The sequence below is a fragment of the Bifidobacterium oedipodis genome, from assembly GCF_012932425.1.
GTDB lineage: Bacteria > Actinomycetota > Actinomycetes > Actinomycetales > Bifidobacteriaceae > Bifidobacterium > Bifidobacterium oedipodis.
In genome coordinates, this window is the sequence record NZ_JAAIII010000003.1 from 168,800 (window position 1) to 226,470 (window position 57,671).

The 57,671-nt window shown below is 58.7% G+C and carries 46 protein-coding genes and 2 tRNA genes (1 of these 48 cut by a window edge); 18 read left to right on the forward strand and 30 right to left on the reverse strand.

Annotated features, from left to right (window positions below; genetic code table 11):
* Positions 1–172 precede the first annotated feature (172 nt).
* The gene (locus tag G1C95_RS05840) at positions 173–2,005 is read left to right on the forward strand and encodes an ABC transporter permease (RefSeq protein WP_169172031.1); all 1,833 of its coding nucleotides are present in this window, start codon (positions 173–175) and stop codon (positions 2,003–2,005) included.
* Positions 2,006–2,017: 12 nt separating this feature from the next.
* The gene (locus tag G1C95_RS05845; RefSeq protein ID WP_169172032.1) at positions 2,018–2,839 is read left to right on the forward strand and encodes an ABC transporter ATP-binding protein; all 822 of its coding nucleotides are present in this window, start codon (positions 2,018–2,020) and stop codon (positions 2,837–2,839) included.
* Between the two features lie 113 nt (positions 2,840–2,952).
* Here the strand turns inward: G1C95_RS05845 and dnaE are convergent, their stop codons facing one another.
* From dnaE to G1C95_RS05890, 9 genes are all read right to left on the reverse strand, one after another.
* Complete coding sequence (dnaE, locus tag G1C95_RS05850; protein WP_169172033.1) at positions 2,953–6,504, reverse strand: DNA polymerase III subunit alpha; 3,552 nt, start codon at positions 6,502–6,504, stop codon at positions 2,953–2,955.
* A 23-nt stretch (positions 6,505–6,527) separates the two neighbouring features.
* Positions 6,528–7,508, reverse strand: coding sequence for an RluA family pseudouridine synthase (locus G1C95_RS05855; RefSeq protein WP_169172034.1), 981 nt, complete (start codon positions 7,506–7,508; stop codon positions 6,528–6,530).
* Entirely contained in the window at positions 7,505–8,053 is a 549-nt protein-coding gene (gene lspA / locus G1C95_RS05860; RefSeq protein ID WP_169172035.1) for a signal peptidase II, read from the reverse strand. The genes G1C95_RS05855 and lspA overlap by 4 nt, the downstream gene beginning before the upstream one ends.
* A gap of 21 nt (positions 8,054–8,074) precedes the next feature.
* Entirely contained in the window at positions 8,075–9,436 is a 1,362-nt protein-coding gene (locus G1C95_RS05865) for a DivIVA domain-containing protein (protein WP_169172036.1), read from the reverse strand.
* Between the two features lie 151 nt (positions 9,437–9,587).
* Positions 9,588–9,890 (reverse strand): YggT family protein, encoded by a 303-nt coding sequence (locus G1C95_RS05870; protein WP_169172037.1) that lies wholly within the window; start codon positions 9,888–9,890, stop codon positions 9,588–9,590.
* Between the two features lie 131 nt (positions 9,891–10,021).
* Positions 10,022–10,504 (reverse strand): cell division protein SepF, encoded by a 483-nt coding sequence (locus tag G1C95_RS05875; RefSeq protein WP_169172038.1) that lies wholly within the window; start codon positions 10,502–10,504, stop codon positions 10,022–10,024.
* A 12-nt stretch (positions 10,505–10,516) separates the two neighbouring features.
* Positions 10,517–11,755, reverse strand: coding sequence for a cell division protein FtsZ (gene ftsZ, locus G1C95_RS05880; protein WP_169172039.1), 1,239 nt, complete (start codon positions 11,753–11,755; stop codon positions 10,517–10,519).
* 100 nt (positions 11,756–11,855) lie between these two features.
* Complete coding sequence (dusB, locus tag G1C95_RS05885; RefSeq protein ID WP_335341415.1) at positions 11,856–13,052, reverse strand: tRNA dihydrouridine synthase DusB; 1,197 nt, start codon at positions 13,050–13,052, stop codon at positions 11,856–11,858.
* 42 nt (positions 13,053–13,094) lie between these two features.
* On the reverse strand, positions 13,095–14,567 hold the full coding sequence (locus tag G1C95_RS05890) for a glycine--tRNA ligase (protein ID WP_169172041.1): 1,473 nt from the start codon (positions 14,565–14,567) through the stop codon (positions 13,095–13,097).
* 259 nt (positions 14,568–14,826) lie between these two features.
* Between G1C95_RS05890 and G1C95_RS05895 the strand changes: the two genes are divergently transcribed.
* The 11 genes from G1C95_RS05895 to G1C95_RS05945 all read left to right on the forward strand — a co-directional run bounded on the left by G1C95_RS05895 (position 14,827) and on the right by G1C95_RS05945 (position 28,840).
* A complete protein-coding gene (locus G1C95_RS05895) occupies positions 14,827–15,153 on the forward strand; it encodes a helix-turn-helix domain-containing protein (protein ID WP_169172042.1) in 327 nt (108 codons plus the stop codon).
* A 136-nt stretch (positions 15,154–15,289) separates the two neighbouring features.
* The gene (locus tag G1C95_RS12545; protein WP_240947450.1) at positions 15,290–16,348 is read left to right on the forward strand and encodes a hydroxyethylthiazole kinase; all 1,059 of its coding nucleotides are present in this window, start codon (positions 15,290–15,292) and stop codon (positions 16,346–16,348) included.
* Between the two features lie 166 nt (positions 16,349–16,514).
* Positions 16,515–19,184, forward strand: a complete 2,670-nt coding sequence (gene thiC, locus G1C95_RS05905; RefSeq protein ID WP_169172043.1) for a phosphomethylpyrimidine synthase ThiC — start codon at positions 16,515–16,517, stop codon at positions 19,182–19,184.
* Between the two features lie 160 nt (positions 19,185–19,344).
* Positions 19,345–20,196, forward strand: coding sequence for a bifunctional hydroxymethylpyrimidine kinase/phosphomethylpyrimidine kinase (gene thiD / locus G1C95_RS05910; RefSeq protein WP_169172044.1), 852 nt, complete (start codon positions 19,345–19,347; stop codon positions 20,194–20,196).
* A gap of 45 nt (positions 20,197–20,241) precedes the next feature.
* On the forward strand, positions 20,242–20,610 hold the full coding sequence (locus G1C95_RS05915; RefSeq protein WP_169172045.1) for a thiamine-binding protein: 369 nt from the start codon (positions 20,242–20,244) through the stop codon (positions 20,608–20,610).
* A gap of 79 nt (positions 20,611–20,689) precedes the next feature.
* A complete protein-coding gene (locus tag G1C95_RS05920; RefSeq protein WP_169172046.1) occupies positions 20,690–21,733 on the forward strand; it encodes a LacI family DNA-binding transcriptional regulator in 1,044 nt (347 codons plus the stop codon).
* Positions 21,734–22,089: 356 nt separating this feature from the next.
* Complete coding sequence (locus G1C95_RS05925; RefSeq protein ID WP_169172047.1) at positions 22,090–23,397, forward strand: MFS transporter; 1,308 nt, start codon at positions 22,090–22,092, stop codon at positions 23,395–23,397.
* Positions 23,398–23,656: 259 nt separating this feature from the next.
* Positions 23,657–25,207, forward strand: coding sequence for a glycoside hydrolase family 32 protein (locus tag G1C95_RS05930; protein ID WP_169172048.1), 1,551 nt, complete (start codon positions 23,657–23,659; stop codon positions 25,205–25,207).
* A gap of 213 nt (positions 25,208–25,420) precedes the next feature.
* Positions 25,421–26,206: an ABC transporter permease gene (locus tag G1C95_RS05935; RefSeq protein WP_169172049.1), complete on the forward strand. Its 786-nt coding sequence runs from the start codon at positions 25,421–25,423 to the stop codon at positions 26,204–26,206.
* A gap of 214 nt (positions 26,207–26,420) precedes the next feature.
* Positions 26,421–27,491, forward strand: a complete 1,071-nt coding sequence (locus tag G1C95_RS05940; RefSeq protein ID WP_169172050.1) for an ABC transporter substrate-binding protein — start codon at positions 26,421–26,423, stop codon at positions 27,489–27,491.
* Between the two features lie 98 nt (positions 27,492–27,589).
* Positions 27,590–28,840 carry a nucleoside hydrolase gene (locus G1C95_RS05945; protein ID WP_169172051.1) on the forward strand — a complete coding sequence of 417 codons (1,251 nt, stop codon included), beginning with the start codon at positions 27,590–27,592 and terminating at the stop codon, positions 28,838–28,840.
* Between the two features lie 33 nt (positions 28,841–28,873).
* Here the strand turns inward: G1C95_RS05945 and G1C95_RS05950 are convergent, their stop codons facing one another.
* The 15 genes from G1C95_RS05950 to G1C95_RS06020 form a co-directional block, all read right to left on the reverse strand.
* Entirely contained in the window at positions 28,874–29,773 is a 900-nt protein-coding gene (locus G1C95_RS05950; RefSeq protein WP_169172052.1) for a serine hydrolase, read from the reverse strand.
* A 258-nt stretch (positions 29,774–30,031) separates the two neighbouring features.
* Positions 30,032–30,637: a guanylate kinase gene (gmk, locus tag G1C95_RS05955; RefSeq protein ID WP_169172053.1), complete on the reverse strand. Its 606-nt coding sequence runs from the start codon at positions 30,635–30,637 to the stop codon at positions 30,032–30,034.
* Positions 30,630–31,553, reverse strand: coding sequence for an orotidine-5'-phosphate decarboxylase (gene pyrF / locus G1C95_RS05960; RefSeq protein ID WP_169172054.1), 924 nt, complete (start codon positions 31,551–31,553; stop codon positions 30,630–30,632). The genes gmk and pyrF overlap by 8 nt, the downstream gene beginning before the upstream one ends.
* On the reverse strand, positions 31,553–34,936 hold the full coding sequence (carB, locus tag G1C95_RS05965; protein WP_169172055.1) for a carbamoyl-phosphate synthase large subunit: 3,384 nt from the start codon (positions 34,934–34,936) through the stop codon (positions 31,553–31,555). Before carB ends, pyrF begins: the two co-directional genes overlap by 1 nt.
* Before the next feature lie 3 nt (positions 34,937–34,939).
* Entirely contained in the window at positions 34,940–36,154 is a 1,215-nt protein-coding gene (carA, locus tag G1C95_RS05970; RefSeq protein ID WP_417852260.1) for a glutamine-hydrolyzing carbamoyl-phosphate synthase small subunit, read from the reverse strand.
* Between the two features lie 128 nt (positions 36,155–36,282).
* On the reverse strand, positions 36,283–36,774 hold the full coding sequence (nusB, locus tag G1C95_RS05975; protein ID WP_169172057.1) for a transcription antitermination factor NusB: 492 nt from the start codon (positions 36,772–36,774) through the stop codon (positions 36,283–36,285).
* 80 nt (positions 36,775–36,854) lie between these two features.
* The gene (gene efp, locus G1C95_RS05980; protein WP_169172058.1) at positions 36,855–37,418 is read right to left on the reverse strand and encodes an elongation factor P; all 564 of its coding nucleotides are present in this window, start codon (positions 37,416–37,418) and stop codon (positions 36,855–36,857) included.
* A gap of 74 nt (positions 37,419–37,492) precedes the next feature.
* On the reverse strand, positions 37,493–37,942 hold the full coding sequence (locus tag G1C95_RS05985) for a putative toxin-antitoxin system toxin component, PIN family (RefSeq protein WP_169172059.1): 450 nt from the start codon (positions 37,940–37,942) through the stop codon (positions 37,493–37,495).
* A 5-nt stretch (positions 37,943–37,947) separates the two neighbouring features.
* Positions 37,948–38,517 carry a helix-turn-helix domain-containing protein gene (locus G1C95_RS05990; RefSeq protein WP_169172060.1) on the reverse strand — a complete coding sequence of 190 codons (570 nt, stop codon included), beginning with the start codon at positions 38,515–38,517 and terminating at the stop codon, positions 37,948–37,950.
* A 183-nt stretch (positions 38,518–38,700) separates the two neighbouring features.
* Positions 38,701–39,900 carry an elongation factor Tu gene (tuf, locus tag G1C95_RS05995; RefSeq protein ID WP_169172061.1) on the reverse strand — a complete coding sequence of 400 codons (1,200 nt, stop codon included), beginning with the start codon at positions 39,898–39,900 and terminating at the stop codon, positions 38,701–38,703.
* Between the two features lie 173 nt (positions 39,901–40,073).
* A complete protein-coding gene (gene fusA, locus G1C95_RS06000) occupies positions 40,074–42,200 on the reverse strand; it encodes an elongation factor G (protein ID WP_169172062.1) in 2,127 nt (708 codons plus the stop codon).
* 44 nt (positions 42,201–42,244) lie between these two features.
* Entirely contained in the window at positions 42,245–42,715 is a 471-nt protein-coding gene (gene rpsG / locus G1C95_RS06005) for a 30S ribosomal protein S7 (RefSeq protein ID WP_169172063.1), read from the reverse strand.
* A 5-nt stretch (positions 42,716–42,720) separates the two neighbouring features.
* On the reverse strand, positions 42,721–43,092 hold the full coding sequence (rpsL, locus tag G1C95_RS06010; RefSeq protein WP_003813881.1) for a 30S ribosomal protein S12: 372 nt from the start codon (positions 43,090–43,092) through the stop codon (positions 42,721–42,723).
* Between the two features lie 344 nt (positions 43,093–43,436).
* A tRNA-His gene (locus tag G1C95_RS06015) sits at positions 43,437–43,512 on the reverse strand.
* 330 nt (positions 43,513–43,842) lie between these two features.
* Positions 43,843–46,668, reverse strand: coding sequence for an ABC transporter ATP-binding protein/permease (locus G1C95_RS06020; protein WP_169172064.1), 2,826 nt, complete (start codon positions 46,666–46,668; stop codon positions 43,843–43,845).
* Positions 46,669–46,938: 270 nt separating this feature from the next.
* On the opposite strand from G1C95_RS06020, the gene G1C95_RS06025 reads away from it, so the two are divergent.
* Both G1C95_RS06025 and G1C95_RS06030 read left to right on the forward strand, forming a co-directional pair.
* Entirely contained in the window at positions 46,939–47,184 is a 246-nt protein-coding gene (locus G1C95_RS06025) for a DUF6364 family protein (protein WP_169172065.1), read from the forward strand.
* Positions 47,181–47,591, forward strand: a complete 411-nt coding sequence (locus tag G1C95_RS06030; RefSeq protein ID WP_169172066.1) for a PIN domain-containing protein — start codon at positions 47,181–47,183, stop codon at positions 47,589–47,591. The genes G1C95_RS06025 and G1C95_RS06030 overlap by 4 nt, the downstream gene beginning before the upstream one ends.
* 43 nt (positions 47,592–47,634) lie before the next feature.
* Here the strand turns inward: G1C95_RS06030 and G1C95_RS12630 are convergent, their stop codons facing one another.
* Together G1C95_RS12630 and G1C95_RS06035 are read right to left on the reverse strand one after the other, a co-directional pair.
* The gene (locus tag G1C95_RS12630) at positions 47,635–47,757 is read right to left on the reverse strand and encodes a hypothetical protein (RefSeq protein ID WP_277348185.1); all 123 of its coding nucleotides are present in this window, start codon (positions 47,755–47,757) and stop codon (positions 47,635–47,637) included.
* A gap of 62 nt (positions 47,758–47,819) precedes the next feature.
* Positions 47,820–47,892 (reverse strand) — tRNA-Arg (locus tag G1C95_RS06035).
* Between the two features lie 205 nt (positions 47,893–48,097).
* On the opposite strand from G1C95_RS06035, the gene G1C95_RS06040 reads away from it, so the two are divergent.
* Positions 48,098–49,216 (forward strand): endonuclease/exonuclease/phosphatase family protein, encoded by a 1,119-nt coding sequence (locus G1C95_RS06040; RefSeq protein ID WP_169172067.1) that lies wholly within the window; start codon positions 48,098–48,100, stop codon positions 49,214–49,216.
* A 22-nt stretch (positions 49,217–49,238) separates the two neighbouring features.
* Here the strand turns inward: G1C95_RS06040 and G1C95_RS06045 are convergent, their stop codons facing one another.
* The gene (locus G1C95_RS06045; RefSeq protein ID WP_169172068.1) at positions 49,239–50,207 is read right to left on the reverse strand and encodes a Ppx/GppA phosphatase family protein; all 969 of its coding nucleotides are present in this window, start codon (positions 50,205–50,207) and stop codon (positions 49,239–49,241) included.
* A 215-nt stretch (positions 50,208–50,422) separates the two neighbouring features.
* Positions 50,423–51,598: an aminotransferase class I/II-fold pyridoxal phosphate-dependent enzyme gene (locus G1C95_RS06050; protein ID WP_169172215.1), complete on the reverse strand. Its 1,176-nt coding sequence runs from the start codon at positions 51,596–51,598 to the stop codon at positions 50,423–50,425.
* Between the two features lie 257 nt (positions 51,599–51,855).
* Between G1C95_RS06050 and G1C95_RS06055 the strand changes: the two genes are divergently transcribed.
* Positions 51,856–52,914 (forward strand): Gfo/Idh/MocA family protein, encoded by a 1,059-nt coding sequence (locus G1C95_RS06055; RefSeq protein ID WP_169172069.1) that lies wholly within the window; start codon positions 51,856–51,858, stop codon positions 52,912–52,914.
* A gap of 23 nt (positions 52,915–52,937) precedes the next feature.
* Here G1C95_RS06055 and G1C95_RS06060 read toward each other — a convergent pair whose 3' ends face one another.
* Positions 52,938–53,453 carry a very short patch repair endonuclease gene (locus G1C95_RS06060; RefSeq protein ID WP_169172070.1) on the reverse strand — a complete coding sequence of 172 codons (516 nt, stop codon included), beginning with the start codon at positions 53,451–53,453 and terminating at the stop codon, positions 52,938–52,940.
* A gap of 181 nt (positions 53,454–53,634) precedes the next feature.
* Between G1C95_RS06060 and G1C95_RS06065 the strand changes: the two genes are divergently transcribed.
* The gene (locus G1C95_RS06065) at positions 53,635–54,114 is read left to right on the forward strand and encodes a GNAT family N-acetyltransferase (protein ID WP_169172071.1); all 480 of its coding nucleotides are present in this window, start codon (positions 53,635–53,637) and stop codon (positions 54,112–54,114) included.
* 23 nt (positions 54,115–54,137) lie between these two features.
* Here G1C95_RS06065 and G1C95_RS06070 read toward each other — a convergent pair whose 3' ends face one another.
* A protein-coding gene (locus tag G1C95_RS06070) for a DEAD/DEAH box helicase (protein ID WP_335341416.1) crosses the window boundary here: on the reverse strand, positions 54,138–57,671 show its 3' portion. The gene runs 636 nt beyond the window's last position; 3,534 of the gene's 4,170 nt are visible here — the last part of the coding sequence; its start codon lies off the right edge, out of view; its stop codon occupies positions 54,138–54,140.

Genomic DNA, 57,671 nt, shown 5'->3' on the forward strand with positions numbered 1-57,671 from the left:
GTTGCCATGGCTCCTATGCGGCTCTCATCCCCATCCAGCAACTTTTCAGGAAGCTTGCCGTTAGCTTTTACGATTTCCGTGGGGCCATTGCCAGAGTGCGCAAAGGTGCCTTCCAAGTGCATCTTTCATGCTGAGAGCGTAAAAACACAGTTACGAATCCAGAAAGTTCATCATGTTCATACTCAAGAACGCCTGGCGATCGGTGACCCGCAACAAAGGGCGCAATATCCTGATCGTTATTATCGTCGCGATTATCGCGGCGGCGGCCACCATCGGTTTGTCCATTCGCAATGCCGCCGACACCGCGCGCGAAGAGGGGTTGAGTTCGACCACCGTAACCGCCACCATTGGCGTGGATCGCGAAGCGATGATGGGTCAGGCTATGCCGGCCTCTGACACCGATGACTCCTCCGATTCCAATGATTCATCCGATTCCAGCGCATCCGAGGGCTCGTCATCCGCTCCTGATTTCGAATCGATGCGCGAGGCATTGAACCAAGACTCGCTGTCACTTGACGAGTACGAGGATTACGCCGACGCCTCCAGTGTGCCGGTTAGCACGTATTACACCGAGACCACGGCGGTGAATGCCACCGACGCCTTCCAGCCGGTGGAATCCAGCACGTCAGCCACCAATCGCGGCGCAGATGATTCCGATGACTCTGATGATTCCTCCGATTCCGACAGCTCGTCCGATTCCGCAAATTCCTTTGATGCCTCCAATGTGCCATCCATGCCCGGCGGCATGGGAGGCGACCAAGGTACCTCATTCATGACCTCCGGTGATTTCTCACTGGTTGGTTTCTCTTCCGACACCGCCGTAGCGAATGCCACGAACGGCTCCTTCACCATGTCCGATGGCGAAGTGTTCGGCTATGACGAGGATTCCGAGGGCGATGTGATCATCCCCAGCGCTTTGGCCAGCTTCAACGATCTTGAGGTGGGCGACACCATCACTGTCGCCGATTTGTCCAGCGACGACACCACCTACACGCTGACCATTGTGGGCATTTATAAGAACACCACCTCATCCAACACCGGTATGGGCGGCCCGATGGGTGGCACCTCCTCCGACCCGGACAATGCGATCTACACCTCCGTGGGCACGCTGAAGGCCCTGGGGCTCGACACTGAGAGCGCAGCAAGCGATGACGCAACCGACGATTCCAGCGATTCCAGCGATTCCAGCGACTCATCCGCACAAACCTCCGCCTCCACTACCCAGCTGAGCTATTCCTACGTACTGTCCAGCAAGGATGACTACGAAACCTTCGCAGACGACGTGAAGGCGGCCGGTCTGGACGACACCTACACCGTATCGTCGGCCGACGTGGAGGAATACGAATCCAGCCTGGTGCCGTTGAATAATCTGTCGAGTTTCGCACTCACGCTGCTGATCATCGTGTTGTCCGTCGGCGCGGTCGTGTTGATTGTGCTCAATCTGTTCAACGTACGTGAACGCAAATACGAGGTGGGCGTGCTCACCGCCATCGGCATCAGGAAGTCCAAGGTGGCCGCCCAGTTCGTGTTCGAGCTGCTGATTGTCACCATGATCGGCATCGCACTTGGCGTGGCCGGCGGTGCGGTGGCCTCCGTGCCGGTGTCGAATCAGCTGCTTGCCCAGCAGGTCTCCTCGCAGGAATCCGAAACCTCGAACCAGATGGCCCAGTTCGGGCGTAACGCTGATATGCCTGGCGCTCCCGGGCAGGGTGGGCAGTCGGATTCCGACAGTTCTGATAGTTCCGACAGCTCCGACGCTTCCGACAACTCCAGCTCCTCCGATACAAACGCTGCCGGCAGCCCGCAGGGCAACGGCCAGCAGGGCGGTTTCCCCGGTTTCGGCCAGGCGGTTGATTATGTCAGCGAAATCGACGCCACCGTCAATCTCACCGTGGTTGGCCAATTGGTACTGATCGGGCTCGCCTTAACGCTTATCTCCGCATTGGCCGGCATTGTGGCGATTATCCGCTATGAGCCGCTGCAGATTCTCGCCGACCGTTCCTGAAAGGACTATTCCATGAGCAACACCACAGCAATCCAAACAAACACGATAGCTTCCGAAACGTCCGCCAAGGCCACCACCACAACGACCACTGCAACAACTGCAGCAACAGCCGATGCCCAGCCCATTCTGCAGCTGTGCAACGTCTCCTATTCCTATACCAGGGGCGGCAAAAAGGTGGTCAATAATCTGAGCCACGACTTCCATGCCGGCAAAGTCATCTCCATCACCGGTCCTTCGGGCGCCGGCAAAACCACGGTATTATCACTGTTGTCCGGACTGACTTCGCCCACCGGCGGCCGCATTCTCTACCAAGGCTCGGATTTGGCGAAATCCGATCGATACCGGTTCCGCAGCCATGACATCGGCGTGATTTTCCAAAGCTTCAACCTGCTGCCTGCACTCACGGTGGAAGAGAATATCGTGTTGTCGATGGAGGCCTCCGGCCGCACATTCGATCGACCCAAGCATGAGCTGGTGGTCGACTTGCTGGCCAAGGTGCGCTTGCCTGAAGAGTATGCGAACGAACGCATTTTGCATCTGTCAGGCGGCGAACAGCAGCGTGTGGCCATCGCCCGTGCGCTGAGCTACGAGCCGAACATCATCCTGGCCGACGAGCCGACCGGCAACCTCGATATGGCCACGCAGGATGACATCATGGAGATTTTCCGCCAACTGGCTCACCGAGAGGGCAAGTGCGTGATCATCGTGACCCACAGCCCAGCAGTGGCCGACCAGTCCGACGAGGTGTTTGAGCTCAAGCCGCTGCGTCGCTCGAACACACGAACCGCACAGCCCGGCTGGTCGCAGCGCACGACAACAGCCACACAACAGTAGCTCAGCTACATGATGGCTGGTTGGATGATGGCCGGGCGGCACAACGATCCGCCGCCCGGCCATCGTCCAACCGTTCATCTTCTACTCAGCCACCGCCTACCCGGTCGTCACCGTCAGGCAGCCGGCAAACAGCTCGGCCCGAACAGGATCTTGATTTCGGCGAACAACGAAGTATCGCGCTTAACACGGAAGCGGTCGCCGAAGGTGAGCACCTGAGCGTTGCCTTTCTCATCCATAATCGCCAATCGCACCTCGCAATAGCCGGGATGATTGCTCAGTACCTGCCCCAGCTGCATCATGCGCGAGCGCTCCAGCGCAACGGGCGGCAGCGAGATAATCAACGGCCGCTCATCCTCCGCCTCCAAAGTGGGCACCTGCATTTCCGTGGCGCGCAGCGACACCGTTTCGTCGCGCAACTCCACCTGGCCGCGAATCTGCACCACGGAGTCGATGGTCAGATCGGCTGCAGCGGCCTCATACACTTTGCCGAAGAACATGCACTGAATCGAGCTTTCCATATCCTCGATGGTCACAATAGCCCAAGGATTGCCCTTTTTGGAAACGCGTCGATCCACACCGGTCACCAGTCCGGCGAGCGTGACCTGCTGGCCTTCGCCCATAGTTTTGGCGCGGTCGATCAGATGCGCGATCGACATTTCACGCAGCGAGGCAAGCACCGACTGCATACCGGAGAGCGGGTGATCCGACACATACAGACCCAGCATTTCGCGTTCGAAGTTGAGCTTGGTTTTCTTATCCCATTCCTCAACGTCAGGCACGGAAACCTGGGCGTCGCCCATCGCCTCCGCTCCCCCGTCATCCACGTCGGCGAACAGGTCGAACTGGCCTTCCGCCTGCTTGCGTTTCAGGCTCACCACCGATTCGATGGCCGCTTCGTGCACGGTGAACAGTGCGCGACGATTGGGGTCGATGGAGTCGAACGCGCCGGCTTTGATCAGCGATTCGATCAATCGGCGGTTCAACGCTTCCAGAGGCACGCGACGAATAAAGTCCATGAAATTGACGAATTTGCCCCTCGGCCCGTTGCGTTCCTCGATGATGGCGGCCACGGCCTTGTCACCGACGTTGCGGATGGCACCCAAGCCGAAGCGCACCACGTCGCCGACTGCGGAGTATTCGTACACGGATTCGTTGACGTCGGGCGAAAGCACCTGAATGCCCATGCGTCGCGCTTCGCCCAGATACAAGGCTGTTTTGTCCTTGTTGTCTTTGGTGCCCTGCAGCAGGGCCGCCATGAACTCAACTGGATAATGGGTTTTGAGGTACGCGGTCCAGTAGGAAATCAGGCCATAGGCGGCGGAGTGCGCCTTGTTGAAGGCGTAGCCGGAGAACGGCACGAGCACGTCCCACACGGCCTGGGCGGCTTCTTCCGAATAGCCATGCTCCTTCATGCCGGCGAAGAACGGAATCTTCTCCTTGGCCAGCACCTCGGGCTTCTTCTTACCCATGGCGCGCCTCAACACATCAGCCTTGCCCAGTGAATAGCCGGCCAGGATTCGTGCGGCCGACTGCACCTGCTCCTGATAGACGATCAGACCGTAGGTTTCGTCAAGCACCTGCTTCAGCGGCTCTTCGAGCTCGGGGTGAATCGGCTCGATCTTCTGCAGACCGTTTTTGCGCTTCGCATAGTTGTTATGCGAATCCATATCCATCGGGCCGGGTCGATACAGTGCAATCAGTGCCGAAATATCGTTGAAGTTATCGGGCTTCAAGCTTTTGAGCAGTGCGCGCATGCCGTCGGAATCGAGCTGGAACACGCCGAGCGTATCGCCGCGGGCCAGCAGTTTGTAGGTTTCGGCGTCATCCAACGGAATCTTAGTGTGGTCGATGGCGGGTTTGCCGTTCGCCTCGATGTTCTTCAGGGTGTCGTGGATGACCGTCAAGTTGGAAAGCCCAAGGAAGTCCATCTTGACCAAACCCAGCGTTTCGCAGGTGTGGTATTCGAAGGTGGTGGTAATGGTGCCATCGGTGCGTTCCAGCAACGGCGAAGTGTCGGTGATTGGCGCAGAACCCATGATGGTGGCGCAGGCATGCACACCGGTTTGGCGGATCAGACCTTCGATACCCTTGGCTTCCTCAGTGATGCGCTTAGCGTCCGGATTGGATTCATAGAGTTCACGGAATTCGCGTGCCTCAGCGAATCGTTTGGAGGTCGGATCGAAGATTTCGGAAAGCGAGGCGTCCTTGCCGTTCTTGCTCGGCGGCAATGCTTTGGTCACCATATCGCCCACGGAGAATTCGTAGCCCATGATGCGGGCGGAGTCTTTGAGCGCCTGCTTGGTTTTGATGGTGCCGTAAATCACGCACTGGGCGACCTTGTCGGTGCCGTATTTTTCACCGCAGTATTCGATGACGCGGCTGCGCCCTTCGGGGTCGAAGTCCACGTCGATATCGGGCAGCGAGACGCGCTCCGGGTTCAGAAACCTTTCAAAGATCAGACCGTGTTCAAGCGGATCGAGTTCGGTGATGCCCATGGCGTAGGCCACCATGCTTCCTGCAGCCGAGCCTCGGCCGGGGCCTACCATGATGCCGTGGTCCTTGGCCCACTGAATATAGTCGGCCACCACCAGGAAGTAGCCGCAGAACTGCATCTGGCAAATCACACCGCACTCGTAGTCAGCCTGTTGCAGCACGTGCAGCGGCGGATTGCCGTCATAGCGGCGCTCCAAACCTTCCTCGACCTTCTTAAGGAACAGCGAGGTCTCATCCCAACCTTCGGGGCAGGGGAACTTGGGCATGAACGCGCCGTCTTCGTGATCGTCGAACATCACATTGCATCGTTCGGCGATGGCCAGCGTATTGTCGCAGGCTTCGGGGAAGTCCTTGAACAGCGCACGCATCTCCTCGGCGGTTTTCAAAAAGTAGCCGGTGCCGTCGAATTTGAAGCGGTCAGGGTCGTCCAGATGGGAACCGGAGTTGATGCACAGCATGGCGTCCTGCGCGCCGGCGTCCTCGGCATGCACGTAATGCAAATCGTTCGTGGCCAACAGCGGCGCGTTGAGCTTCTTGGCAATCTCCAGCAGACCGGGCACGTTACGGCTTTCGATGGTCAGGCCATGATCCATGAGTTCGATGAAGAAGTTGTCTTTACCGAAGATGTCTTGCAGCTCGCCGGCCGCACGCAGGGCTTCGTCGAACTGCCCCAAGGCAAGCCTGGTCTGCACGATGCCCGACGGGCATCCGGAGCCACAGATCACGCCTTCGGAATATTCGCTCAGCAGCTCCTTATCCATACGCGGATAGCGCTGCACGCGGCCCTCAAGGTTGGCGCGGGAGCTGGATTTGAGCAGGTTGACCAGACCCTTGTCGTTTTCGGCCCACAAGGTCAAGTGGGTGATCAAACCGCCGCCGGACACGTCGTCACGACGTTGTGCTTCGGTACCCCAGTGCACGCGGCTTTTGTCCCCACGCGCGGTTTCCGGCGTCACATAGGCTTCGATGCCGATAATCGGTTTGACACCGACCGACACGCAGTTGGTGTACATCTCATAGGCACCGTGCATGTTGCCATGATCCGTGATGCCACAGGCCGGCATGCCGAGTTCCGCGGCACGTTTGGCCAATGCGGGAATCTTCGAGGCACCGTCGAGCAGGGAATAGTGCGTATGGTTGTGCAGGTGGACGAAGTTTGCGGAATCAGCCATAGTCTCCACCATATCACCCGCCCTTAGGCAGGCTCGACGGCAAGCTCAACGTCAGGTTCGCTCTCGGGTTCGGCATCACGCTCAGCGTGACGGGCGCGCATTACCTTCAGTGCATGTGCCAAATCCGCAGGATACTGGGATTCCACGGTGGTCCACACATGGGTTCTGGGGTGGCGGAACTCCAGCTTCATCGCATGCAGCCACTGGCGTTCCAGCCCCAAGGCTTCCGACAATTGCGGATTAGCACCATACATCGGGTCGCCGCACAATGGGTGCCCGATGGATGAGAAATGCACGCGAATCTGGTGGGTGCGGCCGGTTTCCAAGTTCACGGATGCCAACGTGGCCTCGCGTCCGAAACGTTCCAGCACATCCCAGTGGGTTACTGCCGGTTTGCCCGAAGGCGTAACGCAGAAACGGAAGTCGGATACCTTGGCACGCCCGATCGGCGCTTCGATGGTGGCCCGATCCTGTATCAGACCGCCCTGCACCAGCGCATGATAGGTTTTGCGCACCTCGTGCTCGGCGAACTGCCGACGCATTTCGACATAGGCCAGTTCCGATTTGCATACCAGCATCAGGCCCGAAGTGCCCACGTCAAGCCTGGAGACGATGCCTTCGCGCCCCGGCGCACCATAGGAGGTGATATGCACACCGCGATCAAGCAGAGAGCCGAGCACCGTGGGCCCACTCCAGCCGATGGAGGCATGAGCGGCCACACCCACCGGCTTATCGACCACGACGATGTCGTCATCCTCATACACCACTGCCATATCGCTGGCGATGGGTTCGGGTTCGGATGTTTCTTCGATCAGATCGAATTCCACGCTCTCCCCCGCCAGCAGTGCGCTGGAGCGGGCCATATCACGGCCTAGCACACGCGCCTGCCCGCTGTCAATAAGGTCAGCGGCTTTGGAACGCGACAGGCCCAGCATTTTGGCCACGGCAACATCGAAACGCTTGCCCACCAAAGCATCGGGGGCTGGAACTATACGACGACTCATGCAGCGTCGCCCGCCTGCGTTTCGGAGTTCTCACGCTCCCGGAGCTCTTGAAGATCCTTGCGTGTCAACGGTTCACTGGTAGCAATCAGCACCACAATCACCACGCCGGCAACAACCAGATAGATATCCGCAACATTGCCCACGGACCAACCGTAATTCAGGAAGTCAATGACCTTGCCATTCAAAAAGCCGTCGGCATACATCACGCGATCAATGAGATTGCCGAACGCTCCTGCGAAGGCGAAAGCCAACGCCACCGTCCATTTCGTGGATATCGTACGCACACCCAACACTGCCAGTACCACGCATGCCACGATGGCAAGCAGACTAATCACCCATGTGGCACCGGATCCAAGCCCAAGCGAGGCACCGGGGTTACGCACCAAAGTAAACGACAGCAATCCCGGAATCACGCGTATGGTCTGGCCATTGGACAACGCGGCCATGGCCCAGGCCTTGGTGAGCTGATCGATAATCAGAGCGGCTGCGGCCACACATGCAAAGACGGCCACGCGCGTGCGCAGCCGTCCCTGTTGGTTCATCATAGGACCAATCCTCGCTTGTGCTTACTTGCTGGAGGAGGTCTGGTCGTCGTAGTTGTTCGAATCAGACACCTGGCCCATGAGCTGGCCGAGGAACTCGGTCAGGCGAGCACGGTATTCGCTCTCGAACTGCTTGAGGCTCTGGATGTTGCCTTCGACGACCTTGGACTGGGCCTGCAGGTTGTCGCGCACCTGCTGAGCGTAGGTGTCGGCGGCGGAACGAGTGCTGGCAGAGTACTGATCGGCGTCGTCGTGCGTGTTCTTGGAGTACACGTCGGCGTCGTTGCGAGCGTTCTGCGAATACTGATCGGCCTGATCGTGGACCTTCTGCTCGTGCTCGGCGGCGCGACGCTGCACTTCAGCCACATAGTTGTCGGCGTCGGTGTGCTGGTTCTTGGAGTAGTTGTCCGCATCCTGACGGGTCTTGACGGAGTAGGCATCCGCTTCGGCACGCACATTCTGCGAATAGCTGTCGGCATCGGAATGCACGCGGTCGCGATAGCTGTCGGCTTCGGCGCGGGTGCGCTCGGAGTAGTTGTTGGCCTTGTTAACCGTATCCGTGTAGTTGGCCTGAGCGGCGTCGGTCAGTTCCTTGGCCTTGGTCTTGCCCTTCTCCACGTACTGGTCGTGCAGCTGCATGGCCAGGGTGAGCATGGCGGTGGCGCGCTCGGGTTCGGCACCAGCGGTGGCCGCAGCACCGGCGATCTTCTGCAGCGAGCCGGTCTCGGTATTCGGCTCGACCTTGGAGACCTGGGCACGCAGCTGGTTCTCACGCTGCTTGGATTCCTCAAGCTGACGGGTCAGGTCTTCGATCTGGGCGGCCTGCTGCTCGGCAGCGGCACCCTGCTGCTGGGCGGCAGCGAGCTGACGGGTCAGATCCTCGTTGGCGGCGCGGAACTGGTCGCGCTCCTTCTGGATGGCGGCGATCTGCTGGCCGACGGCTTCCTGGTTGCCGGAAGCCTGAGCGGCCTGGGCGGTCAGCTGGTCGATCTGGGCGTTGAGCTGGTCGACCTGGCCCTTGAGCTGCTCGTTCTGGCTGGAGAGTGCGCGGTTGGATTCCTCAGCTTCGCTCAGCTTGGCGGCTGCCACCTGAGCGGCCTGATCATCGCTGGACTGCTGATCGGCGGCATTCTTCAGCGTCTCGTTCTCGGCACGCAGCTGCTCCACCTGGGCATTCAGGTCGGAGATCTTGGCGTTCAGATTCGCCACATCCGGGCTCAGCGTCTGGGTGGCCTGACCGCCGGCAACAGCCTGGCGTCCCAGCGCCTCCACAGTTTCCGTGACCTGGTCGAGGAAGTCGTCAACCTCGTCGACATCATAACCTTCCTTAAATCGAACGGTCTGGAAGGTATGCTCCCTAATATCCTTCGGCGTCAACAGAGCCATAAATCTACACCTCGCTTTGGGGTTGTTGCCCTCGCTTACGTTGGTATCACTTCACGATGCTAGCACGACCCCAGTGTAACTTGGCCCTTCAGCCGCAAAACTTCGGGTGCAGATGAGTATATATTCCGTCAGTTGCGACTGCCGGCGATAATCAGAACACAATCATTACAACGGTTTCCAACACAATCAATGCGAAATACAGCACAATGAAGCTTACATCCAAATACATTCCGCCCAATGGGAGCGGACGAATATATCGACGCAGCCAACGCAGCGGGGGTTCGGTGATGGAATACACCACGTCGATGAGCTGCGCCACCACGCCGCGCGGATACCAGTTGCGCGCCAGAATCGAAATCCAATCGAGGATCATGCGCACGAATAATACAGTGATATAAACATTAATCGCCCATGCGAGAATACGGCCAATCATGGCGAATAGAAACGAAAGCATGGCCTCCAGCCTAACAAGTGCTCGTGAACAATTCGCTTGGGGCGAGATATGCGTCAGCCGACTGCCTGCTGACAGTCGGCTGAATATGCATAGGATGATTTTGGGGACTATAACAGTCCGTTTAAGCCTGCTTAGTCCGCGAACAGATCGTGCGTAGGCGACTTACTCACCGGCTCTTCGACCTTGATGTTCACCTGCGCAGGGCTCAGGAGAAACACACGCGGGGTGACGCGTTCCAGAGAGCCACGCACGCCGAATACCACGCCGGCGGAGAAGTCGACGATGCGGTAGGCGATTGCCTCGGATACACCGGTCAGGTTGAGCACCACCGGCACTCCGTCGCGCAAGGCACGACCCACCAGCTGGGCGTCCTCATAGGACTTGGGGTGAATGGTGGTGATGCGGTTCACGCGACCTGCGGCGAACGGCGTGGTCTTGGACGAGGACGTGGAGGTCTGCTGCGGCATCGGGGTGACGGTATGGTCAGCGTCAAAACTGCTCGTCTTAGCCGCAGGTTGCTGCTGCTGTTCTTCGTCTTCCTCGAAGTACTCGTCGTCATCCGCCACATCGCTCATGCCCAGATACGACATCGCGTTCTTCATGAACCCAGCCATACATCAGTCCTTTCAGCGCAGGAAGTCGGGAATGTCGAGATCGCCGGCGGGATCGTTGACGGAAATGGGGGCCTGTTCACCGGTGGCACCAAACTGCAGCGGGGAGGCGGGGGTCGCCGGAGCATAGGCAGGCTGCGCACCGGTCAACGGCTGCTGCACGGCAGGTGCTGCCTGCGGAGCCGCTTGAGGAGTTGCAGGGGCGGCGGGAGTTGCGGGCGTAGCCGGTGCCGCTGCCGGAGCGGGCGTTTGCGTCACAGGTATGGACTGGACGGGCGTTTCCGGATCGGGCATGGAGGTGCGGTCGAATCCTGCAGCAATCACGGTGACGCGCACTTCGTCGCCATAGGCGTCATCCAGTGCCAGGCCCCAAATAATCTGCGCTTCAGGGTGAATGGCCTTGCGCACCAGTTCGGTGGCGGCGGAGGCTTCCTGCAGCTTCAGGTCGGTGGGGCCAGCGATGTTGATCAGCGCACCATGGGCACCTTCGATGCTCTCTTCCAGCAGAGGCGAGCTGATGGCGATTTCGGCGGCCTGGGTGGCGCGGTCTTCACCCCGCGCCGAACCGATGCCGAACAGTGCGGTGCCGGCACCACGCAGAATGGAGTTGACGTCAGAGAAATCCACATGGATGTAGGAATTCATCGAAATCAGATCGGTGATGCCCTGCACACCGGCGAGCAGTGCGGTATCAGCGGTTTTGAACGCTTCGATGATGCCGATGGAGCGATCAGAAAGCTCCAGCAGGCGATCGTTGGGAATGACGATAAGGGCGTCGACTTCCTTGCGCAGGTTATCAATGCCGTATTCTGCGGAGGCGGCGCGCTGCGGGCCTTCGAAGCTGAACGGACGGGTGACCACGGCGATGGTCAGTGCACCCTGCTGGTGGGCGGCACGCGCAACAATGGGGCTGGCACCGGTACCAGTGCCACCGCCTTCACCACAGGTGACGAACACCATGTCGGAACCCTTGAGGGATTCCTCGATGTCCGACTGGTGATCCTGTGCGGCCTTCGCGCCCTTCTCCGGATCTGCGCCTGCGCCGAGGCCACGGCTGGAGGCGTCGGACAGGGAGATCTTCACATCAGCGTCGGAACGTAGCAAATCCTTCGCATCGGTGTTGACCGCCACAAATTCAACGTTCTGTAGCCCTTCGGCAATCATACGGTTGACGGCGTTGCCGCCGGCTCCACCGACGCCGACGACCTTGATATTAGTCTTGTCGTTGAACTCAGTCTGGGCGATCTCGCTCACGTTAGGCTCCTGTCACTTCACGGTTACACCTTAGACTAGCGCAATACGGCTACTCTTTGGGTCAATTTTCCATCTGGTTACGTGCGTGTTTTGCGCAATTTTAGTAACTCGCGTCCATCGGGTCATCGCCGAACAGTGTCTCGCGCTCCTCATGGGTGGTGGTGCGAGCGTCGAGCCACCCATAGGGAAGGTGCACTTTCTTTGCAAAGCGCACGCGACCGCGAGGCTTGTCGATTACGCGAGGCGGGTATTCGATACTGGGATCGAGGTTGCCCATCTCACGCTCCAAATCGGCCATATTCTCGCATTCCATGAAGGCTTTACGCGTGGATCCGCCCACCGGGAACCCCTTCAGGTACCAGGCGATATGCTTGCGCAGGTCGTGCACTGCCATGCGCTCATCACCCTCATAGAACTCGGTCAGCAGTTCGGCATGCCGGCGGATGATGCGGCACACCTCGCCAAGATTCGGGTTGATGCGCTCAGGATTGCCTTCGAAGGCATTCTTGATATTGGCGAACAGCCACGGTCGGCCCTGGCACCCACGGCCGACGGCCACGCCATCGCAACCGGTTTGCCGCACCATGGCAAGCGCATCCTCGGCACCCCAGATATCACCGTTGCCAAATACCGGGATATCGAGCGAGGCTTTAAGCTCGCCGATACGCGACCAGTCGGAGTGACCGCCATAGTATTCCGCAGTGGTGCGCGCGTGCAGGGTCACAGCCTTGCAACCCTCTTCTTGGGCGATATGTCCGGCTTCGAGGAAGGTTTCATGGTTGTGGTCGATGCCGACCCTGATTTTTGCGGTGACCGGAATGCTTGCAGCATCGCACACCTTGACCACGCGGGAGATCAGTTCGGTGAAAATGTCGGTTTTCCATGGCAGGGCGGAGCCACCGCCACGACGGGTGACTTTGGGTACCGGGCAGCCGAAGTTCAGATCGACATGATCAGCCATGCCCTCATCCACCACGATTTTGGCGGCCTGCTCGGTGATCGAGGGGTTTACGCCATACAACTGCAACGAGCGGATCTTCTCGCTGGGGGCAAAATGACACAAGCGCAGGGCCTTGGGGTTTCGGGCCACCAATGCACGGGCGGTGATCATTTCGGCGACATACAGGCCGTCTGGACCGTATTCCTCGCAGATCACACGAAAAGGCCAATTGGTCACTCCCGCCATCGGCGACAACACCACCGGCGTCGGCACAGTAATCGAGCCCAGCTGCACCGGTGCCATATGCGGCACCTGATCGGGCTCAATGGAACGCGGCGAGCGCGGATCCTCCCCCACAAGGGAGTCGCCGCGCTCGTCAATAACAGTTTCGGCTGCCACTTAGTACAGACCGCCGGCTTCCTGCACACCGGAGGCCGGCCAGGGCTCACCACCCATTTCCACCGGCTTCATCGGCACGCGGGTGCGTTTCTCGCCGATGCGAGCGGCCACATAATCGCTCACCTTATCCAGGGCAACGCGCTCCTGGGTCATGGTGTCGCGCTCACGGATGGTCACGGCCTGATCATCCAGGGTGTCGAAGTCCACGGTGATGCACAGCGGGGTGCCGATCTCGTCCTGGCGACGGTAGCGGCGGCCGATGGCACCGGCCTCGTCGTAGTCGATCATCCACTCGTTGAAGCGCAGGTCGGCGGCGAGGTTCTGGGCCACGGTCTGCAGTTCGGGCTTCTTGCTCAGCGGCAGCACGGCGGCCTTGACCGGGGCCAGACGCGGGTCAAGACGCAACACGGTGCGCTTGTCGACGCCGCCCTTGGTGTTGGGGGCCTCGTCCACATCGTAGGCGTCCACGAGGAAGCACATCAGGGAACGGGTCAGGCCGGCGGCCGGCTCGATCACGTAGGGGATGAACTTTTCGCCGGTGGCCTGGTTGAAGTAGCTCAGATCCTCGCCGGAGTGCTTGGAGTGAGCGGTCAGGTCGAAGTCGGTACGGTTGGCGATGCCCTCAAGCTCACCCCAGTCGGAGCCCTGGAAGCCGAACTTGTATTCGATATCCACGGTGCGCTTGGAGTAGTGGGACAGCTTTTCCTTCGGATGCTCATAGTGGCGCAGGTTCTCCGGCTTGACGCCCAAATCGATGTACCACTGGGTACGAGCGTCAATCCAGTACTGATGCCATTCCTCGTCGGTGCCGGGCACCACGAAGAACTCCATCTCCATCTGTTCGAACTCACGGGTGCGGAAGATGAAGTTGCCGGGGGTGATTTCGTTACGGAAGGACTTGCCCATGTTGGCGATGCCGAACGGCGGCTTGGAGCGCGAGGAAGTCATCACGTTCTTGAAGTCCACGAAAATGCCCTGCGCGGTTTCGGGGCGCAGGTAGTGCAGGGAGTTTTCATCCTCCACGGGGCCGAGGTGCGTGCGAAGCATCATGTTGAAGTCGCGCGGTTCGGTCCACTGGCCACGGGTGCCGCAGTCGGGGCAGACGATGTCCTTCAGACCATTCTCTGGCAGCTTGTCGCCGTGCTTCTCGGCGTAGGATTCCTCAAGCTTGTCGGCGCGGTTGCGCTTGTGGCAGTTGAGGCATTCGACCAGCGGATCGTTGAACACGGAGACATGGCCGGAGGCAACCCATACCTGCGGAGGCAGGATGATGGACGTGTCCACGCCCACGACGTCGGGACGGGTGACGACCATGGAGCGCCACCATTCACGCTTGATATTGTCTTTGAGAGCGACGCCGAGGGGGCCGTAATCCCAAGCGGAACGGGTGCCGCCGTAGATTTCGCCGGCGGGGAACACGAATCCGCGGCGCTTGGCGAGGGATACGACTTCATCGAGTTTGGACTGAGCCACAATGCACCTTCTGGTTTGAACGGTTTGGGGACTTGATTACAACCTCTCCAGCGTACCGACACGCGCTGACAGCTTGTCCTATGAAGGATGCACTTCCCAAATTCGAGACGCTTATTCGCCGTCAGCGTCCCAAACTTGGGAGATAACCGTCTTTCTTCCCAGGTTTGGGACGCTCAGCCGCTCTCAGCGTCTCGAACCTGGGAAATCGGCCTGCTGTTGGTGCCAGCGGGAAGGTTGTGCGTGCAATATGATGAGAGGCATGAATTCCCAGGAGTTGATTCGCAGGATGATGGAACTGACAGGCATGAACGCCACACAGTTCTCGAAGGCCACCGGCATGACCGAATCCATGATTTCACGTACGCTGGCGGGCAAAAACGATCCGTCATTCAATAAAATCGCCGATGCCATCGAACATCTCGGCTTCGCCATCTCCTTTACTCCCATCAGCCAAAGCGCTTTGGAAGAAACCACGCTCAGGTTGCTGCGTGAGCGGCAGCACAGTGCCGATTCGGCGGCTTCCGGCACAGCAGATGCAACGGATACAGCAGGCACGGCAGATATAACCGACGCCGATAACCGCTGACAACATCGTCCAGACACGCACCTACGCTGTAATCAAATAGTGAAGCAGGGGAACCCCGTGAAGTGTTCGGGGTTGAGATTGGCCCATAGCCTGACCCTTTGAACCTGTTGGTTAAAACCATCGTAGGGAGCGAACCATGAGCAGCGACTCAGTATATTCCTGTAGCGACGCCGACGGTGCGATTCGCACTCGCATTGCCGAAGCCGTACAAGCCGTAAAAGACACCACGCCGCTGGCCCAATCGTTCACAAATTTCGTAACCATCAATCTTGTGGCCAATGCGCAGCTGGCCTCTGGCGGCACGGCAGCCATGAGCTTTCTGCCGGATGACATCATCGATACGGCGAAAATCGCCGGTGCGAACTACATCAATGTCGGCACGCTGCTGCCTTTCTATAAGGACGCTTTGCCTGATATCGCGCAACGACTGGCTTACTTGAAAAAGCCGTGGGTGCTCGACCCTGTGGCGGCCGGCATCGGCAAAACGCGCACCGCGATCCTCAAATCCTTCCGCGATTATCCGCCGACGATTGTGCGCGGCAATGCCTCCGAGATTATCGCGCTGGCGGATATGTGGGGCCTGCCTCGTAACTCAACAGATTTCACCAACTTGGGGGACGTTCACGGCAAGGTTGGGGGACACAACGCAACGTCGCTCCCCCAACCCCACGCCGCATCCGACACCTCCGACAATATCCCGACGTCTGATGCATCGGCCGGTACCACCACGCGCCCTGCCGGCGTGGAATCCGTGGATGATGTGGATGCCGCAATTCCTTCGGCCATCGCACTGGCCAAGCACCTGAGCTCGCATATGCCCGCAGCCATGGCGCAACGGTTCAGCAGCGAAAACGACGCTGCATCAGTTCCCTGCCCACGGGCGGCAGTGGCCGTTTCAGGAGCCGTTGACCTGGTTACCGACGGTGAAACCGTCTATCGCCTGCCCGGAGGCAGCGCGATGATGGCGAAAATCACTGGCGCCGGATGCTCATTGGGCGGTGTGACCGCCGTGTATCTGGCCGTCGCCGATCCTCTGATCGCCGCTCTCGCCGCATCCCTGTTGTATGACCGTGCGGCCGAAATCGCTGAACATGAATCACATGGCCCGGGTTCATTCCAGGTCGCATTCCTTGATGCCCTGTGGAATGTGACGGCCGAACAAGTGGCTTCATCGCCGCTGCTGGTCGCATCGTGAACCTCGGTACCTGAATTTCCCGCAGGATGCGGCACATATACATAACCATGGCCGGCTCATGCAATGCCATACCGATATGCAACGTCCGCACCCCACTGCTAGCAGCTAGCAATTACCACACACCATTTCATTCTTGACGTTATTCACCAACGACAAAGGAATAATAATGAGCAACGAATTTCCGTATGCCTCAATGCGCGACAGTTTCGACCTGTCGGCGTATTTCGTGGTCGGCCCTGAGGATTGCAAAGGCCGACCGCTTACCGATGTGGTCGATCAAGCCCTGAACGGCGGCGCAACCTTCATCCAACTGCGCGCCAAGCAAGCCGACGCCGGCGAGCTGACCGACATGGCCCGCGACATCGCACAGATCATTGAAGACAACGGCAAGTCCGATTCGGTGGCCTTTGTGATCGACGACCGCGTCGACGTGGTATGGCAGGCCCGCCGCAAGGGCATCAAGGTCGATGGCGTGCATATCGGCCAGACCGACATGGAGCCGCGTGAAGCTCGCGCACTGCTGGGCGACGAGGCCATTGTGGGCTTGTCCGCCGAGACCGAGGCGCTGGTCAAGCTCATCAACGAACTGCCCGACGGCTGCATCGACTACATCGGCGCCGGCCCGCTGCATGTTTCCAGCACCAAGCCCGAAGCATCCGTGGGCGGCAACGATGGTTCCGGCAAAACACTTGACGCCGCACAAATCAATACCATCTGCACCGCCTGCGATTTCCCCGTCGTGGTCGGAGGCGGCGTCACCGCAGCCGATATGCCCATGCTGGCCGCCACGAAGGCCGCCGGCTGGTTCGTGGTCTCTGCCATCGCCGGCGCCGAGAGCCCCGAGGAAGCCACCCGCGCTTTGGTTGAGGGTTGGAAGAACGTGCGCGGCGATGCCAAGCATGGCTATGCCAAGCGCATCGTGACCCATGCGCCGGCAGCCAACGCCGAGGCCGAGCAGAAGGACTCCGCCGCGGCCAACGCCGAGCCCGAAGACAAGAAGTTCACCAACGCCCGCGAGGCCAGGGAGGCGCAGAAGCTTGCCAAGCAGCAACGCGTGGATATCGCTTCGCGCGGCTCCGCACAGCGCGACAAGGCTCACATCCGCAAAACCAAGTCGGTGCATTTCGAGAACCAGCACGGCTCCTACGATCTTGAGGTGCCCTACACCGAGATCAAGCTCACCGACACCCCCGGCGTCGGCCCGAACCCGCCGTTCATCGACTACAACACCGAAGGTCCCAAGTGCGATCCGAAGGAAGGCCTGAAGCCCCTGCGCCTCGATTGGATTCTCGACCGCGGTGACGTGGAGGAATACGAAGGCCGCCGCCGCAACCTTGGTGATGATGGCAAGCGCGCCATCAAGCGTGGCCGCGCCACCAAGGAATGGCGCGGACGCAAGCACAATCCGCTGCGTGCCAAGGATCATCCGATCACTCAGATGTGGTATGCCCGCCACAACATCATCACCCCGGAGATGAAGTACGTCGCCGAGCGCGAGAACTGCGATGTGGAGCTTGTGCGCTCCGAGCTCGCCGCCGGCCGCGCCGTGATGCCGTGCAATATCAACCATCCTGAAGCCGAGCCGATGATTATCGGATCCGCATTCCTGACCAAGCTCAATGCGAATATGGGTAACTCGGCCGTTACCTCGTCCATTGATGAGGAAGTGGAGAAGCTCACGTGGGCCACCAAGTGGGGTGCCGATACCGTGATGGATCTGTCCACCGGCAACGACATTCACACCACTCGCGAATGGATCCTGAGGAACTCCCCCGTGCCGATCGGCACTGTGCCGATGTACCAGGCTTTGGAAAAGGTGGAGGATGACGCCTCGAAGCTCAGCTGGGAACTGTTCCGCGACACTGTGATCGAACAGTGCGAGCAGGGTGTGGACTACATGACCATCCACGCAGGCGTGCTGCTGCGCTACGTGCCGTTGACCGCCGATCGTGTGACCGGCATCGTGTCGCGCGGCGGTTCCATCATGGCCGAATGGTGCCTGCAGCATCATCAGGAAAGCTTCCTGTACACCCATTTCGACGAGCTGTGCGACATCTTCGCCAAGTATGATGTGGCATTCTCGCTCGGCGACGGCCTGCGCCCCGGCTCATTGGCCGACGCCAACGACCAGGCACAGCTCAGCGAACTGATGACGTTGGGCGAGCTCACCCAGCGTGCATGGGACAAGGACGTGCAGGTGATGATCGAGGGCCCGGGCCACGTGCCCTTCGACACTGTGCGCATGAACATCGAGATGGAGAAGGCGATCTGCAAGAACGCGCCGTTCTACACGCTTGGACCGCTGACCACCGATACCGCGCCCGGTTACGATCACATCACCTCCGCCATCGGCGCCACCGAAATCGGCCGCTACGGCACTGCCATGCTGTGCTATGTGACTCCGAAGGAACACTTGGGTCTGCCGAACAAGGATGACGTCAAGCAGGGTGTGATCGCCTACAAGATCGCCTGCCATGCCGCCGATATCGCCAAGCATCACCCGCATGCGATGGATCGCGACAACGCCATCTCCAAGGCACGCTTCGAATTCCGCTGGCTCGATCAGTTCAACCTGAGCTACGATCCGGACACCGCCATCGCCTTCCACGATGACACACTGCCTGCGGAGCCGGCGAAGATGGCGCACTTCTGCTCGATGTGCGGCCCGAAGTTCTGCTCGATGGCTATTTCGCAGAACATCCGCAAGGCCTTCGGCAACAAGGAACATCAGGAGCAGGTCGTGGCCGAATCCGCGTCCGCCGTTGCCGCTGGCATGGCTGAAATGAGCCAGAAGTTCCGCGAAGGCGGCTCGCAGCTCTATCAGCGCGCTCAGTGACAGCAGCTCACTAAAATCACCTGCTAACCCAGTGAAACCCATCAGGGTGGCCGCCGCTAGTGCCTAACATGGCACACAGCGACGGCCACCCTGCGTCATAGATTGTATGCAATACCCCGCTGCCGGGGTGAATATCATTGATAGCAACGAAGGAGAGGGAATGTCCACTCTGCCACCAGTTCTTGCGATTTCCGGTTCGGATTCATCCGGCGGCGCAGGCCAGCAGGCCGATCTGAAAACCATGATGGCTTGCGGCGTGTTCGGCATGAGCGCCATCACCGCGCTCACCGCACAGAATACTTGCGGCGTGCGCTCAATTCAGAATACTGAGCCCGCCATCCTCGCCGATCAGATCGATGCGGTATTCGAAGACATTCCGCCTGTGGCCGTGAAAATCGGTATGGTCTCCTCCACCGAACTCATCGAGACCATCGCCGACCGTCTGGTTGCCCATCATGCCATGAACGTGGTGCTCGACCCGGTGATGGTTGCCACTTCCGGCGCTCGGCTTATCTCCGACGACGCGATTGCCACGTTAACCGAACGCCTGTTCCCTCTTGCCACGGTGATTACGCCCAATGTGCCGGAAACCGAAGTATTGCTCGATTTGGCCACCGGCCACAACGCCGAAGTCGATAGCGGAGCATGGCACGACGATGCCCCCACACGCATTCACACGTCCGCCGATATGGAATCGGCAGGCACGGCCATCGCGCGGCATTACGGCTGTGCAGTGCTTGTCAAAGGTGGCCATGCCATCAATGATGCGAACGACGTGTTGGCCGAACCCGACGGCACAATCACCTGGTTCGACGGCGTGCGCGTCAATAATCCGAACACGCATGGTACCGGCTGCACGCTAAGCTCAGCCATTGCCTCGAATCTCGCCAAAGGTGAGACACTCACCGATGCGATCAGCCATGCCAAGGAATATCTGACCGGTGCTCTCGAAGCCCAGCTCAATCTTGGCAAGGGTTCCGGCCCCATGGATCACGCCTGGCGATACCGCTGATACATAAGCAATACTGATACTGAAGGTATTGATAAAGGAGTTATCATGACTGAACTCGATCGTGACGCACTGACGCAGGAAGTGCCCATCAACCCTGAAACCGGCAAGCCGTACATCAACACGCTGGCCGCCGTGGCGATCAGCCCGGCCGGCGGCAGCCCGGAGAAATCCGCTGAAGTGGCCGAGGCCGTGCAGGTGATCCGCGAATCCGGTCTGCCGAGCGACACCAACGCGATGTTCACCAACATCGAAGGCGATTTAGACGAAGTGCTCCGTGTTGTGGCCGATGCCACCCGCAAGCTTGCCGAGCGAGGCATGCGCACCGACGTGGTGATGCGCTTGGATATCCGCCCCGGCTTCACCGGTCAGATCACCGCCAAGCAAGCCCTAGTCAACGAAATTCTCAACAAGTAGGGGTTTCTCACACCCCCTTCATGGCTTTGCCTCAGAGCGATACACCCATGCACCGTAGCTTGGGTGTATCGTTTGACTTATGGTGACGATGAAGGAGATTGCGCAACAGACGGGCGTGTCCGTCTCAACAGTGTCGTTGGTGATGAATGGCAGGGACGGGGGGCGTGTCAAGCCGGATATCGCGGCGAAGGTGCGTAAGGTAGCCCAAATACTTGGCTATCAGGTCAATCCGATGGCCCGATCTCTACGCACCAACCATACGCGCATGCTCGGCTTCATCTCCGAAGAAGTGGCTACCACCCCATACGCCGGCGGCATTATCAAAGGTGCGCAGGATGCGGCCAGCCGTCTGGGTTACATGATGATTTCCGTAAGCACCGACGGCGATGCCGACGAAGACGAGGAAATCGCCGCCCTCAAACGATACGGTGTGGATGGTTTCTACTATGCGAAAATGTCGAATCGCGTCACCAGAGTGCCCCGCAGTTTGATGGATATGCCCTTAGTGCTGGTCGACGCCACGGATCCCGAAGGACGGTTCCCCAGCATAGAGCCCGATGAATTCCGCATCGCCTATGATGCGACCACACGCCTTATCGAAGCCGGATGCGAACGTATTGCCTACGTGGGCTGCAGCGAGAACATGATCGCCCAAGATGGTCGCCTGGCCGGCTATCACGCCGCGCTTGAGGAATCGGGCGCGGGTTACAGCGAGCGACTGGTGGCCAATGTGCTGAACAACGGCCCGGCGCTGAACGCCGTATCCGAGCTGTTCGACCGTGAGCAGCCTGACGGTTTCTTCTGCTTCAACGACGCACGCGCCTGGTACGTGTACGAATGCGCCGCCCGACGCGGCTTGACGATCGGCAAGGATATTTCCGTAGTCGGCGTGGATAACCACCGTGTGTTCGCCGAAACCTTGGAACCCCAATTGACCACTGTGGAGCTGCCGCACTACGAAATGGGCTTTTGGGCCACCTGCAAACTGGTGTCAATCATCGAAAACCGTTCACTGGATGATTTGGAACTGCCGCATACCACCGCGCCTCTGCCGCCATTGGACGCACCGATTCCCGCAAAAATCCACTGTGCTCTGATCGAAAAGCATTCCGTACGCAGCTAAGAGCGCCTGACGCAACTTACCGTCAGCCCATTTCCTGTAGCCGCATTCCCCGCATCTGTGTTTTCCTTACCTCATCACGGCCGACAAGGAAGACACATTTGTGTAACGCATGCGACACGCCGAAGCATTAACTGTGTTAACGGTCACAGACCGCATAATTTCAAGTATTCCGACACGTGCCAGTAGTCATATGACGTCAATCGTTTGACGTAGAACGATTGACGTCATATACTGAATACCACGGTTCACCGCTTTGGCGCAGAAGCTTGGCGGCGAGCCCCAAACAAAAAAGCACAGCATCATAAGAAACAAGTGACGTGCGCAGCAGCGCGTTCACCAGTAGTAAAGGGAATCATATGGCAAGTGCATCCAAGTCTGCATGGAGGAACCCCTCCTACCTGCAGAGCTCCTTCGGCATCTTCATGTTCTTCTGCTCGTGGGGCATTTGGTGGTCCTTCTTCCAGCGTTGGCTGAATTCCATCGGCCTGAACAGCACTGAAGTCGGCACCATTTACTCCATCAACTCGCTGGCCACGTTGATCATCATGTTCGCCTACGGCGCCATTCAGGATCAGCTCGGCATCAAGCGCAAGCTGGTGGTCGCGGTCTCCGTTATCGCCGCCTGCGTCGGCCCGTTCGTCACCTTCGTCTACGCGCCGATGATTCAGGCCGGTGGCACGACCCGCTGGATCGGCGCTTTCATTGGCTCCATCGTCCTGTCCGCCGGATTCATGGCCGGCTGCTCTCTCTTCGAAGCCGTCACTGAACGTTATTCTCGTAAATTCGGCTTCGAATACGGTCAGTCCCGTGCCTGGGGCTCCTTTGGCTACGCCATCGTGGCACTGTGCGCCGGCTGGCTGTTCAACATCAATCCGCTGATCAACTTCTGGGTTGGCTCCGCCTTCGGCGTTGGCATGCTGCTCGTGTTCCTGCTGTGGATTCCCGCCGAGCAGAAGGAAGAACTCAAGAAGGAAGCCGATCCGAACGCCGCCCCGACCAACCCCTCCTTCAAGGAAATGGTCGCCGTTTTGAAGATGCCGACCCTGTGGGTGCTCATCGTCTTCATGCTGCTGACCAACACCTTCTACACCGTGTTCGACCAGCAGATGTTCCCGACCTATTACGCGAACCTCTTCGCCACTCCGGAAATCGGCAACGCCACCTACGGTACCCTCAACGGCATTCAGGTGTTCGTCGAGTCCGCCATGATGGGCGTCGTCCCGATCATCATGAAGAAGATCGGCGTTCGCAACGCCCTGCTGCTCGGCGCCTTCGTGATGTTCGCCCGTATCGGCCTGTGCGGCGTGTTCCACGACCCGATCTCCGTGTCCATCGTTAAGATGTTCCACTCCATCGAGGTTCCGCTGTTCTGCCTGCCGGCATTCCGCTACTTCACCCTGCACTTCGACACGAAGCTTTCCGCCACCCTGTACATGGTGGGCTTCCAGATCGCCTCGCAGGTGGGCCAGGTCATCTTCTCCACTCCGCTCGGCAAGCTGCACGACACCATGGGCGACCGTCCTACCTTCTTCACCATCTCGGCCATTGTGCTTGCCGCTCTGATCTACGGCTTCTTCGTGATCAAGCGCGACGATCAGGAAGTCGGCGGCGACCCGTTCTACACCGACAAGCAGCTGCGCGCTATGGAGGCTGCCAAGGCCTGATCGGTTTTGTCTGAATCAGACGGCCACAAGTCGCACAATTCAGACAAAACAAGGACAAAGTGTCTAGAATACAAAAATGGGCGTCTGGAGTGTTTTACCCCTTTTTCTTCTCCAGACGCCTGTTTCCAAAACTAAACCCCTTCGCTTTCGACGCGCCAGAGTCCTGGGAAAACTTCCGGCGAACACGCCCTGTATTCGCGATTCCCCCACAATCCATATGTCCTCTTATTCCTCCCCACATAGAAAGGTGTTCTCAACGATGAGCGACTTCACCCCCATCCTCACCCCGATCAAGGATCACGCCGCAGAGCTGGCCAAGGCCGAGGCCGGCGTTGCCGAACTCGCAGCCAAGCGTAACAACCGCTGGTACCCGAAGTTCCATATCGCCTCCAACGGCGGCTGGATCAACGATCCGAATGGCCTGAGCTATTACAAGGGCCGCTGGCATGTCTTCTACCAGCTGCACCCCTACGGCACCCAGTGGGGGCCGATGCACTGGGGTCATGTCTCCTCCCCCGACATGCTTACCTGGAAGCGCGAACCGGTGATGTTCGCCCCCAGTCTGGAGCAGGAGAAGGATGGCGTGTTCTCCGGATCCGCCGTAATCGGCGATGACGGCGCACTGCGCTTCTACTACACCGGCCACCGCTGGGCCAATGGCCACGACGGCACCGACGGCGAATGGCAGGTGCAGATGTACGCCACGCCCGACAACGACGAGCTCACCTCCGCCACCAAGCACGGCATGGTCGTCGATTGCCCGCGCGATGAAGTCGACTCCCACTTCCGCGATCCGAAGGTGTGGAAGACCGGCGACACCTGGTACATGACCTTCGGCGTGTGCTCGGCTGAACGCCGCGGCCAGATGTGGCTCTACACCTCCGACGACATGGTCGAATGGACCTTCAAGCGCGTGCTCTTCGAGCACCCGGATCCGGACGTGTGGATGCTCGAATGCCCCGACTTCTTCCCGATCCGTGACGCCGAAGGCAACGAGAAGTGGGTTATTGGCTTCTCCGCCATGGGTGCCAAGAAGCACGGCTTCATGAACCGCAACGTGAACAACGCCGGTTATATGATCGGCACGTGGGAACCGGGCGAGGAGTTCAAGCCCGAAACCGAGTTCCGCCTGTGGGATTGTGGCCACAACTTCTATGCACCACAGTCCTTCACCGATCCCGACGGCCGTCAGATCATGTACGGCTGGATGAGCCCGTTCACCCAGCCCATTCCGATGGAGAACGACGGTTGGTGTGGCAACCTCACCCTGCCCCGCGAAATCACGCTGGGTGCTGACGGCGATCTGCACACCGCTCCCGTCGCCGAAATGGAGGGTCTACGAGTCGACACCTTCGACCATGGCGAGATTACACTGGGCGTCAACGAGTCCAAGATCATCTCCGATGATGCCGAAGCCGTGGAAATCGAAATGACCATCGATCTCAAGAACTCCACTGCCGAACGTGCCTCGCTGCATGTACACGAAACCGCCGACGGCGCATTCACGAACATCGCCTACGACGATCAGATCGGCCGTGTGGTCATCGACCGTGGCGCCGCCGCCCAAGGCGATCGCGGATACCGCGCCGCTCCGCTGGATGCTGCGGAACTCGCCGCTGACGAACTCAAGCTGCGCGTGTTCATCGACCGCGGCTGCGTGGAGGTGTACGTCAACGACGGACGCCAGGCCATGAGCTCCTACTCCTACCCCTCCGAGGGCGATCGCGCCATCAGGCTCGTCGCCGAGTCCGGAACGCTGAAGGTCACCTCCCTCAAGCTTCACCACATGAAGTCCATCGGATTGGAATAAGCGTTCCTAAGATGCCTCGACTTCGCTCGGCATGACGAGATACCCCCTCGTCATCCTGAGCGAGGCGTAGCCGAGTCGAAGGATCTCTAGCCCCCTCACCGTCTGAGGGGGCTTTTATCATATGGGCCGACACAATAACGCCGGCCGCCCGGCAAACGGGCTCCTCACCTTACCGTTGCGCCACGGTCCGGCATACATCAGGCAAGGTGAACCATGAATAGCATTCACGCACGTGTAATCCACCGCATTCCCACAATCATCGCGGTAGTGGCATTATTGGCAGTCTGGGAGGCATGGGTGCGATTGGCGCACGTCTCCCCGACGATGATCGCAGCCCCCTCAGAAATCGCACAGGCCACTGTGGAAACATGGCCCACACTGGGGCCGGCAGCCGCCGTCACCGCATACGAGGGCGTGGTCGGATTCCTGTTCGCCGTATTCTTCGGCATTATGATCGGCGTGGTTTTCTATTGTTCGCGCACACTGAACGCCGCCATCTATCCGCTGCTGGCCGCGGCGCAAACCATGCCGCTAATCTCCATCGCACCGTTGTTCCTTATCTGGTTCGGCTTCGAAGTGTCGGGCAAAATCGTGATCGCAACGGTGTTCGGCCTGTTCCCCATCGCCGTGCAAACCATCCGTGGTCTGCAGGCCGTGCCGCAGTTCTATTCCGACGTGGCCTTGACCTGCGGCGCCTCCCCCGCCTGGACCCTTTGGCATGTCAAACTGCGTGTGGCCGCACGCCAGATCTACGGTGGCATTCGTGTCTCCGCCGCCTATATTTTCGCCACCGCCTCCACCGCTGAATATCTGGGTGCGCGCAAAGGCCTGGGCATCTGGCTGCAAGCGGCCTATAACTCTTTCCGCACCCCGCTGATTTTCTCCGCCACTTTCGTCATCATCGCCATGACCGCCGTGCTGATGCTTGCCGCCAACCTCAGCGAACGCCTGATTCTGGGGCCGGCCGAGGATGAGGAAGATCCCGACGCCGACCAGTAGGTTCAAACGGTGGGTTCGCCATCGGCAGCGTATAATGATGAATGCTGAAACCAATGTGTGGCAAACCGGCCTGTTCCGAGACTTCATAGGAACCGCCGGGGGCATTGGGACCAACGGAATGCGATAAGGCCCTTCAGACTATTCTCTGCCGGATTTCCGTTCGGAAAGCAGTCCCAGAGAATAGTCAGATTAGAAGAACTAGGGAATCATCATTATGAAGCATCGCCTTGTATCCAAGGCCATCGCCCTTATGGGCGCTGCCGCCATGGCACTTTCACTCGCAGCCTGCGGTCAGACCAATACCGCCGACTCCTCCAATAGCAACACCTCAGACCTGAAAAAGGTCACGTTTATGTTGTCTTGGGCACCGGACACCAACCATATCGGTGTGTATGTGGCCAAAAACAAGGGCTGGTTCAAAGACGCCGGGCTCGACGTGGATATCGTGGCCGTGGCCCAGGCCGGCGCCGAACAGGCCGTGAACAACGGCGTGGCCGATTTCGCCCTTTCCAACCTGACCAACACCGGCATGTATGACCTCAAGGGCGCCACCATCAAGCAGGTGCTGCAGGTGCAACAGAAGCCGAGCGCTATCTGGTGCTCGCTGGCTTCCAACACCGAAATCAAGTCGCCGAAGGACTTCGACGGCAAAACCTTCGCCACGTTTGGTTCGAACGAATCCGATGCCGTGATTCGTCGTATGATTCAGACCGACGGCGGCAAGGGCGAATTCGACAAGGTCACCGTGGGCACCTCCACCTTCCAGACCATGGAATCCGGCAAGGCCGATTTCGGTGGATTCTACGCCACTTGGGAAGGCGTACAGGCCGAAATGTACGGCCCTGCGCTCAACTGCTTCACCGAGCCTGATTATGGCGTGCCCGGCAACGCGGATTCCATCGGCATTATCACCAACGAGAAAACCATCAAGAACAACCCGGAGCTGGTTAAGAAGTTCACCCAGGCCACCCAGAAGGGTTACGAATACGCCTATGATCACCCGGATGATGCCGCACAAATCCTTGTGGACGAAGCTCCGGACGCCAACCTCAAGGTTGATTTCGTCAAGAAGAGCATGCAGGTGATCGTCGACGGTCAGTACTGGGGCGACAAGGCCAAGATCAAGGATGGTTCCTTCGTGCTTGGCACCAATGATTTCGTCGAGCCGCAGAAGTACTTCGACTTCCTGGCTGACGCGGACGCCTACACCGATTCACATGGCAAGGTGATTCACGAGGCCCCGCAGACCAAGGATTTGGCCACCAACGATTTCCTCGCCAAGTAGTTTCGCTTCAGCGAGCAACCATCTTGCAATAAGGCTCATCATTGGCAGCCCTGTGATGAGCAGTAATAGCAGTACTACCAGCAGTAAGGAGAGCGCCAATGACCACACGGATCATCGCCAGCATGGATACCGGTGTTGATGACGCGTTGGCATTGGCGTATCTGCTTGCCGCCCAGCAGTCGGGCGCATGCGAATTGCTCGGCGTGCTGGCCTCTTACGGCAACGTGGACGCCAGCTGCGCCGAGCGCAACACTCGTTATGTGCTTGACCTGTTCGGACATCCCGAAATCCCGGTATTTCGCGGCGCCGACCATCCCTCATGGGCTGATTCCTTTATTCCGGATGCTGGCTGCGCGCAGTTCCATGGTGTCGATGGGCTGGGGGGATTCGGTCCGACATCTCTCAGCACAACAGTCTGCACGCCGGTAACAGCAGCTACGCAACCTGCTACGAAGACACCAGCAGCCGGTGGTATTGTGTCCATCGGCGGCTACACCGTGGACGACCCGCATGCCAATCCGGCACGCCCTGCCCCTCAGCTGTTACAGCCTCCAGCACCACCCAGTTCAGACGTCAGACAACGTACTTCCATCATCGATGATGGAAGTGCACACGTTGCCGCCGATACCCTCAGCAACACTGATACCAACTGTCCCAGCAACAACTTCAACGCCACCAACGACAGCGGCATCACCGCGATCATTGACGTAGTACGCCGTTGGGGCCATAACGTTACCGTATTGGCCACCGGCCCGCTCACCGATGTGGACGCGGCCATCCAGCAGGCACCAGATATTGCAGGCAATCTGCGACTGGTGATGATGGGCGGCAGCCTCACCCAGCCGGGCAACTGTTGGGATGCCGTGGCCGAAACCAATATCCTGCAAGACCCAGAAGCCGCCGATCGCGTGTTCCATTGCGGCGCAGACATCACCATGGTCGGGCTTGACGTCACGCACCAATGTCTCTTAGGCGATGCTGCCACACAGCATTGGCGCAATCAGGCCATATCATCGCAGCATGCCAACAGGCTCCAATTCCTTGCTGATATTGCTGACTTTTCCATTGCGGCGAATCGCGCATCGGATGCGCAACTGTTCGCCGCCGGCATGCCCATGCATGATCCGTTGGCTGCTGCGGTAGCACTTGATCCCACACTGGTCACCACCGTGGATCTGGCGCTCAGAGCCGAAACCCGCTCTGGTGATTTCACCGGTGTACGCGGCCGTACCACCGGCGATCCAGTCGGACTGATTAACCCTGCACTCCCCCGCGTTCATGTGGCGTTACAGGTTGATTCCGAACGGTTCCTTACAACAATCACCAATCAGCTGACGACCTTAGGCTGACGCACGCACAGTACCATTGATGCACTGTACAACTCACATCGCAGTGGCATGAATGTTGTCAAGCGTAGACACCAAGCCAGCCAGCAAATCGTATTCGTCGGCTGCATTGCTTAATATCGCGAGCACGTAATCGCCGGAACTAGATTGCACAATGGCACCATCATCCAACGCATACAAGCCACCCTGCCCACTGATATATCCGGCCTTGGAATGGACGGTGGCAGTGCTGCCCAACGCCTGATAAGTGACGGATCCAATCGAACCAATCATCTCATCAGCCAGCCACTGCCGGGCTTCAGGCGTAGCAGTGCTGGTATCGCCATGCTCACCCAAAAACAGGTAGCCGTACCCTTCCACCCACAGACGGGCCAAATCCTCAGCGGTGTAGTTCAGATAGATATCCTGCGTCACATCAGTGGTGACGCCAGCCTGCTTGGCCCACCAAGCAAATGCGTCGTCGCCATACGCGGTGCGCAGCTGCAGATAAGCATCATTATCAGATACCGTAAGAATCTGATTGATTAACGTGTTGTCCCATTGCGATTGCACGTCGGCTGCTGCGCTGACAGCATCCAAATCAATGGTGCCACTGGCAGCCAGCGACATGATATACGGCGCTTTCACGCTAGAAGCCGAGTACAGCACAGCATCGGCGTTGGAGGCTAGTACATTGCCGGACGCCATATCCACCAGCACGAAGCCTGCCGTATATCCGTATGATTCAATCAGACTTAATTCCTGATCCAGTGCCTGTGCTGATTGGTCGTCCAGATTGAACCCATAGGTGGCAATACGCGCGGAACCATCAACAGCACTGATGCTATGCAAGGCGTTTGTAGTGAGCGCGACCGGCTGTGGTGTGGTTTGCCGCGTTAGGTCGACGGGAGCATGCTCTGCTATGGCAGTAGCTACGTCAGACTCAGAGTCTGCCATAACTATCATCTCTATGCACGGTATATCGAATTGACGCAATAGCCAATACCAGCGCGACAACTGCCACAAGCGCAATTATGCGCACATAACGATAAGACCACACCCGATGGGGATAAAACGCAGCATGATGCATGGTTTCCTCGTGCATTTTATTAACGAACACAACAAATGACGAGTGTAGCCTCGACTCCTGTCATTGCTTGGCCATTGTCCACACCATGATTCTGCATGTCTGCTGACAGCAGCCCGAACAAGTGATTATGCGTCGATGCCGTATTCTTTGGCAATAACCTGCCACAAATCCTGGGCCGCCTGTTCAACGGTGGTGTTGACGATAGTCACATCGAATTCGTTTTCAGCAGCAAGCTCCACCTTGGCGGTTTCGAGCCTGCGCTCTTGCTGCTCTGGGGTTTCGGTGCCACGGCCGATCAGACGGCGCTTGAGCTCCTCGAAGCTAGGCGGCGCGATAAACACATAGACCACGTCAAGGCCCAGTTCGCTGGCACGTTCCTTAACACGACGTGCACCTTGCAAATCAATTTCCAGAATGGTGGGCACGCCGGCAGCCAGATGCTCTTCTACCGGCTTGATCAGGGTGCCGTAGTGTGCCATGCCATGTACCACGGCGGTTTCCAGGAACTCGCCGGCAGCTTGGCGGCGCAGGAACTCGTCTTCGGACAAGAACCAATAGGTTTCGCCATTGATTTCACCGGGGCGCGGCTGGCGGGTGGTAGCTGAAACCGACACCCACACTTCAGGATGCTTGGCACGCAGTGCGGCTTCGACGGTGCCTTTGCCCACGGCGGTGGGACCTGTCAGCACAATCAGACGGTTTTTTGCGATATGGCTAGCGTTATCAGTCATTAGTAGGAATGCTTTCGGAAGTGGCATCCATCAGAGCCTGACGCACATCAAGCGCAATGGATTCGGTGGCCTGGCTCAGTGCGGAAATATCCGGGCCGTGGGAGGCAATGAATCGCGACACCGTGACCAGCACATTGCCTCGGGTGCCCTTGAATACGGTTTTCAGATCCTTGGCTTCCGCGCCCTGCCAGCCGTAGCCCGGGGACAGAATCGGACCGGTGAATTGCGACAGGTTCATACCTGAATCGTTCATCCACTGGCCGATGGTCGCGCCGATAATCAGCCCCACAGATCCCATGCCTTCAATGCCGATATTATGCTTCTGCGCGGTGGAAGCGATGCCGTAGGCTACAGTGCGCCCCTTGTATTCGCCGTGCTGGCGGATGGCAGTCTGCAGGCTCAATCCTTCAGGGTTGGAAGTCAGGGAAGCCACGAATACGCCGCGCCCGTTGGCCAGCGCATCGTCAATCAGATTGTTCAGCGAACGCGCGCCATAATACGGCAGCAGCGTGATCGCATCGGCCAGCAGTGGCGCGCCTGGTTTGAAGTAGGCGTCTGCAATGGCCGAAATAGTGGTGGACAGTCCGCCGTGCAGACAATCCACGATGGTGATAATGCCCATTTGACGGGCAGCGTAGAGCACTCGTTCGAGCGCTTCGAATCCTTTGGATCCGTAGCGCTCGAACATCGGTGCCTGGAACTTCACCGCTGCCGCACGGCCATTGGCGGCCTGCAGCATGCACATGGCGAAGAGCTCGGCACCTTCGGCATCCACGTTATAGCCCCAGTCAGTGAGAAGCTTGCGATGCGGGTCGATACCAATACACAAAGGTCCATATTTGGCCATCGAATTGCTTAAACGCAATCCGAAATCCGACCGCTGGGCTTGCAATTCCTCACTGCTGGGTGTGCTCATCAGAACTCCTGTCGCTCCAATTCGAACAGCTGCTTCGAATGATCCTGGATGCTCATGATCTGATAATCATTATGCTTCACAGCCTCGATAGCCAGCAGTGCGGCCTGGAACTCAGTCACGGTGGTGAACTGCGGCAGATCGGCGGTGATGGCGGCTGCGCGGATGGAGTAGCCGTCGGAACGCGAGCCACGGGAGTTCGGCGTGTTGAGAATCATGTCAATCTTGCCGTCTTCGATGAGCTCGACCACATTCTTGCCCACAGAGCCTTCGGCGTGACGCACTTCCACCGGTGCCTGAGGATCGGTGTCCACGCGCGTCGAAATCTTGTCGACGATATTGGACTCGATGCCGTAGCGGCGCAGCACGGAGGCGGTGCCTTCGGTGGCCCAGATGTTGAAGCCGAGTTCGTTCAGACGCACGGCGATCAGCGGCAGGGAACGCTTGTCAGTGTCGTTCACCGAAATGAACACGTTGCCGCTGGTCGGCAGGCCACCTTCGTAGGCGGCCAGCTGGCTCTTGGCGAAGGCGTGCGGGAAGTCACGGTCGAAGCCCATGACCTCGCCGGTGGAGCGCATCTCAGGGCCGAGCAGAATGTCCACGGTTTTGCCCACAGGCGTGCGGAAACGCTTGAACGGCATCACGGATTCCTTGACGGCAACCTGCTGGCCGCGGTGCATCACGCCACCGTCGCCCTTGGGCAGCAGCAGACCGTTGGCACGCTGGTCGGCGATGGTCTCCCCCGCCATAATACGGGCGGCTGCCTTGGCCAGTGCCACGCCGGTGGCCTTGGAAGCGAACGGCACGGTACGCGAGGCACGCGGGTTGGCTTCGATCACGTACAGGGTGTTGGCCATGAAGGCATACTGCACGTTAATCAGGCCCTGCACGTGGCAGCCCTTGGCGATGGCGTAGGTGCCTTCGCGCAGGCGGCGAATCTGATCGTCGGACAGGGTCGAAGGCGGCAGGGTGCAGGCCGCGTCACCGGAGTGGACGCCGGCCTCTTCGACGTGTTCCATAATGCCGCCGATATACAGTTCCTTACCGTCAAACAGGGCGTCCACGTCGATTTCGATGGCGTCCTGCAGGAACTTGTCAATCAGCAGCGGGGAGGGCAGACGGCCGGAAACAACCGTATCAGCCTGGGCTTCGGCAAGAGCACGCTCCACATACTTGGTCAGCTGCTTGTCGTCGTAGACGATTTCCATGCCGCGGCCGCCGAGCACATAGCTCGGGCGCACCAGCACCGGGTAGCCGATGCGATGGGCGGCGTCCATGGCCTCTTCCAGGCTCAGGGCTGTGCCGTAGCGCGGCGCGTTCATTTCGGCCTTCTTCAGCACCTCGCCGAACAGCTCGCGGTTTTCGGCCAAGTCGATGGATTCCGGAGTGGTGCCCAGAATCGGCACACCGGCGGCCTTGAGGCGCGCGGCAAGCGACAGCGGCGTCTGGCCGCCAAGCTGCACGATCACGCCCTTGACGGGGCCCATCTTCTTCTCGGCCTCGTAGATTTCGAGCACGTCTTCGAAGGTAAGCGGCTCGAAATACAGGCGGTTGGAGATGTCGTAATCGGTGGAGACGGTTTCGGGGTTGCAGTTGACCATGATCGTGTCATAGTCTTTGCCGAGCTCCTGCACTGCGTGCACGCAGGTGTAGTCGAACTCGATGCCCTGACCGATGCGGTTCGGGCCGGAGCCGAGGATGATCACGGCTTCGCGCTCGCGCGGCTTCAGCTCGGTTTCGTCGGCGTAGCAGGAGTAGTAGTACGGCGTGGCCGCGTCGAATTCGGCGGCGCAGGTATCCACGGTCTTGTAGACCGGGCGAATGCCGTAGTTCCAACGCAGCTGGCGCACGGTGTTTTCGCCCTCGTCGCCAAGGTCGCGCAGATGCGCGATCTGCAGATCGGACAAGCCGGCGAGCTTCGCCTTCTTGAGCAGCTTCGGCGTCAGGTTCTCGGCTGCGCGCACTTCGGCGGCCATTTCGTTGATCAGCGTGAGTTGCTTCAGGAACCACGGGTCGATCTTGGTGGCTGCATACAACTGCTCGATGGTGGCACCGCCCCAAATGGCGCGCATGAGTTCGAGATAACGGTTCTCGGTGGGCACATGGATGGCCTTGAGCAACTCGTCCACTTCAGCGGCGGAGGGCTTGTCGCCATCCCAGTTGAAGCCCATGTGGCGCTTGTCGATGGAGCGCATGGCCTTGCCCAGCGACTCCTGGAAGTTACCGCCCAGAGCCATGGCCTCGCCCACGGACTTCATGGAGGTCGTCAGTGTCGGATCGGCACCGGGGAACTTTTCGAAGGCGAAGCGCGGCACCTTGGTGACCACGTAGTCGATGGTCGGCTCGAAGGAGGCCGGAGTGGACTGGGTGATGTCGTTGCGAATCTCGTCGAGCGTGTAGCCGAGGGCCAGCTTGGTGGCGATCTTGGCGATCGGGAAGCCGGTGGCCTTGGAAGCCAGTGCAGAGGAACGGCTTACGCGCGGGTTCATTTCGATAACGATGATGCGACCTGTGTCCGGGTGGATGGCGAACTGGATGTTGCAGCCGCCGGTGTCAACGCCCACGCCACGGATGATGGCGATGCCGATGTCACGCAGCTTCTGGTATTCGCGGTCGGTTAGGGTGAAGCAGGGGGCCACGGTGATCGAGTCGCCGGTGTGCACGCCGACCGGATCGACGTTTTCGATCGGGCAAACGACCACGACATTGTCGTTGCGATCGCGCATCAGCTCGAGCTCGAATTCCTTCCAGCCTTCGATGCCCTCTTCGATCAGCACCTCGTCGGTGGGTGAATAGTGGATGCCAGCGCCGGCGATACGGTGCAGTTCCTCTTCGTCATGGGCGATGCCGGAACCAAGGCCGCCCATGGTGAAGCTCGGGCGCACGACCAGCGGGTAGCCGAGCTCGTCGGCAATACGATCGCACTCTTCAAGCGAGTGGGCGATACGCGAGCGAGCGGATTCGGCACCGGCCTCATCCACGACCTTCTTGAACAGCTCGCGATCCTCGCCGCGGTCGATGGCTTCCAGCGAAGCGCCGATCAGCTCGACGTTGTACTTCTTGAGCACGCCGGCCTCGCCCAACGCCATGGCGGCGTTCAATGCGGTCTGGCCACCAAGGGTGGGCAGCAGCGCGTCGGGGCGTTCCTTGGCAATGATCTGTTCCAAGATCGGCGTGGCGATCGGCTCGATGTAGGTGGCGTCGGCCATCTCCGGGTCGGTCATGATGGTGGCCGGGTTGGAGTTGACGAGGATGACGCGGATGCCTTCCTCACGCAGCACGCGGCATGCCTGGGTGCCCGAATAGTCGAACTCGGCGGCCTGACCAATGACGATCGGGCCGGAGCCGATGACCATCACGGATTTGATGTCAGTGCGCTTCGGCATCTCTTACTTACCTTCCTTGCCAGTGCGGGGATTGTTCTTCATAAGTTCGCAGAAACGGTCGAACAGATAGGCGGCGTCGTGCGGGCCTGCGGCGGCCTCCGGGTGGTACTGCACGGAGAACGCGGGGATGTCCATGCACTGCAGGCCTTCGACCACATCATCGTTCAGATCGATGTGGCTGACGAACACCTTGCCGTACTTGCCGTTGTCGTAGGGTGCCTCAACAGTCTCGCCGATCGGGGCATCCACTGCGAAGCCGTGGTTGTGGGCGGTGACCTCCACCTTGCCGGTGGTCAGATCCTTGACGGGCTGGTTAATGCCGCGGTGGCCGAACTTCAGCTTGTAGGTGCCGAAGCCAAGTGCGCGTCCGAAAATCTGGTTGCCGAAGCAGATGCCGAAATACGGATAGCCGGCGTCCAGCACCTGGCGCAGCAGATCGACGATCTGGTCGGCCTCACCCGGGTCGCCCGGGCCGTTGGAGAAGAAAACGCCGTCCGGGTTAAGATCCTGAATCTCCTGGAAGGTGACGGTGGAGGGAACCACATGCACGCGGCAGCCGCGTTCGGCCATACGATGCGGAGTCATGCCCTTGATGCCAAGATCCACGGCAGCCACGGTGTACAGCGGCTCCTTGCCCTCAAATTCGCCGCACGGCTCGATGGTGTAGGTCTCCTTGGTGGACACCTCGTCGTACAGGCTCAGGCCCGCCATCTGCGGGGTGCTCTTGACCACGTCCATCAGCTGGTCGATGGTTTTCAGAGCGCCGGTTGCGGCATCGACCAGTGCATCGCCGGAGAAGATACCGGCGCGCATCACGCCGGCGGAGCGCAGGTGACGCACCAGCTTACGCGTATCGATATGGCTCAGGCCGACGATCTCGTTTTTCTTCAGATCATCGTCCAAGCTGCCCTCGGCACGCCAGTTGCTGACGTTCGGGCTGGGGTCGCGCACAATATAGCCGGCAACCCAAATGCGCGAGGATTCGGGATCCTCGCTGTTGACGCCCGTATCACCGATGTGCGGGAACGTCTGCACCACAATCTGACGGTCGTAGCTCGGATCGGTGAGCGTCTCCTGGTACCCGGTCATTGCGGTGGCAAATACGATCTCACCGGTCGTCTCGCCAAGGGCACCGTAGGGCTCCCCTACATATACCTGTCCGTCTTCCAGAACGAGAACGGCATCGTCCCGGTCATACTGCGGAATTGTCTGGCTCACCAAAACCCCTTAATTCTCGTGAAGGTATTCCTTTGTAAAGGTTAACATTGCGGGCCCGTCCGCATCAGGTGGCGCGTTGCGGTTCGACCCAAAAAAATGCCTCCCGAATGGGGAGGCAACAACAATGACTATTCGTCCGCCGGCTCGGCAGCAGCGGTTGCGGGGACGGACGGCTCAACAGCGACAGGCTCAACTGGCTTCACGTCGTCGTCGATCGGCCGCTCCTTATCCACGCAAATAGCGGAGAGCAGCCCGTGGATGAACGCAGGGCTGTCATCATCGCACAGGGTTTTAGCCAACCCCAGTGCTTCGTCGATAGCGACTTTATCGGGAATCTCCTCATTGAACAGGATTTCCCACGTGGCGATGCGCAGAATGTTACGATCCACCACGCCCATACGACGAACCTTCCAACCCGTGGAATGCTCGTTCAGGGCGGTGTCAATATCGCGCCGATGCTCGGCCACGCCACGCACGATTTCGATGGCATAGTCGGGAAGCGGAGTCTGGGCACCCGGCTCAGCGATGCGCTCATCAAGCAGGGAAAGAATATCCTGTCCCTTTTCGTCAGCTTCATACAGGGTGTTCAACGCGCGCTTGCGGGCGGTGGATCGTGCCATTCGCTTACCTGTTCCTTTACGTCGCTAGTCGCTTACAATCCGTTAGTTACGTAGATTTCTACGCGTTTGGGCGGGAATAATCAGTTCTCGCGGCCGGTGTAGGAACCGTCGGTGGTGTTGATCTTGACGCGGTCGCCCTCGTTGATGAACAGCGGCACCTGAATCTCGGCACCGGTTTCCACGGTGGCGGGCTTGGTGCCGGCGTTGGAGCGGTTGCCCTGCAGACCCGGCTCAGTGTGGGTGATGGTCAGCACCACAGAGCCCGGCAGTTCGACGGACAGCGGGGTGCCATCGTGGAAGGACACGATGCAGTCGGTGCCTTCGAGCAGGTACTTGGCCTGATCGCCCACGAGGCTCTTGGGAACCATGATCTGGTCGTAGGTGGTCATGTCCATGAACACGAAGTTGTCGCCGTCCTCGTAGGAGTACTGCAACGTGCGGTTGTCAACGGTTTCGAATTCCATCTTCATGCCGGCGTTGAAGGTCTTGTCGACGATCTTGCCCGAGAGCACGTTCTTGATGGTGGTACGCACGAAGGCAGGGCCCTTGCCCGGCTTGACGTGCTGGAACTTGATCACGGTCCACAGCTGGCCGTCGAGGTTCAGTACGGATCCGTTCTTGATGTCATTGGTAGTCTGTGCCACGGTAAGTCACCTTCATTATTCTGGCCCTTAAGGGCCGACCTGCAAAAAATGCCTTGCCAATTATGCCATATCCCCTAGAATTCATCGTCTTCAGCCGGCCCATTCCCTGATTCGCCGATTGCAGACGCGGCATCACGCATCAAAACCGTCAGCAATTGCGATGCATTCAGGCAACGTGGACGTTCCAGACCCAGCGATAGAAAATCCTTATCCCCAGTGAAGATCACATCCACATCGTACGCAATTGCGGCATTCAGAATTGGCTGATCTGCATCATCTCGTATTGCGATGACGATTTGCTTCACTGCAGGAATATGCTCATAGTGCAAACCTGCGAGGAAACGTTCAACCACATACCGTTGCGCAGGCGCCTTGTTTTCCACAATCCTCATAAGTTCATCGATGCTCTGTTGACAGAGCACAATATCAAATTGCTCGATGACGGCTTCCAAAACTTTTGAGACGATACCTTCCGGAAAGAGTATCGCCGAGAACAATACGTTGGTGTCGACGAGGATACGCATCGCACTCACCGACGTTCGTGTCTTAGTTCATCAACCAAAGCCTGCACATCTTGTTCAGATTGCACACCGATATTCTCCGCAACGCCGGCAAATGATTCTTGAACTTCGTGTAAGGCGTTAATGCTTCCAATCCGACTACGACGACACTCCGTTTGATATCGCATAACATCTTCCAGCGCCACACGGCGATGATTCGATGGCCGAGTATAGGGAATCTCCCCTTTATCCAACAACCTGATCATCGTCTGTCTCGACACTCCTAACAGTTCCGCTGCTGCCGAAGTGCTCAGCATTCTACGCTCAGGCTTAATCGATACCGCATTCCCCGAATTCAAGATCTTTGTCACTGCGGCAAATGCCTCACGTACTTCTTCTCCAAGCCTTATCTCTTCGCCGTCTTCATCAACCAACCGTAATTTGCCGCGCAACAATTCAGTGGTGATACGTTCCAATTCACTTGTGTCATTCTGATCATCTCGAGGAATGATGACCTGAGCATCACCAGCCCCTGTTTCATAGAGACGATCATCCAACTCACTGGCATCCTGTGGCATAACAATGGCGGGCATCGTCATGGCCGTCTCCTTTCAGTTCAATCTAATAACCAGAATATCAGAAAACGACCAAAACAGCCAAAACAACCAAAAGTATCAAGCAAATATCTGTCATAATACCAATTACGACGAAACCCCAGCCCGGGTGGACTGGGGTTTCGTGAACGCTATGTTCTAGCGCGTGTCAGATCTTCACTGATGAAATCAGGCGAGGATCTTGGTGACACGGCCGGAGCCGACGGTGTGGCCACCCTCGCGCACAGCGAAGGTCAGGCCTTCCTCCATAGCGATGGGCTGGATCAGCTCAACGGTGAAGGTGGCGTGATCGCCCGGCTGGATCATCTCGACGCCTTCCGGCAGCTCGATGACGCCGGTGACGTCGGTGGTGCGGAAGTAGAACTGCGGACGGTAGTTGGAGAAGAACGGCGAGTGACGGCCGCCTTCGTCCTTGGTCAGCACGTAGACTTCGCCCTCGAACTTGGTGTGCGGGGTGACGGTGCCCGGCTTGGCCAGAACCTGACCACGCTCGACGTCGGTACGGTTGATACCGCGCAGCAGCAGACCGGTGTTATCGCCAGCCTCGCAGGAGTCCATCGTCTTGTGGAAGGTCTCGATGGAGGTGACGGTGGTGTTCTGGGTCGGACGGATACCGACGATCTCGACCGGGGAGTTGACGGCCAGCTGGCCACGCTCCACACGGCCGGTCACCACGGTGCCACGGCCGGAGATGGTGAACACGTCCTCGATCGGCATCAGGAACGGCTTGTCGAGATCGTGAACCGGGGTCGGGATGTACTCGTCGACGGCGGCCATGAGCTTCTTGACCTGCTCAACCCACTTCTCGTGATCCGGGGCGTCATCGTGCAGAGCGCCGTAAGCGGACAGGTGGATGACCGGGCAGTCACGATCGAAGCCGTTCTCGTCGAGGAGGTCGCGAACCTCTTCTTCGACGAGCTCGATGAGCTCCTCATCGTCGACCATATCGCACTTGTTCAGGGCGACGAGGATCTTCGGCACACCCACCTGACGGGCGAGCAGCACGTGCTCGCGAGTCTGGGCCATCGGGCCGTCGGTGGCGGCCACAACGAGGATAGCGCCATCCATCTGGGCAGCACCGGTGATCATGTTCTTCACGAAGTCGGCGTGGCCCGGGCAGTCGACGTGAGCGTAGTGACGCGCCTCGGTCTGGTACTCGATGTGGGCGATGTTGATGGTGATACCGCGAGCGGCCTCTTCCGGAGCGGAATCGATCTGGTTGAAGTCGTACTCCGGGTTCACATCCGGGAACTCCTCGTGGAGCACCTTGGAGATGGCGGCGGTCAGGGTGGTCTTACCGTGATCGACGTGGCCGATGGTACCAATGTTAACGTGCGGCTTAGTACGCTCGTACTTTTCCTTTGCCATGTGTTGTCCTCCTGGACGTCTCGTGAGTTCCCTCGTGCCCTATCGCACGAGGCACTCGCTCTATTCTACTGGGTTTCTGGGTTATGTGCCGCATAACGCGCCAGAACCCAGTCAGCAGTACACGATGTTACCGCTGACTGAAGACTGGCGCTAGTTTATGCTTGTGGCGCGTGTCACTCGCCGCGGGCGGCCTTGATGATCTCCTCGGAGACGCTCTTCGGCACCTCATCGTAGGAATCCATCTCCATGGTGAACACGGCGCGGCCCTGGGTCTTGGAACGCAGGTCGCCGATGTAGCCGAACATCTCAGCCAGCGGGACCTTGGCATCAATCACCTTGACGCCGACGCCGTCGGTCATCGAGGTGATGTTGCCGCGGCGCTGGTTCAGATCGCCGATGACATCGCCCATGTACTCCTCCGGAGTACGAACCTCGACCTTCATAATAGGTTCGAGGATAACCGGCTTGGCCTTGGGGGCAGCTTCCTTGAAGCACATGGAGCCTGCCAGCTTGAAGGCCATTTCGGAGGAATCGACCGGGTGCATCTGGCCATCCTTGATGACGGCCTTGACGCCCACAACCGGGAAGCCGGCGAGGATACCGGATTCCATGGCTTCCTTGACACCGGCCTCGATGGGGCCGATGAATTCGCCGGAGATGTGGCCACCGGTGACAACGTTCTCGAACTCGAAGGTCTTGCCCTCGGTGGTGTCGAGCGGTTCGAAGTCCATGAGGACCTTTGCGAACTGGCCGGAACCACCGGTCTGCTTCTTGTGGGTGTAGCCCTGGTCGATGACGGCCTTGCGGATGGTCTCGCGGTAGGACACCTGCGGCTTGCCCTGGTTGCACTCCACCTTGAACTCGCGACGCATACGGTCGACAATGATGTCGAGCTGGAGCTCGCCCATGCCGGCGATCAGAGTCTGGCCGGACTCTTCGTCGGTGGTGACCTGGAAGGTCGGATCCTCTTCGGAGAGCTTGGCGAGGGCGATGCCCATCTTCTCCTGATCAGCCTTGGTCTTCGGCTCCACGGCCACCTGGATCACAGGATCCGGGAAGGTCATGGAGTTGAGGGTGATCGGGGCGTCGATGGCGCACAGGGTGTCACCGGTGGTGACGTTCTTGAGGCCCACGAAGGTGTAGATGTTGCCGGCGGAAGCCTCCTCCACCGGGTTCTCCTTGTCGGCGTGCATCTGGAAGATCTTGCCGACGCGTTCCTTCTTCTCGCGGGTGGAGTCGAGCACGGAGTCGCCGGGCTTGACAGCACCGGAGTAGACGCGCACGAACACGAGCTTGCCGTAGAACGGATGGGTGGAGATCTTGAAGACCAGAGCCGAGAACGGATCGGACTTGGTGGGCTTGCGGTCGATCTCGATGGACTCGTCCTTCGGATCGAAGCCCTGGATGGCGGGCACGTCCTCCGGGCTCGGCAGGTAGTCAACGACACCGTCGAGCATGGGCTGAACACCCTTATCCTTGAAGGCGGAACCGCAGAAGACCGGGAAGGCTTCCTTGTTGATGGTCAGCGAGCGAACGCCGGCGCGGATGTCTTCCTTGGACAGGTCGCCGTCCTCGAAGAACTTGTTCATCAGGTCGTCGTTCGCCTCGGCAGCGGCCTCAACCAGCTGCTCGTGGTATTCGTCGGCCTTGTCCTTCAGATCGTCCGGGATCTCGGTGGTGTCGTACTTGGCACCGAGCTCCTCGAGGCCGTTCCAGACATAAGCCTTCATCTCGACCAGATCGACCACGCCGGTGAAGTCGTTCTCGGAACCGATCGGCAGCTGCATAACCAGCGGCTTGGCGCCGAGCTTCTCCTTGATGGTGTCGACGGAGTAGTAGAAGTTCGCGCCGAGCTTATCCATCTTGTTGATGAAGCAGATACGCGGAACACCGTACTTATCGGCCTGACGCCACACGGTTTCGGACTGCGGCTCCACGCCTTCCTTGCCGTCGAACACGGCAACGGCACCATCGAGCACGCGCAGGGAGCGCTCCACCTCGGCCGTGAAGTCCACGTGGCCAGGGGTATCGATGATGTTGATCTGGAACTTGTCCTTGGTGTCGTGAGACTGACGGCTCCAGAAGCAGGTGGTGGCGGCGGACTGGATCGTGATACCACGCTCCTGCTCCTGCGCCATGAAGTCCATGGTGGAAGCGCCGTCGTGGGTTTCGCCGATCTTGTAGTTCTTACCGGTGTAGAACAGGATGCGCTCGGTGGTGGTGGTCTTGCCGGCATCGATGTGGGCCATGATGCCGATATTGCGGACGTGGTGAAGGTCCTTAAGCACCTCTTCAGCCATTGTTAATCCTTAACTCTAAGTTGAGCTTGCTTGGCTACTTCAGACTACCAGCGGTAGTGGGCGAAGGCCTTGTTAGCCTCGGCCATCTTGTGGGTGTCCTCACGACGCTTCACGGAAGCGCCCAGGCCGTTGGAGGCATCGAGGATCTCGTTGGCCAGACGCTCGGCCATGGTCTTCTCGCGACGAGCGCGGGAGAAGTCGGTCAGCCAGCGCAGGGACAGGGTGTTGGCGCGGTTCGGCTTGACCTCGACCGGCACCTGGTAGGTAGCGCCACCGACGCGGCGGGAACGCACCTCAAGGGACGGACGGATGTTGTCCAGAGCGCGCTTGAGAACGGCCACCGGCTCCTGGTCGGACTTTTCCTTGACCATATCGAGCGCGGAGTAGACGATGTCCTCAGCGATCGACTTCTTGCCGTCGAGGAGGATCTTGTTGATCAGCTGCGCCACCACGGTGGAACCGTAGATCGGATCGGGCAGCACGACGTGCTTCTTGGCAGGTCCTTTACGTGACATATCTCTTACTTCGCCTTCTTTGCTCCGTACAGGGAACGACCCTGCTTACGATCCTTAACACCCTGGGTATCGAGCGCGCCACGCACGATGTGGTAACGCACACCCGGCAGATCCTTGACACGGCCGCCGCGCACGAGCACGATGGAGTGCTCCTGCAGGTTGTGGCCCTCGCCCGGAATGTAGGCGGTGACTTCGATGCCCGAGCTCAGGCGCACACGAGCGACCTTACGCAGAGCCGAGTTCGGCTTCTTCGGGGTGGTGGTGTAGACACGGGTGCACACGCCGCGGCGCAGCGGGCTGCCCTTCAGGGCCAAAGTCTTGGACTTCTTCGGCTTTGCCTGACGTCCCTTGCGGACGAGCTGTTCAATAGTAGGCAACTTGAATTCTCCGATTCAGTGGTTTCTCTTAGCTTTGTGTGACCGCCGCACTGCGCCCACACTTTCCCAGCCTGTCGTTCACGCAGGTTGCCCCACGCTCCGACGAATCGGAAAAGATAGCCACAGTCCACCGGCCCGATGGCCCGTTATTCTCACGCCTGCACATTACTGCGCCGCGATCATACGAATCCCGGGATATCCCAACCCGCACGCCTGTTACATAAGGCATGCCGTTGGCACACACAAATGTCTATATTACCGTCTCGCCGGACAACGACTCGCCGGGCCGCCGAAGCATCCATGCTTGGAAACAAGAAAACCCTCCCACATGGGGAGGGTTTTGATGGGGTGGCCAACGCGGCTCGAACGCGCGACCTTCTGAACCACAATCAGATGCTCTACCAACTGAGCTATGGCCACCATAGTTGCATGTCTTCAGTGAACTGAATTCGCACAACAGAGGAATACTATACACCTCATTTCAACAAAGTCCAGTTCGGAGTGTCGCGCATTATTCTGCTATACTTAAAAGTGCCGAAGGAGGCAAGGCAGTACGGCGAAGAAGCCGGTAATCCCCATCGGCAACAGATAACACAACAGGCAACAACGTAGGTGAACAGACAAGAGAAGATAGTGGCGTAATGTGAACCTCCTTCCCCCATAGCGGTGGCCCCGGGTGACATAGTCTCCCCGGGGCCACCTGCTGTCTGCAGCCATGTCGGCTTACTCGCGGTTTACTCGCCGCTCGGCTTATTCGGTGCGCAACGCTGTAGCCGGATCCTGCTTGGCGGCACCACGCGAAGGAATCAGACCGCCAATCAGCGTCAGGATCACGCTGAGAATCACCAGAACGGCTGCGCTGCCCCATGGCAGGAAGGCATTAACCTCATTGGTTTCCATGAAATGGTGCAGCACCGCATTAATCGGGAAGTTCAGCCCGATGGTGATGCCCACACCCAGAACGCCCGACAGCAGGCCGATAATGCCGGTTTCTGCATTGAACACGTTGGATACGTTGCGCTTGGAGGCACCCATGGCGCGCAGAATACCGATTTCCTTGGTGCGCTCCAGCACGGAAATGTAGGTGATGATGCCGATCATAATCGACGAAACAACCAGCGAGACGGCCACGAAAGCGATCAGTACGTAGGTGATCACGTTGATAATCGTGGTCACCGAGCTCATCATCAAGCCGACGTAATCGGTGTAGGTGATGGTGTCCTTCTTGCTGGCGGTGGCGTTGTAGTCGGCGATGGCGTCGGCGATATGATCCTTGTCTTCGAAGGAATCAACGTAGATGTTGATCGAGTTCGGCGCATCACGACTCACCACGCCGAAGGCGGAAAGGTTGTCGTTGTAAGTGCCGGTGGATACGTACTGGTTGTAGATGGCCACCAAAGTCGCCTCGTCAGCGGTGGCGATATACGCGTCGAATTGGTCGGCCAACTGCTGTTCGCTCATCTGCGCCATCATCGCGGCCTGATTGGCCGCATCTCCTTGCGCCGTATCCGTACCGGTCTGGGCGGCGGCAGATGCGCTCATTAGCGACTTGGCCATCTGCGACTTCTGCGTAACTCCTAAAGAAGCCACGTATTCCTTGGCATCAGCGGCCTTGGTGGCATCGTCGGACGGCGAGAAGGCCATACCGTTGAGCACATTGTGAGTTTCGTCGGCCTTCTGGTCGGCCACGATGGCGCTGGCATCGGTGTGATCGATCAGCTCGTCGGTCAAGGCTCGCGTGTAACCCACGCCGGAGGCCAACGGCGTGGCATCAGCATCAGCATGCGGCTTGACCACACCCACGATCTTCAGCTTGATGGCCTTGTCAGAGTTCACCAAATCGGCGACCTGATCAGCATCGTCACCTACGTAGGTCCAGTGGCCATCATCGCCCTTCACATACTGGTCGGATGCGGGAATCAGGCTCAGCTGCTGATTCAAAGCCTTGGAATAATCGATTGCTTTGGTGTTGGTGTCCACATCGTCGCCGGCATCCAGCGCATTCATCATTTCGTGGTATTCGCTCGCGGGCTTCAATCCCAGCTCATACAACGTAGTGATGGGCATCGCGTTATTGGAGTCAAGTACCAGCACCACTTCATCGCTGGACTTAGGCCATGTGCCGTTGACCACTTCATAGTTGTCGGTAACAACCTTGCTAATGGTTTTGCCGTCGGCGTCGGGCATGATTTCATGGAAGGAGCTGGGCGCGGCATTCTGATCGGTTTCGCCGGTGAGCATGCTCATACGCGTGGAAGTGAAGGTGGAGGTGTCGGTGGACATCAGCGAGCCGCTGGCCATCTGCGAGGCCATCGACTGGCTGGACGAGCCGGACGAACCGACTGTCACGCCGTCGGCGCTTACCAAAGTGCCGTCCGAATCGTGCGTATACACGGAGAACTTCGTGTCATACGAATACTGGATGCCCGCGGAACCAACATATTCATGAATCGGACTGGACTTCTTATCCAAATATTTCTTGAACGCGCTCAGGTTATTCTCAGTGATCGAACTGGTCATGGTGGACGCGTCTTTAACGGCGGAATCATCCGCATAAATCGCTTTGGAATCATGCTTTTCACCGCGCGACTCGGAGGCCTCCTGACCGGCGGACATCAGCGAGCTTAAATCAAAGGTTTTCGCATCGATGGTGATCGGGTAGGCAGTCATGGTGTCGCGCTGTATCGAATCGATATATTCGTTCACGCCCGCCGAAACGGACATAATCAGTGCGATGCCGATGATACCGATGGATCCAGCGAATGCCGTGAGGAAGGTACGCCCCTTCTTGGTTTTCAGATTGTTGAAACTTAGCGCCAGCGATGTGGCCAGCGACATTGAGGCGCGGCCCATGGTTTTATGCACCGGCTTGCTGTGGGCGTCGTCGGCCGACTGCGGATCGAAAGGATCGGAGTCGGAACGAATCACACCGTCTTTGAGCTCCACGATACGAGTGGCATATTCGCGCGCCAACTCGGGGTTGTGCGTCACCATCACCACCAGGCGATTCTTGGCCACTTCCTTGAGCAGGTCCATGATCTGCACCGAGGTGTCGGAGTCAAGCGCGCCGGTCGGCTCGTCGGCCAACACGATGTCGGGATCGTTAACCAGCGCACGGGCAATGGCCACACGCTGCATCTGGCCGCCGGATAGCTGGTTTGGCTTCTTGTTGATATGCTCGCCGAGCCCCACCTGCTTCAGTGCCTTGCGGGCGCGCTGACGGCGTTCGGAACGCGATATACCGGAAATGGTCAGTGCCAGCTCCACGTTGGAGAGGATGGTTTGGTGGGGAATCAGGTTGTAGCTTTGGAACACGAACCCGATGGTGTGGTTGCGGTAGGAATCCCAGTCGCGATCCTTGTATTGCTTGGTGGAGATGCCGTTGATCACCAAATCGCCGGAATCGTAGCGGTCGAGACCGCCGATGATGTTCAGCAGCGTGGTTTTTCCGGAGCCGGAAGGGCCGAGGATAGCGACAAACTCGCTGTCCCTAAGGCTCAGGCTTACATCGTTCAACGCCTGTTGGACGAAATCACCGGTTTTGTATTGCTTGGAGATGTTCTGAATGTGCAGCAAGCTGACTCTTTCCTCGAAAATTCGCGGTCGGACGCGCCACCGAACGTGGGCAAGCCGAAATCGAGAACATTATAAGCGACACACGTAGAACCCAAACCAAAGTCCGCTATGCGCTGAGAGCCACCGAAGCCAAAAGTAAATAGTCTTACAGGAAGCAAAGTGTGGACTGGCGTTGGCAAAGCACACGATGAATGAGGAATGCACGCGTTGCCAAAACGTACGTTATACGTATATAATTAAAAAAACATACGTATAATATGGAGGTGCGCGATGGCAGATAATCAGAAACTGACCCTAAGTGTGGATAAGGATTCCATCGCGAACGGCAAACGCTACGCGAAGGAGACAGGACGCAGCCTTTCTGCGATAGTGGAGGATTATCTTGCCGCACTCCCCGCCACCGGCGGCACAGACGACGAACGTCCACTCCCCTCAAACGTCAGGCGACTGATTGGTATCGCAGCGGGTACCGACGAAAACGACTACCGCCGACATCTGGAGGCCAAATACGCATGAGGCTCGTCATCGACACCAATGTATTTCTTGATGTAATTCTCGACCGACCCAGCTGCGATGCCGCGGCAAGAGTGCTCGCCTTAAGCGAGCAGAAGGATTGTGAGCTACTGATGCCCGCTCATGCGGCTGCCACCATTGCGTATATCGTGGAAAAGAATAGAGACCGCTCCACCGCCGCACAAGCATTGTCGCTGTGTCTGGGCATCGCCCGCGTCGCTCCCCTAGACGAATCAGCCATTCTCAGAGGGCTTTCCCTCGGATTTCGCGACGTCGAAGACTCGTTCGTGGCGGCCATAGCTATTCGCGAACAGGCGGACTTCATCGTCACCGGCAACGTCAAGAACTTCGTCGGCTTCCTCGCGCCCGCGATAACCGCCGCCGAGCTTATAGCCAGATTTGACGCGTAAACAACACATTCATCAAATAAACGATTTGTTCCTGACAAGCAGGTCACTCAAAATCCGGCTCGAAGCCGTCATCAATGGGTCGGTAACCCTCACCGAACACATCGGTGATGCTCAGCAGGATCTCATCATCGTTTTTCGCGCATTCCTCGGCTTCTAAGTAAGGCATGAAATCCTCCTGCGCTCATATCCGGCACTTTGTCGTGCTGGATGGCTGTATGAGAGTGAAAGTGCCCCAGATAGGAATCGAACCTACGACACCATCTTTAGGAGAGATGTGCTCTATCCACTGAGCTACTGGGGCAACGTCGAACCATTGTACACGTCACCCCGCCAAGAGAGTGCAGTTCGTGCCGGTTTGGTGTGGAACCGCTCTCCGACGGCGAAATACCAGCGTGCGCACAGCAGTCACACGATACAGTGGCAGCGCAATAGCACACGCAAGCAAGCTAGACCAAAACCAGATCACAACAAGACCAGCACAGAAAAAGCACGGGGGATGCACGATTATGGCTAAGGCACGAAGCACATCCAGAGGCAAGAGCGCTACAGCGCGATCAACGGCTGGTGCAACGCCTCGCCCGGCAAACAAGCGTTCGACGGTCAAGCCCGTACCTGCGCCCCGCCGCAGACGCCACCGTTTTCTCGGCGTGCTCGCAGCCTTGTTCGCGCTGCTGGCGTTAGTTGGCACCGCGGCCCGCGCGCTGCCGGGCGACTTGCAGGAGCTCCCCTATGTTCCCGTTGTCGTATCAGCCACGCCATGGTTCATATTGCTGGCACTGGTCGCGTTGCTGTTGGCGATTCTTTCGCGCCGCGTGCTGGTGGCGCTGCTCGCCGTCGCCACCATCGGTCTGAACGGCTACTGGCAGTATCCGTTCTTCTATCAGACCGGCAAGGCCCTGCCCCAAGCCGCGCTGAATGCGATGGCTTCTTCCGAAGCCGACACAACTGACGCCTATGCACGCGTAATGACGCTGAACGTATACAAAGGTCAGGCCGACCCGCAGGCAGTGGTGGATCTGGTGCGCGACCAGCGCGTCGAAGTGCTGGCGCTGCAAGAAACCAGCGAAGATTTTGTGCAACGACTGAACGACGCCGGCATTGAAAGCTATCTGCCGTACTCGCATGTCGCCTCGTCGGACGGCGTGTTTGGCAATGGTATTTGGTCCGCCACTCCCCTGGCTGATCCGGCCGATGACGATGTGAATTCTAGTGCTTCGTTTATGCCCGGCGGCACCGTTGATATGGGTGGTAATCAGATTCGCTTCGTGTCCGTGCATACTACTGCGCCGGTGGCGGGCTATTGGAGGCAGTGGAAGCGATCAATCGACGAACTTGGGTTGATGCGCCAGCACACTGACACCCGCTACATTTTTATGGGCGATTTCAACGCCACCTATGATCACACGCCGTTCCGTGACTTTCTGGGCGACCGGTTCGTCGATGCCACACGCGCTTCGGCGCATGGTTTCACGTTCTCCTGGCCCACAAACCGCACCGGAGTGCCGATGTTCGCTGATATTGACCACGTGGTACTCGACCGGGGCATGACGGCCGGCCAGTGCAAGATAGTTAAGGTAGCCGGTTCGGATCACGCAGCCTTGCTGATCACCGTGGCCGTGCAATAACGACCACGGTGCGCTAGAATCCCTAGAACCCCAAGCGTGTGCGACCGAACTGGTCCAGCCAGCGCAGAATCGCACCCTCACGCAACGCCCACGGGCAGATTTCGACCTCTTGAATGTTCAGAGCCTTCATAATCTCATCGGCCACAATGCCGCCGCCCACAATCTGCAGGGTGCGTTCGGGGGTGATGCCCGGCAATGCCACGCGCTGCTCAGGTTCGATGGCCGCAAGACGCGGAATCCAATCCTCCAACTGCTCCCGGGTCATGATCAACGTATCTTCACGCCCCGGCTGGCGCAGCACAGCACCGCACAAACGGGCCAGCGAACGGAAGGTTTTGGAAGTGCCGACCGCATGATTCGGGTGCTTGGAGACCGGAAATACCTTGATCATCGGCTCCAGAATCTTGCGCACCTGCTTGCGCACGTCCTCAAGTTCTTCGGGGGTAGCGGTGCCCGTGGGCAGGAATTCGGTGGTGATTCGTCCGGCACCGGCCGGTGCAGAAAGCGCCACAGTCGGCTCCTCATCGGAACCCATCGCGACTTCCAAGGAGCCGCCGCCGATATCCAGCACCAGCAAGCGCCCGGCATCCCAGCCGTACCAACGGCGTGCGGCAAGGAAGGTTAGCCTTGCCTCGTCAGTGCCCGACAGCACGGTGACGCCCTGACCGATGCGCTCTTCGATGCGGTGAATCACCTTGTTACCGTTCGGCGCTTCGCGCAGTGCGGAGGTGGCCATCACCAACAGCTGGGTAATTTCATAATCCTCGGCCAGTTTCATGCATTCGTCCACGGCTTCGAGAATTGCCTCAATGCCGGCTTTTTTGATGGAACCGTCATCCTTGAGGTATTTCATCAACCGAACGGTGGTTTTGGTGCTGGCCTCAGGCTCAGGGCGAGCGCCGGGAGCGGCGTCGACGATAAGCATGTGGATGGTGTTGGAACCGATATCGAGCACGCCGAGACGCGTGGTGTGCGAGCGCAGATTGACCATGGTTCGACCATAGCACTTCGGCCCGCACACCATCGGATGGGCTCCCACATGCTGTTCACATACTGTTCGCGGGAACAAAGCAAGACCTACCAAGTGGGCGGGTGATCACCGATGCGAATCATCAATAAGACTCACTGTTGGGCCTGCCGCTGAGCATATAACCCGCCTACCTGATTGTGCCAAACACACAGCAGGCACGGTAAACGCAGCAACTACTAACGCAGCGACTGCATGAACCGGCCTAGCCGCTCCAATCCTTCAGCCAACGCTTCGCGGGAGGCCGCATAGCTCAGTCGCACGTGGGTGTCGGCGGTAGCCTGGCCGAAGTCACGGCCGGGCGTCAACGCCACGTGCGCTTCATCCAGCGCGCGTTCGCAGAAGGTCCATGCGTCCAAACCGGTGCTCGCAATATTGAAATACGCGTAGAACGCACCGTTCGGTTCGACTTCCACAGGCAAGCCAATGCGCTTCAGCCCATCGAGCACAATGCGGCGGCGGGCGAGCAGTTCCTGACGACGAGCCTCGCATTCGGCCAAGCTTTCGGGCGTGAAGCAGGCGAGCGCCGCGTGCTGAGTGGGCGTGTGCGCGCACAGATAGTAGTTGGTGGCCAGATCGTCCACGGCTTCGAGCACCGCCAGATCGTCGGGCAGTACGGCCCAGCCGAGCCTCCAGCCAGTCATGCCGAAGAACTTGGAGAAGCTGTTGCACACGATGGCACCAGGATCGCAGGCCAGTACGGATTGCACTTCGCCGTCGCCGGCTTCGTGGTCGGCCAGATCAAGGTAGGTTTCGTCTACGATGCGCCATGCGCCGCGCTCGGCGGCCAGCGTGCACACCTGGTTCAGCACGTCGAAGTCTATGGTGGTGCCGGTGGGGTTCGAAGGCGAGGTGATCATCACGGCCTTGGTGCGTTCGGTCCAATATTGTTCGCACAGTTCGGCGGTCAGATGGAATCGGGTGGCAGCCGAAGTGGGCACGTCCACCACGTTACCTTCGAAGGAACGTACGAGTTCCCTATTGCACGGGTAGGAGGGGTCTGCCACGATAACGTCGTCGCCCGGATCCACCATCAGAGCGGTGGCCAGCAGCAGTGCGGCGGAGCCTCCCGCAGTCACACAGATGCGCTTGGGATCGATATCGAGCCCGTGGCGTTCGCGATAGAAGTCGGCGATGGCCTGACGTAGTTCGGGCAGTCCCATGGCTGCAGTGTAGGGCAGAGCACGGCCGTCGTATTGTTCGCGCATGGCGTCGCGCACGGCCGGCGGCGCGCCGAAGTCCGGTTCACCAAGGCTGAGTTTGACGACGTTGATACCGTTGGCGATCATTGTGTCGGCTTTTTCGCCGAATACCATCGCACGGAAGGGATTGATTTCGCGGGCCCTGCGGGCCATCACCGGAGCGTTTGCCATATCACGGTTCTATCCGTTTGTTGGGACAAGGGCTCCGGCAACCCGCCACAACCAAGAGCGCATCGAAGGCTGCCGCCCCTCTTGGCACCCGCACGAGGCGCTGATGACTGACGCTGGCTTATAATCACCAGTAGGTTAGTCGGTCGAACAAATCCCGGCCGACCTGTTGCAGTACTGTTGCAATTCTGTCGCAGCACTAGCTGTGTTGCAACAGAATCAAAGGTTCAAGGAGGATACCTATGGGCAGACTTAACGGCGCACGCGCCACATTTGAAGCCAGCGGCGACAAGGTTAACGTCGCTATTCTCGGTGCCGGGCGCATCGCCCATACCATGGCGGACACGCTGGTTAAGATGGCAGCTTCGTCTGACTATGGCACGCTGATTCACCCGTATGCGGTGGCCGCCCGTGACCTGGATCGCGCCGAAGCGTTCGCCGGCCAGTGGGGGTTTGACAAAGCTTACGGCTCTTACGAGGAGCTGGTGGCCGACCCGAACGTGGATTTGGTGTATATCGCCACGCCGCATTCCCTGCACGCCGAGCAAGCGATTCTGTGTATGCAGGCCGGCAAGAATGTGCTGGTGGAGAAGTCGTTCACTGCGAACGCCGCGCAGGCCCGCGAGGCTTTGGATGTTGCCAAGCAGACCGGTATGCTGTGCGCCGAGGCGATTTGGACACGCTATATGCCCAGCCGTCAGATGATTAACGACATCATCGCTTCCGGTGAGATTGGTGAGGTGAAGGCTGCGAGCGCCAACCTGTGCTATCCGGTGGCCGATAAGGCGCGTATGACCGATCCGGCTTGTGCGGGCGGCGCGCTGTTGGATGTGGGCGTGTATCCGTTGAACTTCTTGGATATGGCAATCGGCGCCGATCATGGGCGCGTGATCGACCGTATCGATACGTCGATGACACCTTGGCCCGCCACTGGTGTGGATGCGCAGAACTCAACCACGCTGTATTACACGGACGGCACGATGGCCACGGCCACAAGCTCGATGCTCGTGGCTTCCGATCGCAATGGCACCGTGTGGGGAAACAAGGGGTATTTGGTGGTTACCAATATCAACAATCCCTCGCGCATCGACGTGTATGGCAACGATCATGAGATCAAGCGCAGCATCAACGTGCCGACTCAGCTCACCGGCTACGAGTATGAGGTGGCCGACGCCGCCAATGCGCTGCTCGACGGTCAGATCGAATGTGCAGCCATGCCGCACGCGGATACACTGCGCATTATGGAACTTATGGATAGCCTGCGCGAACGCTGGGACCTCAAATATCCTTTCGAAAGCTGACCAAACCGACAGAATCAGTGGACTCAGCGCTCAGCAGAACCAGCGGAACCAATGAAACTGTCAGAACTGGCCGATTCAGCGGATTTATCAAGTTCGGCAAAGCCTTCGTGACCCGCAGAACTGACGGAACCAGCAGAACCAGTGCTACCAGCACCATCCGTCCCACCGACAATCTGATCGTATAGCCGCGCGAGTCGTTCGTCTCGCGCGGCTTTCGTCAATTCGCACTCCCAGACAACAATCACCCGCCAACCGTCGGCTTCCAGCGCCGCATGCTGGGCAAGGTCGCGCTCATGGTTGCGCATAAGCTTTGCCGTCCAAAATTCCACGTTCGATTTGGGCATCGAATGCTTATTGCAACCTTCGTGCATATGCCAGAAGCATCCGTTGACGAACACGATGGTGTGATATTTGGGCAGCACCACATCCGGATGCCCAGGGTAGCGTTTGTCGTTCTTGCGAAATCTCAGGCCGCGGCGAAACAGGTAGCTGCGCACCAGCACTTCGATACTGGTATTGGTGCCGCGAATATGCGACATAGTGTACGAGCGCGTGCCCCGCTCATACTTTTCCGGTGCTGTATGCCGCACGCGTGTCGTATGCGTCGTACGTTTCGTATGCTTTGTATGCGTTGCACGCTTCGTTTGTTTCGCTGTATCCGCCACGCCACACGAGTGTATCGCACACGGCGAAGGCGCGGCCGCCGCTACACTACCAACTATGAGCGAACTGACGATACGACGGGCCACGACGGCCGATATTCCTGCAATCGACGCACTGCTGCGTCAGGTACTTGAAGTGCATCACGCCGGCAGGCCCGACCTGTTCAAGGGCGGTGCCAAGAAATACACCGACGAACAATTGCAAGGGATTCTGGACGATGATCGCACGCCGGTATTCGTAGCGCACGAACCTGACGGCCCGGTGTTGGGCTACGCATTCTGTATCTTCCAGCAGCATCCAAACGATAATATTCTGACCGATATCACCACCCTGTATATCGACGACCTGTGCGTGGACGAGTCCTCGCGCGGCAAGCATGTGGGTTCCGCACTATATCGCCATGTGCTGGATTTCGCGCGCGAATCCGGCTGCTACAACGTGACGCTTAACGTGTGGTCCTGCAACCCGACGGCTCAGGCTTTCTACGAACGCATGGGCCTGACCCCCTACCGCATCGGTATGGAGCAGATTCTGTAGCTGGCTCCTCGCGACAATAACCGTCAACCAAGCAACCCCAGCAGATCGTCTCTGGTGAGCGTGGCGATAGAGGCGACCGGCTGTCCGGAGGCGAAGGCGCCGGTTTCGTCTGCTTCGAGCGAAGCGTCGGTGAATTGGCGTGCCAGTTCGCTTTTGGTGTGCTGCAGTTCGAGAATGCGCTCTTCGATGGTGTCTTTGGCCACCACTTGGTACACGTTCACATCCTGCGTTTGCCCGATGCGATGCGCACGGTCGGTGGCCTGATTCTGCGCGGCCGCATTCCACCACGGGTCGGCGTGAATCACCACGCTCGCCCCGGTGAGATTCAAACCAGTGTTGCCGGCTTTCAGCGAAATCAGGAATGCCGGCGTGGCGTCCGCGTTGAATCGGTCCACCAGTTCCAAGCGACGCTTCTTCGGCGTTGAGCCATCGATGGTGTAGTAGCTCAGCCCCATGGTGTCGAATCGTTCGCCGATCAGTTCAAGGAAGCTGGTGAACTGGGAGAAAATCAGCGCCTTCTTGCCTTCGGACACGCATGTTTCCACGAGTTCGCCGATGGCGGCGAGTTTGGCCGACTGATCCTTGGCATTGGCATACAACAGTCGCGGATCGCAGCAGATTTGACGCAGCTTGGTCAGTTCGGCGAGTATCTGGATTTTCGACGTGTTGAAATCCGACTGTTCGCTGTGCTCCAGTTGCATACGCAAGCGCTGTTCGTGCGCCGCGTACAGTTTGCGCTGTTCGCCTTCCAGACGCACGGTGAGCGTGGTTTCCAGCTTGTCTGGCAAGTCGGTGAGCACTTGCGATTTGAGTCTGCGTTTGATGAACACGCCAACCAAGGATTGCAGACGATGGGCCACGCGCGCCGATTCAGGGTTGACTTGGGCGGCCGCCCTACCCTCATACGTGGATTCATCCGCCGCGCGAGCGTTGGCGATAGGCAGTTCGTAACGTTCGTGGAACCGCTTGTAGGAGCCAAGCAGGCCCGGCATAAGGAAGTCGAAAATACTCCACAATTCGCTTAAGCGGTTTTCGATCGGTGTGCCGGTGAGCGCGAAGCGATGTTCGGCGGCCACGGATTTGACGGCTTTGGCGATCTTGGTGGTGTGGTTTTTGATGTATTGGGCCTCATCCAACGCCATGATGTCGAACCGTCGGTTTTCGGCACGATAGTCGTCCACGTCGCGCCTCAGCAGATCGTAGGAAGTAATCAGCACGGTGGGTTCGTCGGCGGTGAAGGCATGGACGATGGCTGCGCGACGTTCGGCTTTGCCGCCCGCCACAACCACAGCATTGAAGCTGGGCGCAAACTTGGCGAATTCGTTGGCCCAGTTATACACCAGTGACGCCGGACAAACAATCAACGACGGCAGTTGCTGTTGCTTCTTCCCCGCCCGCGACAACAGCAGGGCAATCAGCTGCACCGACTTACCCAAGCCCATTTCGTCGGCAAGAATGCCACCGAATCCCTTATCACACAAGGTGTTCAGCCAACGGAAGCCATCCGCCTGATATGGTCGCAGCACCGATTTGAGCGCGCTCGGCACCTCATACGAGCTAGGATCGATAACCTTAAGATCATCCACATACTGGCTAAATGAGGCGTCTTTAACCACATCTGAACCGTCGTCAGGCAGTTCGCCGTCCAACAGGAACGCTTGGCCACCGGGCAGTTCAATCAGACCGGAGTTGAGCTGGCTCTCATCCAAATCAAGTTCGCGGGCCAACGTATCAAGCGTGTTCAGCTGTGCCCCATCGAGCCTGAGCAGCGTACCATCCTTAAGCTGGTGGAAGCGCTGACGGCGACGATAAGAGGCCAGCAACGAGCCGACTTCATCGGCCGGCACCTCATCGGCAATAGGTGAAATCTCCACCAGATTGCCCTTGACGGACAATCCCACCTTGACACTCGGCGCTTTGGGCGCGACCAGTCGGTCGAAGGCCGGCGTGGTGAACACGTCGCCCACATCATGCAGCAGCGGCAATCCCTCGTCGAACAGACGCACCAATCGTTTGGTATCGTCGCGATCGATATAGGCCGCGCCAAGACGCGCGCGAGCTGCAGCAGCTTGCTTGGCGGAGGCGGCACGACGGGAGTTTGCCGTGCGGAATTCTGGCATACGCCGGTTCGCCGCCGCCGCGTTGCCTGGCATGGAGAATAATCCGCGCACCACGTCCATTGCCATGCGTTCCGTGTCGATATCACGCCCCACCACGGCAGTAATTGTGGAACCATCTGCCGAACCACCCGCAGAACCATCCGCACGCACAGCCGGCCCAGCCGGCAGAATCGGCACTATCGTCTCGCCGTAGCGGGCTTTGATCTCACATTCCACGCCTTGTTCGTTGCGATCCAGATAGAATCCGATCCGACATTCAGCAGGATTGAGCGCGGCAAGTTCACGCGGCAGTTCCTGGGCGTCAAGCAGTCCGGCAGCCACCAGTTGGGGCATCAGCGTGCGGGCGAACAGTGCCATATCGTTGCCGGCGATCACCTGACCATCCCTGTCCGGCTCGAATAGGTCGGCGATAATACCGGCCAGCGGGCGCATAGTTTTCGGGCATCGCACGAATCGGCATCCAGCCGCGGTTTTACGCCGCGTCTGTTCGAGTCTGCGGTCACGCAGCGACATAGCCGCGGCATAACCGAGCGTCTGATCGCTCGCCAACAGCAGCCAAATATCCGCGCCGACGGCTGCGCGTGCGGATTCGCTGGCATCACCAGACATACTGACGCCCGATACATCAGCGCCGGCGTTGATCACCGTTTCGATTCCGGGATGGCCGGCAAGCAGGTAGCCGGCTTCGGGGCCGTACACAGCGAAGTCGCGTCGGGTAATGCTCATGGATAGTTCGGCTTCGCCACCATCAACCATCACTGACGCCGGCTGATTGGAAAACCATGTATCTAACACCAGCTGCACTCCCCCGCCGGCCAGCAACGTCAGCAGTCGGGCCACTTCAGCTTCACTTAACGCCAGATGCCGGTCGATGGCGATATGACCGTAATACCGATCCTGTTGTTCGGCGGCGCGTCGAATAGCGATGGCATCGGCAAGAAAACCAAGCAGCGGTCTGGATTCGGCGTCGAGCATGTCTGGCGTGTGGGTGAAGGCCAGTTTTTGCCCGTATTCCTTATGCTCGGCATGTTCCATCGCAAGTGTGAACTGCGGGATGGATTTGAGCACATAGCTCGCACCGTTGGCGATTGAACCGATTTTGCATTCCAAACTCCATACGCCGTCGATGAAGCTCAAAATCGGGGTCAAATGCACTTGCCCCAACCCGACGGTTTGTGTCGGCCCACGATACCCTGCGCGTGAGGCCGCGACATAATACCCCTGTGTGGTGCGGCGACGAGCGCGACCTGAACCAGCAGACGCATCCAATCCGCTGCGGCGCATCAGCGCATCATGCCGAAGTGCACGGGCTTTCGCCGCACGTTCATCCTCACGTTCCATATAGGCGATCAACGCGCGCGAAGGGTGTGCGGCAGCGGCATGATAGCCCTCAAAACGTTGCGGTTCATCGGCGAACACCAGCGCCAGCGCAGCCAT

Excerpts from the sequence above, each read along its gene's own strand:
- G1C95_RS05840 (WP_169172031.1), top strand. The coding sequence starts at position 173 with ATGTTCATACTCAAGAACGCCTGGCGATCGGTGACCCGCAACAAAGGG.
- G1C95_RS05845 (WP_169172032.1), top strand. The coding sequence starts at position 2,018 with ATGAGCAACACCACAGCAATCCAAACAAACACGATAGCTTCCGAAACG.
- dnaE (WP_169172033.1), bottom strand. The coding sequence starts at position 6,504 with ATGGCTGATTCCGCAAACTTCGTCCACCTGCACAACCATACGCACTAT.
- G1C95_RS05855 (WP_169172034.1), bottom strand. The coding sequence starts at position 7,508 with ATGAGTCGTCGTATAGTTCCAGCCCCCGATGCTTTGGTGGGCAAGCGT.
- lspA (WP_169172035.1), bottom strand. The coding sequence starts at position 8,053 with ATGATGAACCAACAGGGACGGCTGCGCACGCGCGTGGCCGTCTTTGCA.
- G1C95_RS05865 (WP_169172036.1), bottom strand. The coding sequence starts at position 9,436 with ATGGCTCTGTTGACGCCGAAGGATATTAGGGAGCATACCTTCCAGACC.
- G1C95_RS05870 (WP_169172037.1), bottom strand. The coding sequence starts at position 9,890 with ATGCTTTCGTTTCTATTCGCCATGATTGGCCGTATTCTCGCATGGGCG.
- G1C95_RS05875 (WP_169172038.1), bottom strand. The coding sequence starts at position 10,504 with ATGGCTGGGTTCATGAAGAACGCGATGTCGTATCTGGGCATGAGCGAT.
- G1C95_RS05895 (WP_169172042.1), top strand. The coding sequence starts at position 14,827 with ATGAATTCCCAGGAGTTGATTCGCAGGATGATGGAACTGACAGGCATG.
- G1C95_RS12545 (WP_240947450.1), top strand. The coding sequence starts at position 15,290 with ATGAGCAGCGACTCAGTATATTCCTGTAGCGACGCCGACGGTGCGATT.
- thiC (WP_169172043.1), top strand. The coding sequence starts at position 16,515 with ATGAGCAACGAATTTCCGTATGCCTCAATGCGCGACAGTTTCGACCTG.
- thiD (WP_169172044.1), top strand. The coding sequence starts at position 19,345 with ATGTCCACTCTGCCACCAGTTCTTGCGATTTCCGGTTCGGATTCATCC.
- G1C95_RS05915 (WP_169172045.1), top strand. The coding sequence starts at position 20,242 with ATGACTGAACTCGATCGTGACGCACTGACGCAGGAAGTGCCCATCAAC.
- G1C95_RS05920 (WP_169172046.1), top strand. The coding sequence starts at position 20,690 with ATGGTGACGATGAAGGAGATTGCGCAACAGACGGGCGTGTCCGTCTCA.
- G1C95_RS05925 (WP_169172047.1), top strand. The coding sequence starts at position 22,090 with ATGGCAAGTGCATCCAAGTCTGCATGGAGGAACCCCTCCTACCTGCAG.
- G1C95_RS05930 (WP_169172048.1), top strand. The coding sequence starts at position 23,657 with ATGAGCGACTTCACCCCCATCCTCACCCCGATCAAGGATCACGCCGCA.
- G1C95_RS05935 (WP_169172049.1), top strand. The coding sequence starts at position 25,421 with ATGAATAGCATTCACGCACGTGTAATCCACCGCATTCCCACAATCATC.
- G1C95_RS05940 (WP_169172050.1), top strand. The coding sequence starts at position 26,421 with ATGAAGCATCGCCTTGTATCCAAGGCCATCGCCCTTATGGGCGCTGCC.
- G1C95_RS05945 (WP_169172051.1), top strand. The coding sequence starts at position 27,590 with ATGACCACACGGATCATCGCCAGCATGGATACCGGTGTTGATGACGCG.
- G1C95_RS05950 (WP_169172052.1), bottom strand. The coding sequence starts at position 29,773 with ATGGCAGACTCTGAGTCTGACGTAGCTACTGCCATAGCAGAGCATGCT.
- gmk (WP_169172053.1), bottom strand. The coding sequence starts at position 30,637 with ATGACTGATAACGCTAGCCATATCGCAAAAAACCGTCTGATTGTGCTG.
- pyrF (WP_169172054.1), bottom strand. The coding sequence starts at position 31,553 with ATGAGCACACCCAGCAGTGAGGAATTGCAAGCCCAGCGGTCGGATTTC.
- carB (WP_169172055.1), bottom strand. The coding sequence starts at position 34,936 with ATGCCGAAGCGCACTGACATCAAATCCGTGATGGTCATCGGCTCCGGC.
- nusB (WP_169172057.1), bottom strand. The coding sequence starts at position 36,774 with ATGGCACGATCCACCGCCCGCAAGCGCGCGTTGAACACCCTGTATGAA.
- G1C95_RS05985 (WP_169172059.1), bottom strand. The coding sequence starts at position 37,942 with ATGCGTATCCTCGTCGACACCAACGTATTGTTCTCGGCGATACTCTTT.
- G1C95_RS05990 (WP_169172060.1), bottom strand. The coding sequence starts at position 38,517 with ATGACGATGCCCGCCATTGTTATGCCACAGGATGCCAGTGAGTTGGAT.
- tuf (WP_169172061.1), bottom strand. The coding sequence starts at position 39,900 with ATGGCAAAGGAAAAGTACGAGCGTACTAAGCCGCACGTTAACATTGGT.
- fusA (WP_169172062.1), bottom strand. The coding sequence starts at position 42,200 with ATGGCTGAAGAGGTGCTTAAGGACCTTCACCACGTCCGCAATATCGGC.
- rpsG (WP_169172063.1), bottom strand. The coding sequence starts at position 42,715 with ATGTCACGTAAAGGACCTGCCAAGAAGCACGTCGTGCTGCCCGATCCG.
- G1C95_RS06025 (WP_169172065.1), top strand. The coding sequence starts at position 46,939 with ATGGCAGATAATCAGAAACTGACCCTAAGTGTGGATAAGGATTCCATC.
- G1C95_RS06030 (WP_169172066.1), top strand. The coding sequence starts at position 47,181 with ATGAGGCTCGTCATCGACACCAATGTATTTCTTGATGTAATTCTCGAC.
- G1C95_RS12630 (WP_277348185.1), bottom strand. The coding sequence starts at position 47,757 with ATGCCTTACTTAGAAGCCGAGGAATGCGCGAAAAACGATGATGAGATC.
- G1C95_RS06040 (WP_169172067.1), top strand. The coding sequence starts at position 48,098 with ATGGCTAAGGCACGAAGCACATCCAGAGGCAAGAGCGCTACAGCGCGA.
- G1C95_RS06045 (WP_169172068.1), bottom strand. The coding sequence starts at position 50,207 with ATGGTCAATCTGCGCTCGCACACCACGCGTCTCGGCGTGCTCGATATC.
- G1C95_RS06050 (WP_169172215.1), bottom strand. The coding sequence starts at position 51,598 with ATGGCCCGCAGGGCCCGCGAAATCAATCCCTTCCGTGCGATGGTATTC.
- G1C95_RS06055 (WP_169172069.1), top strand. The coding sequence starts at position 51,856 with ATGGGCAGACTTAACGGCGCACGCGCCACATTTGAAGCCAGCGGCGAC.
- G1C95_RS06060 (WP_169172070.1), bottom strand. The coding sequence starts at position 53,453 with ATGTCGCATATTCGCGGCACCAATACCAGTATCGAAGTGCTGGTGCGC.
- G1C95_RS06065 (WP_169172071.1), top strand. The coding sequence starts at position 53,635 with ATGAGCGAACTGACGATACGACGGGCCACGACGGCCGATATTCCTGCA.